Raw genomic sequence first — 57,671 nt, forward strand, 5'->3', positions numbered from 1 at the left:
AAGATGAAACCGATACTGTTAAGCAGCAGTTGCGCCGCCAGAATCGAGGTCATACCGCTCGGGTCATACACCGGTGCAACCTCGACCAGGTCCATGCCGACAATGTTGCCTTTGCTGCGCTTGGCCAGGGCCTGGATGATTTCCAGCACTTCGTAGTAGAGGAAACCGCCGTGGCTCGGGGTGCCGGTGCCGGGGGCGATGGACGGGTCGAAACCGTCGATGTCGATGGTGATGTAGTAGTTGATGTTCTGCGGGATCAGCGCCAGCACTCCTTCGACGCCGAGGCGGCGGACATCCCTCACCGAGAGGATTTTCGAACCGGCGGCGTGGGCCGCTTCGTAGTCATCGCGGTTGGACGACGAGACGTTGCGAATGCCCATCTGGGTCATGCCGACAATGTGGTTCATTTCCGAGGCGCGGCGCAGCGGGTTGCCGTGGCCGTAGCGCACACCGTGCCGTTCGTCGACGAAATCCAGGTGCGCATCGAAGTGGATGATGTGGATCGGGCCGCGGCCCTCGAAAGCCTTGATCACCGGCGCGTGCACCGAGTGGTCGCCGCCGAGCACCACCGGCATGACGCCGGCATCGAGGATCTTGCGCACAGCGTATTCGGTGTTTTCGTTACTGGTGACCATATCGGTGTGCACGATGTCGGCGTCACCGACGTCGACCATGCGCACGTCGGCGGCGGTCAGGTACATCACGTCGTCTTCGTGGTCGTAAGCGCCGGCGTGGCCGAAGGAAAACAGCGTCGATGCTTCGCGAATCCCGCGTGGTCCGAAGCGTGCGCCGGAGCGCCACTGGGTGCCCATGTCATTGGGCACGCCGAGCACCGCGACGTCGGCATCCAGCGCGTCCCAATCGGTGCACACCGGGGATTTGCCAAAGGTGCAATGACCTACGAATGGCAGGTTCAGGCGACCGGATTCATAACCGTTATTCGACATTTCAAGCCTCTCCACTTTTTGTTATCGGCTGGGCGGACTGCAAGGCGACCGCCGTTGGAATGACTATGGGCGCAGGTTTTCGTGGAAAAAATGCTAAACATCAGATACTCATATCGGCATTACCGATGCATCCACGTGCGGGAGGTCCAAGGTGATTCAGCTACACGATGTCGATCTGAAATTGCTCAGGGTGTTTGCCACGATTGTGCGGTGCGGGGGCTTTTCCGCCGCGCAGGCCGCGTTGAACGCCGGTCAGTCGACGATCAGCGAACAGATGACTCATCTGGAAACCCGGCTCGGGGTCAAACTCTGCCAACGCGGGCGCAGTGGGTTTCGCCTGACCGAGCAAGGCGTGGCGATACATGAAGCCACCCAACGCCTGCTGTCGGCGGTGGAAAATTTCTGCATGGACGCCGACGTGCTCAAGCAGCACATCAGCGGCAAACTCAACCTGGGAATTATCGACACCACCATCACCGACCCCGATTCGCCACTGCCACGCACCACTCAGCGCTTCGTGTCCCGGGGGCATGACGTGCACCTCAACGTCTACGTCGGCACCCCCGCCGAACTCGAAGAACGGGTGCTCGACGGCCGCCTGCACCTGGCCATCGGGCACTTCCCGATCCATGTACCGGGGTTGCTGCACACACCGCTGTATCAAGAGGCCTTGGGCTTGTATTGCGGGCGCAGGCATCCGCTGTATGGCAACAAGGCCGAAGGCGACGAACTGCTCGAAGAAATCGCCGCGAGCCGCATTGTCGTACGCGGCTACATGCAGCAATACGACCTCGAACATTTGGGTGTCAGCAAAGCCGCCGCGACCGTGGACAATATCGAGGCGCTGGCGATTTTGCTGATCTCCGGGGCCTACCTGGGCTTTCTGCCAGCGCATTTCGCCGCGCAGTGGATCAAGACCGGGGAGATGCACCAACTGGCGCCGAACAGCCTGCAACTGGTGTCGCCGTTTGACGTGATTACCCGACGCGGCACGGCCCCGCCACCGATCCTCCAGGCCTTCCTGGAGGACCTGGCGGCCAGCTCGCGTAAAACCGCCAATGGCTGATCTGCGCTCGCCACAGCCACGCAGTGCCCGGCATACTCATTGATGCAATCACCCCGCTCACCACCCTTGCAGGCCCGTTATGCGCATCCACGTCACCTTCATCGACCGCGTCGGCATCACCCAGGAAGTGCTGGCCCTGCTCGGTGGGCGCCGGTTCAATCTGGACGCCGTCGAGATGGTGCCGCCGAACGTTTACATCGATGCGCCGACCCTCGGTGCCGAGGTGCTGGAAGAGTTGCGCGAGGCCTTTCTCGGGGTGCAGGGCGTGCAAGCGGTGACGATGGTCGACATCCTTCCGGGGCAGCGCCGCAGCTTGCAACTCGATGCCTTGCTCGCGGCCAGCACTGACGCCGTTTTGGCCGTGGATGATCGCGGTGTCGTGCTGCTGGCCAACCCGGCGCTGATTGCATTGTGTGGGCGCGAACCGGCTGGTGAATCGCTGACGGCATTGTTTGATGATCCGTCCCTGCAACACACGTTGATCGAACACCACTTCCGCCTGCCCATGCACGAGGTCAGCCTGGGCGGCCAGACGTTACTGCTGGACGCCATGCCAATCACCGACGCCGGCGCCCTGCTGACCCTGTATCACCCGAGCCGCATCGGCGAACGCCTGTCGGCGCTGCACCATGACCATGCCGAAGGGTTTGATGCGCTGCTGGGCGAGTCCCCGGCGATCCGCACGCTCAAGGCCCGTGCCCAACGTGTGGCCACCCTCGATGCGCCGCTGTTGATCCAGGGGGAAACCGGCACCGGCAAAGAGCTGGTCGCACGGGCCTGCCACGCGCTCAGCACACGTCGGGAGGCGCCATTTCTCGCCCTGAACTGCGCGGCGCTTCCGGAGAGCCTCGCCGAAAGCGAACTGTTCGGCTACGCCGCCGGCGCGTTCACCGGCGCCCAGCGCGGCGGCAAACTCGGCCTGCTGGAACTGGCGGATCAGGGCACGGTGTTTCTTGATGAAGTCGGTGAGATGTCGCCCTACTTGCAAGCCAAGTTGCTGCGCTTTTTGAGCGACGGCTGCTTCCGCCGGGTGGGGGGGGATCGCGAGGTCAAGGTCAACGTTCGGGTGCTGAGTGCAACCCACCGGGATCTGGAAAAAATGGTCAGCGAAGGCCACTTTCGCGAAGACCTGTTCTACCGCCTCAACGTGCTCAACCTGCAAGTACCGCCGCTGCGCGAACGCGGCCACGACATCCTGCTGATGGCCAATCACTTCATGCAACAGGCCTGCGCGCAGATCCAGCGCCCGGTCTGCCGTCTGGCCCCGAGCACCTTTGCCGCCCTGCTCGGCAACCGCTGGCCGGGCAATGTGCGCCAGCTGCAAAACGTGATTTTCCGCGCGGCGGCCATTTGCGAAAACCCGCTGGTAGACATCGACGATCTGGACATCGCCAGGACGGCGGTGGAGCGCCAGAACGACGGTGAAGTTGGCAGCCTGGAAGAAGCTGTCGAAGGGTTTGAAAAGCACCTGCTGGAGCAGCTCTACCGCAGCTACCCGTCCAGCCGCCTGCTCGCCGCCCGCCTGCAAACCTCCCACAGCGCCATCGCCATTCGCCTGCGCAAATACGGCATTCCCGCCAAGCCCTGAAACCCTGCCCGCCTCCTACAGGGGGCTATGTGCTGTCGATGCGGACTGTTTGCAAATCGATACAGCGTATCGAATTCAAGACACAGCCCTTCCACCCCGTGTTTTCTTGCCCTGCTCGCTACACGCCTGTTGCCCGTATTGATTTCAATACAGGCAACACCCTTTGCCTCTCAACAAATAACTACAAGCCATTGATTTAATACAAATAACAAACATTGGCACCCCCCTTGCTATCACTCCCTGCAACCACGCTCGCTGCCCCGCACGAGCCTGTAAACGTCATCCGCCACCAGCAGCGGATGGGTCTGAACAATGAGGAGTGGGTATGAGCGAATTGCGTTTTACCGTCGATCACGAATGGCTGCGGCTTGAGCGTGATGGCCTGGTCACCGTTGGCATCACGCCGTACGCGCAGCAGGCTTTGGGCGATGTGGTGTTCGTGCAGGTGCCGGAACTGGGGACGTTCGGCGCCGGTGATGAAGTGGCGGTGCTGGAATCGGTGAAAGCGGCCAGCAACATCGGCATGCCGCTGGACGGCGAAGTGGTCGAAGTCAACGCGACGCTGGAATCCTCACCGGAACGGGTCAACGAAGACTCACTGGGCGAAGGCTGGTTCTTTCGTTTCAAACCGGCCGACGCTGCAGCCATTTACCAACTGCTGGATCAGGACGCCTACGCGCGCCTGACCCAGGAATCCGCCGAAGCCTGAACCCCTTCCCGCTTACCACACAGGACACCACCATGTTCAGCAAACACGATCAGATCAAAGGCTACGACGACGAACTGCTGGCAGCGATGAATGCCGAAGACGCACGGCAGGAACACCACATCGAGTTGATCGCCTCCGAGAACTACACCAGTCAACGGGTGATGGAAGCGCAAGGCAGCGGCCTGACCAACAAGTACGCCGAAGGCTATCCGGGCAAGCGTTATTACGGCGGCTGCGAACACGTTGATGTGGTCGAGCAACTGGCGATTGATCGCGCCAAACAATTGTTCGGTGCCGACTACGCCAACGTCCAGCCGCACTCCGGCTCTTCGGCCAACAGTGCTGTGTATCTGGCCCTGATCCAGCCTGGAGACACCATTCTCGGCATGAGCCTGGCCCACGGTGGCCACCTGACCCATGGCGCCAAAGTGTCTTCCTCGGGCAAGCTGTATAACGCCGTGCAGTACGGCATCGACACTAAAACCGGGCTGATCGATTACGACGAAGTCGAGCGCCTGGCCGTCGAGTGCAAGCCAAAGATGATCGTTGCCGGTTTCTCGGCTTACTCCAAGACCCTCGACTTCCCGCGTTTCCGCGAGATTGCCGACAAGGTCGGCGCATACCTGTTCGTCGACATGGCCCACGTCGCCGGGCTGGTGGCGACCGGTCTGTACCCTAACCCGCTCCCCTTCGCCGACGTCGTCACCACCACCACGCACAAAACCCTGCGCGGTCCGCGTGGCGGCCTGATCCTGGCCAAGGCCAATCCGGAACTGGAGAAAAAGCTCAACGCCGCGGTGTTCCCCGGCGGCCAGGGCGGCCCGCTGATGCACGTGATCGCAGCCAAAGCGGTGTGCTTCAAGGAAGCGCTGGAGCCCGGTTTCAAAACCTATCAGGCGCAGGTGATTCGCAATGCCCAGGCCATGGCCAAGGTGTTTATCGACCGTGGGTTTGACGTGGTGTCTGGCGGCACCGACAACCACCTGTTCCTGGTCAGCCTGATCCGTCAGGGCCTGACCGGCAAAGACGCCGACGCCGCCCTCGGTCGAGCCGGGATCACGGTGAACAAGAACGCCGTGCCCAATGACCCGCAGTCGCCATTCGTGACGTCGGGGTTGCGCATTGGCACGCCGGCGATCACCAGCCGTGGTTTCAAGGAAGCGCAAAGTATCGAGTTGGCGGGATGGATCTGTGACTTGCTTGATCACCTCGGTGATGCCGATGTCGAGGCGCAAGTCGCCAGCCAAGCCGCCGCCATGTGCAGCGACTTCCCGGTCTACCGCGACTGATCAGCCACCCCGTAATCCCTGTGGGAGCGAGCTTGCTCCCACATTGGACTGTGTGTGTGTGGGCTCGCCTCTGCCTTCCGAAGAAAGAAAATACTCATGAACCCCATTGTGGAATCAACCAACCCCGCCCCGGCCAAAATGCAAGTCGGCGTCAAACTGCGCGGTGCGCAAAAGGTCGCGCGGATCCCGGTCAAGATCATCCCGACCGATGAGTTCCCGCGCAAACCCGACTGGATCCGCGTGCGCATGCCGATCTCTCCCGAGGTCGACCGGATCAAACAATTGCTGCGCAAACACAAGCTTCACAGCGTCTGCGAAGAAGCTTCGTGCCCCAACCTCGGCGAATGTTTTTCCGGTGGCACCGCGACCTTCATGATCATGGGCGACATCTGCACCCGCCGTTGCCCGTTCTGCGATGTCGGCCACGGTCGGCCAAAACCGCTGGACGCCGATGAGCCGATGAACCTCGCCGTGGCCATCGCCGACCTGCGTCTGAAGTACGTGGTGATCACCTCCGTGGATCGCGACGACCTGCGCGACGGCGGCGCCCAGCACTTCGTCGACTGCCTGCGCGAGATCCGCAAGCTGTCGCCGGGCGTGCAACTGGAAACCCTGGTCCCGGATTACCGGGGGCGCATGGATGTTGCGCTGGCGATCACCGCGACGGAGCCGCCCGATGTGTTCAACCACAACCTGGAGACCGTGCCACGGCTGTACAAAGCCGCGCGGCCGGGTTCGGATTTCGAGTGGTCGCTGGACCTGTTGCAGACATTCAAGTTACTGGTCCCGTCCGTCCCGACCAAGTCCGGCCTGATGCTCGGCCTTGGTGAAACCGACGAGGAAGTGATCGAGGTCATGCAGCGAATGCGTGAGCACGACGTCGACATGCTCACGCTCGGCCAGTACCTGCAGCCGTCGCGCAGCCATTTGCCGGTCCAGCGTTTTGTGCACCCGGACGTGTTCGCCTGGTTCGCCGAGGAAGGCGCAAAAATGGGCTTCAAGAACATCGCCTCCGGCCCGCTGGTGCGCTCGTCTTACCATGCAGACCAACAAATGCAGGGTGCAAAGGCAGTCTGAGGTATGTCGCCTGGAAGAAAGTGACGGGCATAAAAAAACGCCAGACCCGATAGGATCTGGCGTTTCTTGAAGATGGCAGGGGCGGCTGGATTTGAACCAACGCATGGCAGGATCAAAACCTGCTGCCTTACCGCTTGGCGACGCCCCTGTAGCACTTGCTACGTGTGGACGGGAATTTAACAACTTTCGCGCCGTCCGGGAAGCCCCTGCTTAAAATATTTTTCTTCTAAAACAGCCACTTAACATTAATTGATTGCAGATACAACGGGCGCCGCAGCCGATTAAACCCCTGGCTGATGACTGGTCACACAGTGAATGCCGCCGCCACCGGCCGAGATGGCGTCGATATTGAGCTGCACCACCTCACGGTCTGGGTAGAGCTCTGACAGCAGGTCGAAGGCCTTGGTATCGGCAGCTTTGTCCCCGAACTCAGGCGCAATGACCGCCCCGTTGATCACGAAGTAGTTGATGTAGCCGGCGGCGAAGTCCGGGTTGTTCTTGTTGAACTTGCTCTTGCGCGGGTACAGCGGTGGCGACACGGTATGCACTTGGAGCTTGCGGCCATCGGCGTCCGTGGCGTTTTTCAGAATCTCCAGGTGCGCCAACGTGACGTTGCGGTCGTAGGACTCGGGGTCGTTGTCGAGGTTGGCGATCACGACGCCCGGCTTGACGAACCGTGCGTAGAAATCGACATGAGCGTCGGTGATGTCTTTGCCTTTGATCCCCGGCAGCCAGATGATTTTGCGCAAGCCGAGGCGCTCCTTCAGTTCTTGCTCGACCTCGGCCTTGCTCCAGTCCGGATTGCGATTGGCGTTGATCCAGCTGCTTTCGGTCATGATCCCGGTGCCGTGACCATCCACTTCGATACCGCCGCCCTCGCCCACCAGTTCGGTGCGCAGGTCACTGGCCTCTGCGTGTTCAGCGACCAGACCGGCCAGCTTCGCGTCCTTGGCGTGCTGCTGTTTGTTGCCCCAACCGTTGAAGTTGAAGTCCACAGCACCCAGTCCGCCGTCGCCGTCGATGACAAAGTTGGCGCCGATGTCGCGCATCCAGATGTCATCGAGCTGGGTGCTGATATAGGTGATGTTGGCCGTACCGCACAGCTCCTCGGCCAGACTTCGCTCGTTGCTGCGGCAGAACACCGTCACCGGCTCATAGCGGGCGATGGTGCGGGCGATCCGGCCAAGGGCTTCTTGCACATCGGCGGTGAAGTCCTCCCAGATCGCGTCCTGTGCGCCAAAAGCGATGAAGGCGCGTTGGTGTTTATCGCCTTCATCGGGCATGAACCATGGGCCCCGGGTGGCGGCGTTGACCCAGCCCATGGAGGCGGCGGCGCCGAGACCTGCGACCACGGAGACGTATTTGATGAACTCGCGACGCGTCGACATATGTAAATCCTTGAATAGCGGTTCGTAATTGCGCAAAAGGTGAAGGCCGGCACCGGGTGCCGGCCGGATGTCACTGCGCAGTGGCAGTCTTGAACTTGGTCCAGGTGCGCATCCGCGCGCGCATATCGGCTTGCGAAATGTCCTTGCCCGGGATCAGCCGTGCGTAGGTGGCGTCGTCGAGGTAGATGTCCGGGTTATTGCGCATGGCCGCATCGACACTCGGCCGCGCCTTGGCGCTGGAAGTCGGGTATCCGGTGAAATTGCTGATAGCCGCCATGTTCTGCGGGCGCATGACGAAATTGATGAACGCATAGGCGTACTCCGGATGTTTGGCATCGACCGGAATCGCCATGGTGTCCATCCACACCGTGGTGCCTTCACGGGGAACGCGGTACTGGAACGTGGTTTTCTTGCCGGCTGAGTCCGACGTCCGCTGCGCTTGGGTCATGTCGCCGCTGTAGCCGAGTGACAGGCACAGGTTGCCATTGACCAGATCGGTCACCGGCTGCGATTGGAACTTGCGAATGTACGGCCGCAATTTCATCAGCAGATCACTGGCGGCGGCGAGGTCGGCCGGTTTGGCGCTGCGTGGATCTTTGCCCAGATAGTTGAGCACCACGGCCAACACTTCGTCCGGCGAATCGATCATCGAGATCCCGCAATCGGCAAACCGCGCGGCCAGTTCCGGTTTGAACAGCATGTCCAGGCTGCTGACCGGCGCGTCCGGCATGCGCTGCTTGATCTGCTCGGCATTGTAGGTCAGGCCGATGGTGCCCCAAGTGTAGGGAACGGTGGCCTTGCTCGAATGCTCATAGTGCGAGCGCAGCTTCTGCAAACCGGGTTCGACGTCCCCCATCGCGGTGAGTTTCGACTGGTCCAGCGCTTGCAGGCTGCCGGCGCGCATCAAGCGTTCGGCCACGGTGTCACCGGGGAAGATCAAGTCATAACCGCTGCCCCCGGCAAGCATCTTGGCTTCCAGGGTTTCACTGCCGTCCATCACGTCGTAGATCACCTTGATTCCGGTTTCCGCGGTGAACTGGCTGAGCGTGTCCTCGGCAAAATAATCGGCCCAGTTGTACAGGCGCAGGGTTTTCTCTTCGGCGTGCAGCGACGGGATCGCGCAGCACAGGGTCAGGCCCAAGGCGCCGAGCAAGCGTTTGTTGGCAATGTGCATGTCAAACCCCTTGAGTGTTCCAGCGAGCATTGAGGTGACGGCCATCCTGGCTCAACAGCGCTCCGTACATGTCCGGACGGCGATCGCGATAGATGCCCCAGCTCAAACGCTCTTCGCGCATGGCAGCGAGGTCCAGGGTGTGGACCCGCACGCCCGTGCTGTCGCGGTCGGCTTCGGCGAGCAACTTGCCTTTGTGGTTACAGATGAAGGACGAACCGTAGAAACTCATTTGCAGTTCGGGATCGGTGGTCGCCACTTCGCGGCCGACGCGGTTGGCGGCCACCACCGGCAGGATGTTGGCCGCCGCATGGCCGCGCATGGTCATTTGCCAATGATCCCGAGAGTCCAGCGCTGCGCAGCCAGGTTCAGAGCCGATGGCCGTGGGAAACAGCAACACTTCGGCGCCCATCAACGCGAGGCAGCGAGCGGTTTCGGGGAACCACTGATCCCAGCAGATCCCTACGCCGAGGCGCCCGAACGCGGTGTCCCAGACCCGGAAGCCGGTGTCGCCAGGGCTGAAATATTCCTTCTCCTGATAGCCGATGGCGTTGGGAATGTGCGTCTTGCGATACACGCCCAGCAGGCGCCCGTCGGCATCGGCCACGCTCAAGGAATTGAAGTAGGCGTTGCCAGCCTTTTCGAACCAGCTCAGTGGCAACACCACACCCAATTCCCTGGCCAGCTCAGCGAAGCGCTTGAGCACTGAGCTGTCGCTGTATTCTTCAGCCAGCGCCAAGTGCTTGTGGTTTTGCTCGATGCAAAAATACGGCGTGGCAAACAGCTCCTGCAGCAGGATGACCTGCGCGCCCTTGGCCGCCGCATCGCGCACTAATTGCTCGGCCAGATCGAGGTTGTTTTTCAAGTCCCAGGTGCAGGGCATTTGCGTGGTGGCAATTGTCAAAAGTGTCATCAGATCAACCCTCCACCGGCCACGCCGGCTGTTGTTGGGTGATGCAATGCACCCCGCCGCCGCCATGGGCCAGATGATTGATCCGCACCGGCACCACTTCACGTCCGGGAAACGCCTGGCGCAGTACATCCGCCGCATCATCGTCGGCGTCGATGCCATAAGCCGGCATGATGATCGCGCCGTTGGCGATATAGAAATTGGTGTATGACGCGCAGAACACTTGCGCCTCGGTGTCGACGGCATCGGTGGCTTCGTACAACTCGATCATCTCGAACTTGCGCCCGTGGGCATCGCTGGCCAGTTCCAGGGCGCGACGGTTTTCGCGCACCACGTCGGCATACACCGAGCCTTGGTCGCGGGTGGCGTCGACCAACAACACACCCGGACGCGCAAACGCACACACGCCGTCGACGTGACCATCGGTCATGTCACCGGTCACGTAGTCCGGATCACCCGGCAGCCAGATGGTTTTCTTCACGCCCAGCAACCGCGTGAAAATCTCTTCCATCTCGGACTTGCTCATGCCCGGATTGCGATTGGGGTTGAGCAGTACCGATTCGGTGGTGATCAACGTGCCCTCGCCATCGACATGGATCGCGCCGCCTTCGTTGCTCAACGGTGTGCCAAAGCACGGTAAGCCCAGATGATTGAGCGCACGGCGCGCCAGGCTTTCGTCCAGCTCATGCGCCGACTTGCCGCCCCACGCGTTGAAGCGCCAGCTCACCCCGGCCATGCCGAGTTGCGGGTGGCAGACGAAGCTTGGGCCGGAATCGCGGCACCAACTGTCGTTCACCGCCAACGGGATCAGCTCGATGTTCGGCCCGCACAAGGCTTTGGCACTGGCGACAGCAGACGGGTCGACGACCATTTTTACCGGTTCGAAACGGGCAATGGCATTGGCCACACGGGCGAAATCCTCTTGCACCAGCGGCAGTGTGACGTGCCAACCCGACTCCCAGAGTGCCTGGTTGTGCGGCCACACCATCCAGGTCGCGGCATGGCGAACCCACTCCGCCGGCATCCACCAACCACTGTTTTGAATTTCCTGCTGCTGCTTGACCTGCTGCATGATAAAAAGCCCTTTTAGTTAAGCCATTGTGTTCAATGAAAACTGCCTTGGCGGTCTTGGCATGCATGCTACGGCTGGAAAAACGGGCGAACAAACGATGGATTTTGCGCAGAAGTGATTAGGAGAACTTATCAATGCTCAAGCACTGGCCACCCCTCAGCACCCTTCGCGGCTTTGAAGCTGCGGCCCGTTTGGGCAGTTTTCACAAGGCCGCCGACGAGCTGAACCTCACCCAGTCGGCCATCAGTCAGCAGATCCGCAGCCTGGAGGCGTACCTCGAACAACCGCTGTTCTTTCGCAGCGGCCGCAGCGTCGCCCTGACCGACGCCGGCCACGATTTGCTCAGCACCACCCAGGCGCTGCTGCAACAATTGGCGGTCGGCATTCGCCGTCTCGGGCAATACCAGAAGCCCAATCAACTGGTGCTCAACACCACGCCGGCGTTCGCCCGACATTGGCTGTTGCCGCGTTTGGGGGATTTCCGCGCTCAACATCCAGAGGTGGACCTGTGGATCTACAGCACCGATGAAGTGCCGGACATGGCCACCCAGACCATCGACATTGCAGTGCGCGACGACATCAGCTCCCAGGCTGAATGCAGCTTCAAAGTGCTGCACGCCGACCGACTGTTCCCGGCGTGTCACCCAAGCCAATTGGCACTGCCGAGCGAACAGCGCACCACCCTGCACGGCGAGCGGGAAATGGACTGGAGTCATTGGGCGGTGGAAGCCGGTATCGACGTGGGCCAGCAGGATCAGGGACTGAACTTCTCCGATCCCGGTTTGCTGCTGGACGCGGCGTGCGCGGGGCTGGGTATTGCGTTGGTGAGTCAGTTATTGAGTCAAAAGGCGTGCAGTGACGGGTTGTTGCAGCCGTTGGTGGAGCAAACCATTCGCGGGCCGAATTGGGCGGTGCTGACGCATCGCGACAGCGAGAGCAGTGCGAGGGGGTTTAGTGAGTGGTTGGTGAGACATCTGGAGGCGATCGGCTAATGACCTGACAAGGTGGGGCGAGGCATCGCGTATCGAGCGCATCACAGGATCTGAGTTAACATTCAAGTCTCGCGTCATTCAAGACCAGGCAAGCCGAGTAAAAAACATGAACCGCCGTAAAAAAATACAGCAGCTATTAAAGGCTCACGCCAAAAAGGCCAGCGCCAAACTGGCGCCGCAAAGCAAGGAAAAATACATCAGCAAGGCTGACCGGTTGAAACTGGAGGCCGAGGCCAGTTCAGACTCAGCCGCTACCGCTGAAAGTTGATCGATACGTCTTAAACGCCGACAACCAGTCTCACCCTGTGGCAGTCAGAAGGCTCAAGTTTTTGACCGTTTGATGAGCGAACCTCAAGCGGCATCAGCGGCTGGCCGAACTGGTTATCCAGCAGCACAGAACGCGTCTCTTGGGGCTGGAACAGAAAACGTTCGCCCCACTGCCTGATACTGACCACTACCGGAAAGATCTCCCGTCCTTTTTCCGTCAGCACGTACTCCTTGTACGCGCTGCCATCTGACGCCGGTCGAATGTCGAAGACCCCGACTTCAACCAACGTTTTCAGGCGCGACGCCAGAATGTTCTTGGCCACGCCGAGACTCTTTTGAAATTCGCTGAAGCGGCGAATGTCGTCAAATGCGTCACGAATGATCATCAGCGACCAGCGATCTCCGATGGCCTCCAGTGTTCTGGCGACCGGGCATTCGTTGCTTTGCGGTGAAGCGTCTTCGACCATTTTTTTGCCCTTCCCAAAGGTGGCTTTTTCAGGTTGCAATTTGAAACCAGATGCAGCAACAATCGCATCAGGTTTTTATTTGAAACCAGATTAACACCATGGAGGTGTGCATGACAGCCAAGGTCGACTTAACCACCCAACAACTGTCCACGCAGCCTGCGGGGCTTTCTCCGTCGCTCACGTTGTTGTTTTCTGTCACCTGCGCGCTGGCCGTCGCCAACGTTTATTTCGCGCAGCCTTTACTCGACTCAATGGCTCAGAGCCTGGGCGTGGAATCATCCATGATCGGGGTTGTGGTGACGGCCACTCAGGTCGGTTACGCGCTGGGGTTGCTGTTCATCGTCCCGCTGGGTGACTTGGTCAACCGCAAGCGGCTGATTCTTTCGCACGTGTTGCTCTCCGCCGTTGCGCTCGCAGCGGTCGGCGCAGCGCAGCAATGGCTGACCCTGTTGGGTGCGATGGTCGTGATGGGGTTGTTGGCCGTGGTCGTTCAGGTGCTGGTGGCTTATGCCGCCGTGCTGGCAACGCCCTCACAACGCGGGCATGCCGTGGGGACGGTCACCAGCGGCATTGTCCTGGGCATTCTTCTGGCGCGGTTTACTTCTGGCCTGATTGCGGACCTCGCGGGCTGGCGCGCCGTGTACTGTGTGTCCTCAGGATTGATGCTGACGCTCGCGGCGGTGCTCTGGCGAGCGGTGCCTGTCACGGCGTCGCCAAGGCATGAAGAGTCCTACCTGATGCTGATCAGTTCTCTGTTCAAACTGTTCATCACCGAACCCGCGTTGCGTGTCAGGGGCTTGCTGGCCCTGCTGATCTTCGCCGCTTTTTCCGTGCTGTGGACCGCCATGGTGCTGCCGTTGAGCGCCCCGCCGCTGTCGCTCTCACACACGGCCATCGGCCTGTTTGGCCTGGCCGGTGTCGCCGGTGCCCTGGCGGCCAGAAGAGCCGGTCGCTGGGCCGATCAAGGCCTGGGACAGCGGGTGACCGGGATTTCGCTGGCGCTCCTGACGTTGTCCTGGCTGCCCATCACGTTTGCCGAGACGTCCCTGATCGCGCTGGTCTGCGGCGTCGTCCTGCTCGACTTCGCGGTGCAGGCCGTACACGTCACCAACCAGAGCGTCATTTTCGCGGCGCGACCCGATGCCCAGAGTCGTATGGTCGGCGCCTACATGTGTTTCTACTCGGTCGGTAGCGCGCTGGGCGCCGCTGCCGCGACTCAGGTTTATGCGCTATGGGGATGGATGGCCGTCAGTTTGTTGGGGGCCTTGATCAGCGTGACTGCCTGGTTTGTGTGGTTTGTCACGTTGCAGCGGGTTTCGCAGCCGTGTCTGCCACTAGGACGCCGTCCATGATGGCGAGGACTGCGGTCGAGCGCGACCCCGGCTCGAACGCAGCCCCGCGGGCTCGGCAGCGGCTACAAGATGGTGGTGTTAGCCTCGTCTGTAGCAGCGGTTACCTGGGGGGTTCTATTTTATCCAGCACGCCGTTTGCCGTGATTTCGGCCACCATGATGCTGTTTGAAATGCCCAGCAGCGCGTAGCGGGCCTCCCCCTCCAGATGATCCACCAACTGATGGACCATCACGTCGATCGAGGCCAGTGTCTCGACCAAAAATACGCCCAGGGTTTCGGCGGTGGCTTTAGGGTCCACGGAAAACAGCGTGCTGCGGGTTCGCGGTTTGGCGTTGATGTCGGCGTTCGACGGGAAATGGAAATTGAGGGCGCGTTCGGCGGCTTCGTTGAGTTTTTTTGAATCGGGTTCGTACGGGGATGCCGGATCGGTGTCCGGTGGGTTGGGTGTTACTTTGAACATATGCTCGCTTCCATGATTGAGCGCCACCCTCCTGCGACTAAACGAGAGGGAGGCAGCTGTACGCAGGTTAGTCGACCGGGGAAGCTAGCAAAGCCGGCGCGCCCGAAGGCGCCCTGCGCACAACCACCATCAAGTGCAGGCATGGGAATGCCTGAATGACAGAGCTAATGCACCTTACTTTTAACCCCGGGCGACTAAACCCGACCACTGATGGGCAGTGGCAGGGAAACGATAGAGGCCAGGGACAAAGCAAACAAGCCGGCGGATTCTGTCTTACCCGTAGGCGATGGCGCAAGGCGTTGTAGCCTCAGAGTGGTAACCGAAGGCTTCATTTAAACGCGGGCGATTTTTCTTGTTTAAGCCAGCCTGTCGACTGAACACGCGGCTTACCTGAAACCGGAAACCCTCGCAGAAATAACACAAAATAATCCGCGCCAAGCGGCACCCCGGATAAGAGCTGCTACGCTTCAAGCATTAACTTTCGCGCTTTCCAACACGCTGGCGCACACACTCTCTGCAGGCTGATGGAACAGCCGAATGACCAGCTCCTGCGCCCAACCGAATCACACTTCGTTGAGCAAAGGAGTGAACATGCCGCCCCGTAAAAACAGGCCTACCGACAACACGTCTGGGCAATCGCGAGACAACGGGGAAGAACGGGTCTTTCACTCACGCAAGGAACGCCTGTACGCCGGTGAGCAATTACGCGTGAGTCTGCCGCATGCCCTTCACGCCGAATGGAAACCCGCGCGCAAACACCGCGACCCTATCGCACTCCTCGAAGAGTCCAATCGCTATCGACTGCCCAATCTGGTGCCCGTGCGCTACGGGCGCATGCTGGCCAGTCCTTTCACTTTTTTACGCGGCTCTTCGGGGTTGATGGCCCATGACCTGGCGACGACCCCGATCACCGGCTTTCAGGTGCAGGCGTGCGGGGATTGTCACCTGATGAATTTCGGATTGTTCGCGACACCTGAGCGCAATCTGATCTTCGACATCAACGACTTCGACGAAACCCTCCCCGCCCCCTGGGAATGGGATGTCAAACGCCTGGCGATCAGTTTTGCCGTGGCCGCCCGCGACAACCGCCTCAGCGATAAAGCGGCAAAGGCGAGCGCCGCCGAATGTGTGCGTGCCTACCGCGAGAATCTGCGCAAATTTTCCAAGATGAGCCCGGTGGAAGTCTGGTACGACTGCCTGGACGCCCAAGCGATCATCGACATGGCGCCCAATGCTGAAATCAAGAAAATCCGTGAGCAATTGGTCGCCAAGGCCAAGCTGCGTGTTGGCGATTACCTTTATCCCAAAATCAGCGGTGAAGTCGGAGGGCGACGGCGTCTGATCGATCAACCGCCGATTCTGTTTCATGTGTATGAAAAGGGCTTCGTGCGCAACGTCCATCTGGCGCTGCAAGATTATCGATTGTCGCTGCCCCATGAACGGCGCGTGCTGTTCGATCGCTACCGTCTCGAAGACATTGCCGTCAAAGCGGTGGGCATTGGCAGCGTCGGTACTTATTGTTTCGTCGGCCTGTTCTTTTCCGCAGAAAATCACCCGTTGCTCCTGCAATTCAAGGAAGCCTGTCCCTCGGTACTCGCGCCCTATGCCGGCAAGAGCGAATACGAGAATCAGGGACAACGTGTCGTCACGGGGCAGCGCCTGATGCAGTCGTCCAGCGACATCTTTCTGGGCTGGACCCGCGGTCAGAACGGCCGCTATTTCTTTGTGCGTCAGTTGCGCGACATGAAAATGTCAGCGCCCATCGAGGGCATTTCCGCCCCACGATTGAAGATGTACGCCGAGTGGTGCGGTCTGACCCTGGCCCGTTCCCACGCCAAATCCGGGGATGCTGCACTCATCAGTGGCTACCTGGGCAAGACCGACTCCTTCGACCAGGCCATCGGAACATTTGCCCTCACCTATGCCGATCAAAACGCAAAAGACCATGCCTCGCTGGTGGCCGCCGAGAAATCAGGTCGGATCATTGCATTGAGAGAAGAAGAGCTATGAGGCCGAGTTTGCCGGTGGGCGTGATTTTTCGCGTCTGTCACGAATAGCCAAGCGACTGTCGTCGAATGAAAAGCGCCCCCGATTCGGGGGCTTTTTAATGGGAGTCATAAAAAAGCATCTGGCGCTTGAGCCCGTCTGATCGCCCACAAGGCGAATGCGGTTGCTCCGCCTGAGCCACGAGTGGCCTGATGCACTCAGCAAGAGAATAACAATATGAAAATCGTGAAAAGTCTTCTGGCTGCCTCACTCCTGATGACGCTGGCCATTGAGGCCCAGGCCTCTGTATCGAGTCAGCAAGCTGCGGAACTTGGCACCAACCTGACGCTGGTCGGTGCTGAAAAAGCCGGTAATGCCGATGGCTCCATCCCGCCCTATAGCGGAGGCCTGACCACGGCCCCCGCCAGTTTCAAGATCGGCGACAGCATGCGCCCGGACCCTTATGCCGGTGAGAAACCGCTGCTGGTGATCAATGGCCGCAACGTTGATCAGTACAAAAACATGCTGACGGCCACCACCGTTGAGTTGGCCAAGCGCTACCCCGGCTACCGCATCGACGTGTACCCGACCCACCGCACCGCATCGTTGCCACAGACGGTGCTGGACAATAGCCGCAAGAATGCCACCACCGCCCGGTCCCTCAATGGCGGGATTGCCTTCGACAATGTATTGCCCGGTGTGCCGTTCCCGATCCCGCAATCGGGTGCCGAAGCGATGTGGAATTTCCTGCTGCGCTACCAGGGCGTCAACATCCATTCCAAGTACGACTCCTGGAACGTCGACTCGGCGGGCGTGGCAAGCCTAGCCGTCACCGGGGAGGCCTTCGTCTCCTTCCCGATCTACGAGAACCTGTCCAAGCCCATCAACAACTCCGACCTCTACTACCAGTTGAAACTGTCCTATACGGGACCTGCGCGGCGAGCCGGCGAGTCGATCATGCTCAAGAACGCCACCAACCCGCTGCAGCGTCCTGGCCGTGCCTGGCAGTACATGCCGGCCCAGCGCCGGGTCAAACAGATTTCAATCCTGGCCTACGACACGCCGAACCCCGGCACCGCCCGAGCCCTGGAACTGTATGACTGGACGCTGGTGGGCAAGCAAGAAATGATCGTGCCCTACAACACCTACAAACTGACCTACGCGCGGGAGGCCAAGTCGCTGACCACCCCCAATTACCTGTCCCCGGATTTCGTGCGCTGGGAGAAACATCGGGTCTACGTGGTGGAAGGCAACCTCAAGCCCGGCGCCAGTCACATCTACCAGAAGCGCCGCTTTTACCTGGATGAAGACACTTGGGCCGCTGTCGCCTCCGATCAGTACGACACGAGTGGCAAACTTTACCGGGGCTCCTTCGCGTTCCTCAGCCAGAGCTATGACGAGCAGGTCCCGGATGCCACGCCTTTCATGACGTACGACCTGTCGCGCGGCTCGTACAACATCAATGGCGTGGTCGGCCCGCATGGCGGGATTCGGTATATCGAGCCGCTGTCGACGGCGCAGTGGATACCGGAGTCGATGGCGGGTGCGGGTATTCGCTAGGTGCAGGGTGATGGCGAGGACTGCGTCCTCGAACGCAGCCTCGCGGGCTAGGCAGCGGCTACAAAAGGCAGCGCCAATTGTCCCTGTTATCGGTGCCTATTGAGCCGACTGCGCGAGGGTCCCTTGGGAGTCCTCGGGCCGTAGACAGCCTTTGGCCATCCACTGGCAGTCTCTGGCCCAGTGATAGCTGGTTTCCAGATCGCCTCGATCGTTGTAATACGCCAACCTCAATTGATCGGCGTTCAGGTCGAGTTTGGCAAACCCGGCCCGCGATGCGGTGAACGCGCTATCGGGCGTCGGCGTGTTCAGGGCATACAGCTTCTGCCCTCCCGCACCGGAGATGACCCACGCTGGTTCGCCGGCACGCAACAGCAATTGCTGATTGTGATCATGGCCTGACAACAGCAGATCAACGTTGTTGCGCTGCAGCGCCGGCAAAAGCCTGGCGACCAGATCCGACTCCTCTCCATGCTGGCCCTGATTGCGCACCGGGTGATGGGACGCTGCGATTCGCCACACCGGCGCCGGACCGGGTGCCTGGAACGCCTGATCAATAAAGTCGATTTGCTGCTGCAAACTTTCACGCGGCGCCGACGTGTCGAGGAACACCATTCGCACCAATGGGCGACCGTCGACTTCACCGAAATCCTTGGCGTAAAAATTCATCGGCATCTGCCAGCGGCCCGATCCCTTGTGCTGTTGTCCGTACTTGATCTCGTACTTTTGCGACACCGGGTAATCGTGATTGCCCAGTACCGCGTAGAACGGCACATGACTCAGCCAATGCCCCCAATAGACGCGCTCGAACCGGGTTTGCCAACTGGAGTCATGGGTACTGGCCAGCGACTTGCCGTAGAAGTTGTCGCCCAGGAACACCACCATGTTCAGGCTTCCCTCATTGGCGGCGACTCGCTCCATGGCCCGCCCCACCCGCCACTGCTGCAGGTTACCGCTGCCTTGATCGCCCACGGCGATCATCGACACCGACGCAGGGTCCGGGCTTCTTAGCGGAACGTAAGGCGCTGGTGGCGTGTATAACCAGTAGCCACCCGCCATGGACAGACAGATGAAGGCGACGCTTGAGCACAGCGCGAGCCGTCTGAGCAGCAAACGTTTTGCAATCTTCGAGGGGGGCTTTATGCGCTTCAAGGGTGACTCACTGGGTGTCAGCGTTCGGAGGAAGTTCTGGTGAACTTTTCTCTTAATTGATCACACCAGTTGTTCACGCTTTGTTAAAAAATCGTGCGGTATACATTTTCAAAATGATTATTTCGACGCGATGGCGAGGACTGCGGTCGAGCGCGACCCCGGCTCGAACGCAGCCTCGCGGGCTCGGCAGCTGCTACACAGTCGACAGGGTTTTAGTGAGTGATTGGCGAATTATCTGCAAGCACCCGGCTGGATGACCCCACCAGCGAACTCGCCAACAACGCCTCCAACCCCATCGGCTTGGCGAAGTAGTAACCCTGGGCCTGCCCCGCACCTATTTCGCGCAGCAGCTCCAGCGTCGCTTCATCCTCGACACCTTCGGCAACCACACTCAGGTCCAGCGATTCGGCCATCCGCACAATCGCCCGGACGATGGCGCGGCTGCGCGCACTGGTGGTCAGCTCGAGGATGAACGATTTGTCGATCTTCAAGCCGCTGAAACGGTATTGATGCACATAGCTCAGGGACGAAAACCCGGCACCGAAGTCATCGAGCACCACCGACATGCCATTGTCGGCGAGTTGCTGCATGGTCAGGCGGGCGATGGCCGGCTCAGCCACCAGCGCACCTTCGGTCAACTCCAGGCAAATCCGCGAGGGCGCAACTCCGTGCCGCGCCAACAGTGCAAGCACTTCACTGGCAAAGTCCGGACGGGTCATGCTGTAGCTGGAGCAATTGACGTGCACCGCAGGCCAATTGGCATGTTCAGGCTGGGCGAGGATCACCGCAACGCTGGTGAGCATGTACAGGTCCAGTCGACCGATCAGGCGCAAGCCCTCGACATCCGGCAAGAACTCGCCCGGCGCGATCACCCGGCCGCCCGGCTGATGCCAGCGCACCAGCGCTTCAAGGGCAATCAGCTCGCCGGTGTCAACACTGACAATCGGCTGGAAATACGGCAGCAGTTCGTCAGTGCGTTTGAGCGCGTTGCGCAAGGCCCCTTCCCGCTCGACCTGGTCCGAAACTTCCCGGCGCACTTCCTGGTTGAACACCGCGTAGCTGTCACGCCCGGCGCTCTTGACCCGGTACATCGCCGCGTCGGCATCGCGCAGCAAGTCGGCGGGCTCGTGATGGAACTGACTGTCGGCGCTGACGATGCCGATACTGCAGGACGAAAACACTTCATGGCCATTGATGAAAAACGGCAGGTCGAACGCCACCAGAATCCGCTCGGCGATTTCGATCACCACCTCCAGCGATGCCTCGGGCGCCAGCACCGAAAACTCATCGCCCCCCAGGCGCGCCAGCATGTCGGTTTCGCGCAGGCAACCGCGCAGACGCTGGGCGGCCTGCATTAACAGCAGGTCGCCAAAATGGTGACCGAGGCTGTCGTTGACCATCTTGAAACGGTCGAGGTCAATGAACATCACCGCCAGGTGCCCGCCGACGCTGCCGAACTCCAACCAGGCCTGGCTCAGGCGGTGTTGCAGGTAGGTACGATTCGGCAACCCGGTCAGCGCATCGTGGGAGTTTTCGTGTTGCAACTTGGCATTGGCGTGATCAAGCTCACGGGTGCGGTTCTGCACCCGGGCCTCCAGCTTGAGATTGGCGGCATGGATCGCTTCGGCGGCCGTGCGGCGTGACAACGCGGTGTCGATATGCCGGGACACGAACGTCAATAGTTCCTGATCACGCAGGGTATAGCGCACCTGCGAGGTATAACTTTGCACCGCCAGCACGCCGCGCACCACATCGCCATCGAACAACGGAATGCCCAGCCAGGAGTAAGACCGGACAGACTCATTGGCCAGTTCGATTTCACCCTGCGCCGCCAATCGTTCAGCCTCGCCGACGTCAATCAGGCACGGCCGGCGCTGCCGGATAACGTACTCGGTCAAGCCCCGGCAGCCACGCCGTGCCGGCGGACAGATCGTCTGCCGCTCATCGACGTAATACGGAAAGGTCACTTCACTGATCGAGTCGTCGAACAGCGCAATGTAGAAGTTCTGCGCGAACAGCAAATCACCGACGATGCCATGCAAGGTTTGAAACAGCTCAGCCATGTCGCCGGGCTGGCTCGACAGTTCGGCAATCTGGAACAGCGCGCTTTGCAGATGCTCGGCGCGCTGGCGGTCGGCCACTTCCTGCCTCAACGCATCGTTGACGGCCGACAGCTCCAGGGTGCGGCGCATCACCGTCTCTTCCAGGTCTTCGCGGTGCAGAATCCGGTCCAGCGCCATGGCCACGTGGCGGGCCACCACCAGAAACAATGCGCGGTCTTCAGCGCTGTAGGTCCGGGACACCTCGTAGACTTGCATGGCCAGCATGCCAAAGACGTCGTCCGAGGCATTTTTCAACGGCGCGCCCATCCAGAACTCCGGACGATCACCCACGCAGTAGAAACGGTCCTCCGCCTGCGCCGCGATGATGCCGGCGGCGTCGATCAGCAGCGGCTGGCCCGTGGTCAACACCTGGCCAGTCAACGACAGGTGCGAAGGGTCGAGGTATTCATAGTGCTGGGACTCCACGGCATCCACGTCGATGATGTCGACATAATACGGGTAGTCAATCTTGCCGGTGTGCGGGTCATACAGCGCGAGATAGAAGTTCTCGGCGTCAATCAGGCTGGCCAGTAACTGGTGAACCCCCACCAGAAACACCGAGCGGTCGCGGGTCGAACTGGCCAGGTAGGTGATTTCATACAGCACACGCTGAGTAATCTGCGCGCGGGCCAGCGTATTGGTCTGGACCTGAATGCCCAGGCGCTGGGCGAAATCGGCGAGCGCCGGGTCCGCCGCTTCGTTGAGGGGGGCAAGTAGCCAACCCAGCTCGCTTTCGCCTTTACCGGTCGGCCAGCGGTGCAAGCGCCGGGTCTGGCAAAAGGCGTCAAAGTCTTCATTCGCCACGCTTGCCGGCCACTGCACCTGCGGGTCGCCCTGCCCGACCAGATGCATTTGTTCACCGGCGCGGTAAACCGCCCACGCCGTGGAGTGCGCCCAGTGGCGCGCGGGGATGAGCAATTGCTCGAGGGTGTCCTTGTTGCCAGCGTAGGTCATGCCGACCGTATCCAGATGTCCATTCAGTTGAGATGCGACAACGTCGCAATCGTTCGATTGCCGCAGGGCGTCGGTCCATGGACGAACTCTCATCAACGCTCCCTGAGCCAAAAACTGGCAATACTCACTTACAGATTGCTGGCAATGTGCCGGTTAGCTTCCCGTTTAAAGCTAATGGGAGTTTTTTTCAATCGTTTTATTGGGTGGTCGCTCTAAATGGACGACCAACTCACACCAGCAGCTCAGTGATCCACCGAGCCTGCCGGGCGATGTCTTGCAGCTTCTCCTGCGGCACGGCCTGTCGCGCTCGGGCGAGCTGGCTCAGGGTCTTCTGCTTTTCGCGCAGCAGGCGCTGCCACTTGGCCAGGAACGCCGGACTGCGTGCCTGCATCTGCAGCGGGCCGAAGTATAGCTCCTCAGCGGTGTACATCACCGGGCCAGCGCGCTCGGCAACGATGATTTCGTAGTCGAAGCGATTTTCCCGCAGCAGTTCCTCGCAGAGGATGCGGTAGCCATTTTCCATCAACCATTGGCGCAGTGGCTGCTCGCCGCCGTTGGGCTGCAGGATCAAGCGCTCCTGCCCGCTCAGCCGCGCCTTGCCGTTGTCGAGGATGTCGCGAATCGTCTCGCCGCCCATGCCGCAGATGCTGATCGCGGTGATCCCGTCGCCCGGCTCGATGGCCGCCAGTCCATTGGCCAGGCGCACGGTGATCCGCACGTCCAGGTCGTTCTCGCGCACGGTGCGTTCAGCCGCGTGGAACGGCGTCAACGCCACCTCACCGGCGACGGCCGCCACGATGGCGCCACGGTGCATCAACGCCACGGGCAAGTAGCCGTGATCGGAGCCGATATCGGCCAGGCGCGCACCGACTGGCACATGCGCCGCCACGCGTTCCAGGCGCATGGACAATGTCTGTTCGTTCAACTGCAGTTCCCTTCACCACGAATGCCCGGCACCGTTGGCCGGATCGGGACGCGATTGTGTCGGGCAATGCTGCGCATTACAAATTCCTGCGACCGGGGCCCGGATCGGCCCCGTCCTGGCGCCTGCGTCAGGGTCATCGGACCAGCCGATACGTGGACTGCACCAAACCGGAAGGAAAGCAGCAACTGGAGACCAGTTTCAAGTCAACATCCTGCTGAAGACGCCCGAACAATGGCCTTCCCGACCCGATCAGCACGGGCACGGTGGTAATCACCATGTCAGCAACTAACCCATCGCGCAGGAATGACTGCACCAACTGCCCGCCATCGACATAAACCCGATGCACGCCCTGCCCGGCCAGTTCCTCCATCAAGGCCGCGGGGGTGAGACTGGAAAAACGCAGCTTGCCCTTCAACGCGTCGGGCACCGGTGAATGGGCCAACTGTTCAGACAGCACCACGACGGGCCGGTCATAGAACCATGATTCGAAGGTCAGCACCTTCTCGTAGCTTCCCCGCCCCATCACGATCACATCCTTGTCGGCGATGAAGGCTGAGTAGCCATGATCCTCGGCCGGATCATCACGCTGCAAAAGCCAGTCGATGTCCCCATCAGCGCGGGCGATGAAGCCATCCAGACTGGTGGCAATGAATACATGTGCGGTGGCCATCAGGTCCCCCTATTTATCCGTCGTAGGTCAAAGCATGATCATACGTGTGAATTTGAGGAAGACCTGGACAAGCAAGCATTTGGGCGCGACAGGAAGGATTTGACCCGCCTGCTATGCTGCATCCACCGTTCATTGACTCAGGTCTAAACGCTGAACGGTCGAATCCTGATAATGATTTTTCATATTTTTAGGCAGGCTCTGAATGACTCCACAGATCTTCCAGATTCACGGCCTCGTGAGTTTTACCCTCGCCATCCTCCTGCTTTTTCTCGGCAAATCCCTTGTTCAGCGCAATGCCTTGCTCCGTCAATACTGCATTCCCGAGTCGGTGGTTGGCGGCTTTGTCTGTGCGGCAGTGACGACCCTGTTTTATTTCGGCCTTAACATCGAGATCGAATTCGATCTCGATGTTCGCGACACCCTGCTGCTGTATTTCTTTGCCGGCATTGGCTTGAACTCGGACATGCGCCAGCTGCTCAAGGGCGGCGTCCCGCTGCTGATCCTGCTGGTGCTCGCGGGGGTGTTCATCGTCCTGCAAAACGCGCTGGGCATGGGCGTGGCCGAGGCATTTGGACTCGATCCCAAGGCCGGGTTGATGGTGGGCTCCATTTCCCTGACGGGTGGCGCGGGCACGACCCTGGCCTGGGCGCCGCTGTTCGTCGACAAGCTGGGCATCAATAACGCGCATGAACTGGGCATGGCCAGTAACACTGTCGGCCTGATTGCCGCGTGCGTGATCGGCGGCCCGATCGCCAACCGCCTGATACGTCGTCATCAACTGACACCTTCCGGGGACGGGAGCCTGGAAGTCGGCGTCCTTGAACAGCAACCCCACCAGTCAATGGACTACTACGATGTGCTCTGGGCGTGGATGTGGCTTAACCTGACCCTGATGCTCGGCTACGGACTCAACCTGCTGCTGGTCGATGCCGGTATCACCCTGCCCAAATTCGTCAGTTGCCTGTTCGCGGGTATCGTCATTCACCACATCGTTCTCGCGGTGATGAATGAACAACGGTTGAAATCCTGGGGCGGCGCCCGCCTGGGTCTGTCGCTGATCTCCGATATCTGCCTGGGCATGTTTCTGACCATGGCGCTGATGGGGCTTCAGTTATGGCAGCTCAGTGGCGCGTTGTTGTTCATTCTGTGCGCCCTGAGCCTGCAAATCCTGCTGACGGTGCTCTACACGTATTTCGTGGTGTTCCGCTGCATGGGCCGCAATTACGAAGCCAGCGTGATAGCGTCCGGCTTCGGCGGCATTGCCCTCGGGTCCACGGCAACGGCCATCGTCAACATGACGACCGTGACGCAAAAATACGGCGCGGCACATCAAGCCTTCCTGATCGTGCCGCTGGTGTGTGGCTTTTTCATTGACCTGGTCAATGCGGTGATCATTGGTATGTTCAGTGGTATCTAGCACCGCCCCGGTCCATGGCGATCGGCATCAGGTCATCAGTATTTGATGTCCCGGGCAGTGCGGCGCGTGTCCTGTTTGGTGCTGCGCTTGTCCTGGCGGCATTGCGCGTTGCTTTTCTCACTGGCCTGTCTGCAATCGACCTTGGTTTGCCGTGCATCCGAGCGCCCTGTCTGCCGTGTATCCCGCGCTTCACGCCGCTGTTCTCCCTGCTCGGTCGCGTAAGCCGTTATCGATACTGACTGCACACCCACGGCGACGACCAGTGTCGCCAGGGCCATCATGCTGTATTTGCGAATCATGATATTCCTCCCGTTAAAACGCTTGGCTGGCTCACTGCCAATCAGTTTAGTCGTCCACTCAGTTGGCGGGGTACATCGCGAGGTAGCTGTCGACGGCCGTGTCTACCGTTGGAAAAAACGCCGTTTCGCCAAACTGCGAGAACAGCCCGAACCGCTTCAGTTTGTCCTTGACCGGGTCTTTCATCTCGGCCAGACACAATTCGATGCCTGCTGCGCGCAAGGTTTCGTCCAGTTCGGCCAACATGTCGGCAGACGTCACGTCGACGCTGGTCATCGGTTCCGCCGCCACGACCACCCAACGCACGGGCGTAGGTGATGCCGCCACGGCGTCCAGTACCCGGTCGTTAAACAGTTCGGCATTCGCGAAAAACAACGGGGCGTCCCAGCGAAACAGGACCAGGCCGGGGATGAGCCGGGCATTGGGAAAACGCTTGAGGTCGTGGTAACCCTGGACCCCTTCGGCACGTCCCAATACGGCGGAGTACGGCCGCCAGCCATCCCAGAGGAATTCGATCACCGCCAGCAGGATGGCCAGGCCAATACCCTCGATGGCGCCGAACACCGCGACGCCGACGGTGCAGGCGATGGACAGCCAGAACTCCCAGCGCTGAATGCGATAGATACGCCGCAGATCAGTGATCTCAATCAAGCCGATGGCCGAAGCGATGACTACCGCCGCCAGCGCGCTGTTGGGCAGGTCCTGCAACAGGTTCGGCGCCACCATCAGCAGCAACGCCACCGCCAGCGCGCCGACGACACCGGACAATTGGGTTTTGGCGCCGGCGGCCTCGGCCACCGGAGTGCGTGACGAACTGCTGCTGATGGGAAAACCCTGGAAAAAACCGGCCGCCAGGTTGGCGACGCCGAGCCCGACCATCTCCTGGTTCGGATCGACGTAGGTGCGCGAACGCGCGGCATAGACACGCGAAAGAACACTGGTGTCCGCGAACGAAACCAGCGCGACGGCGCAACCACCGATCAGGACCGGAACCATATCGGCGGAAGTGATCCAGGGAATGGCGAACGCGGGCATGCCTTGTGGAAGTTCACCGAGCACCGATATGCCGTATTTCGTGGCAAGGTCCAGCACACCGACGGCGATGGTTGCCCCTGCCACGGCAATCAAAATACCCGGAATGCGTTTGTGCCCCTTGAGCAACAGGATTACCACCAGGGTGGCAGCGCCGACCGCGCAGGTGACCCAGTTGGTTTTTCCATGCAGCACGGCGGTGAAGATCGCCCATATGTTTCTCAGCGGTCCGTCGGACTCGATCTTGAAGCCGAAAAACTTGGGCAACTGGCTGATCAGTACGGTCAGCGCGATACCGTTCATGTACCCGTAGCGGATCGGTTTGGAGAGCAGTTCGGTGATGAAGCCCAGGCGCGCGATGCCGGCCAGGATGCAGACCACCCCTGACACGATTGCCATCATCCCCGCCAGGGCAACGGCGCGATACGGATCGCCACCGGACAGTGGCAGGATCACCGCCAGGATGACTGCCGCCAGGGAGGAATCCGGCCCCAGCACCAGAATCCGGCTGGGCCCGAATAACGCATAGGCGAGCAGCGGGATGATCGTCGCGTAGAGGCCATAGATGCCGGGCACACCTGAGGCCACCGCGTAGGCGATACCGACAGGCACCAGCATCGTGGTCAGGACGAGTCCGGCCACAATGTCATTTCGCAGCCACGCAATCTGATAGTGGCGCAGGGTGTTCAGCCCCGGCAGCCAGCGCACCAGCAAGCTCTGATCGGTGCCTGCAACGCGGCGGGCAATGCGCCCCGGCTCCGGGGCGGAAGGTGGAGAATCTGAATCGCTCATAGAACTGTAACCCCTTGGTGTACAGCGCATGTTGGCATGGGAGGCAGCGCCTATTGATGGCTTCCTCCTCTGTTTTCAACCACCGAGAGCGATGATCGCAACGATCAGCACAGCGCCAGTGAGCGCCATTGCCAGGCCGCCCTGCCACGGCTTTGCACCGGCGTATCGTGCCAGCATCCAACCGGCGATGAACAGCACGGCGAGGCCGACCAGGTTGGACAAGCGAACGGCGAGCGCCGTGTCTTCGAGTAACAGGAAAGGCACGACCAACGGAAAGGTCGAGGCCACCACCAACAGAAAAACGCCCAGCGCCCCCTTGAAGTCATCCAAGCCGAGGCCCGACCGGACCGACGTGGCCGGGTACTGGACCAGACGGCTGCGTAACAACTCCAGGGTCTCGGGCTTGGCCGCTGCCGCCAGGTGCGACGGCAATGCAGCCGCCACCAGCGTCTGGCCGGTGGCCGCGTCTGCCCCGCCGAGCTTTTCGTACAAGGTGCTTTTGCGCGTGCGGTCGATCAAGGCCCGCAACAGATACATCACCGCGTCCGCGAGTCCCCAGGCCAGGTTGCAACCGAGTGCGGCGAACATCATTGTCCGTTCCGCCTCCTGGCCCGACGTCGCCACGCTGATCGTTCCGGTGAACGTCATCGCCATGAGCAAGCCGAAAATCACTTCTGTAACACGATCAACGGGGTCGAGTATCCGTGCCCGCTTTTGTTCCCCTGTGTTCGGCATGCGTCCTACCTCGCTGAAAAGTCCTGTGCGGTGCAAGCTTTCAAAGGCCAGAGCACAGCGCTTTCAGGCGGCGCTCTTTTTCGATTTCACTTCATTGTAGTGACAAAAAAAATTGTCGCTGCCGGTGTGCGCGAGTCTCCAAAGCAACACGATTGCCTATGAGCGAAATCGCACTCTGTAGCAGCCGGACGCAGGCTTCGCCAGCATTCACCGACTATTCGTCAGCGCTGTACCGGCGTCCGGACTTTTATTACCACCGTCTGAAGCTGAGCATGCTCGACGCCGCCCGGTTTTTCCTCAACACCACCGACGCCCTGCTCGGCGGCACGCGGATTCCACCGAGCCCGGCCGAGATCCCGGCCCAGGCCTTCGCTGCCTGGATGCAGCCGGAACTGGACCGTTTCTTCGGCGAGGGGCGGATCACGGTCGTGCTCGATCCGACCCTGGCCGCCAAAGCCATCGCCGGGGCGAGCCGCATCCGCCTGCGTGCCAGCGCGCTGTTCTCGGAACTGGACAAGAACCAGTTGCTGCAGCACGAGGCGTTCGTGCATATCGCCACGGCGCAAAACGGCGCGCTCCAACCCAACCTCAAAAGCCTCGGCCTGGGCGCGCCACGCACAACCCAGACTCAGGAGGGTATTGCCACCCTGGCCGAGCTGTTTACCGGCAGCATGGACATCAACCGTTTGCGTCGCCTGGCCCTGCGCGTGCTCGCGGTCCAGCAAGCGCTGGATGGCGCCGACTTCATTCAGGTGTTCGAAGGTTTTCTGGCGGCAGGCCAGTCGCAAGAGGAGTCGTTTCGCTCGACCCAACGGGTATTCCGCGGCGCCGATCTGCGGGGCGGTTCGGCGTTCACCAAGGATGCCGCGTACCTGACCGGCTTGCTCGGCGTGCACACCCTGCTGCGCATCGCGATCCGCGACAACCGGCCGGAGCTGGTCGGCCATTTGTTTGCCGGGCGCCTCAGCCTGGGGGATACCGTACGCCTGGCGCCGCTGTTCGACTCCGGCTGGCTCACGGCGCCGGTCCATCTGCCAGCCTGGGCCAGCGATCTGCGCCTGCTCGCCGCCAACCTCGCCTTCTCGGCCTTTATCACTCGGATTCAGCTGGACGTGCTCGATCTAGAGGTGCTCATGGCGTTCGCAGACGAGCACGAAACCGATGCCAGTGGTGGCGCCAGGCCGGGTGAACGTAAATAAATGGCAGATATTTTTTGTTTGCTACGCTTAGTGAGCGGCGTCGAAGTCAGGACCTGAGGCTTGCACTGTCGGCTTCTACTTCCGGGGCATTGATTCACTTATTTCAAACCTGCCTGACTACAGGGAGTTGCAATGCGCATTCCAGTATTTTACGCGCTGTCGGCTGTCCTATTGTTGAGCGGGTCTAACTGCATTGCAGGTGCGACCGCACCTGCGCCGGCAAACGCTGCCGCTACGGCACCGGTCCCCGCTCCCGTCACGCCGCCTGCCAAAGACCCCGTGTTTACCCAGGAACAGCTGGATCAAATGCTGGCGCCCATTGCGCTGTATCCCGATCCACTGCTGGCCCAGGTACTGATGGCCTCCACGTATCCCGGAGAGGTCGCCGAAGCAGTCACCTGGTCCAAAGCCCATCCGGACGCCAAGGGCGACGATGCGGTCAAACAGGTGGCGAGCCAACCCTGGGACCCAAGTGTGCAGGCACTTGTCGCCTTCCCGCAGGTGTTGGCAACGCTGGGGCAGGATCCCGTCTGGGTGCAACGCCTGGGTGATGCCTTCCTCGCGCAGCCCGACGATGTCATGAACGGGGTGCAACGTTTGCGTCGTCAGGCCCAGGAAGCAGGCAACCTGCAGAGCAACCAGTATCAGAACGTGACCATTCAGAATAATCCTGCACCCGCACCCGCACCCGCAGCGCAATCCGCGCCCGCAGCTGCGCCCCCTGCCAGCAGCAGCTCCACCATCATTATTCAACCCGCCGATCCACAGGTGGTGTACGTCCCCACGTATAACCCGACAACTGCCTACGGCACTTGGCCGTATCCGGCCTCGCCGCCAGCGTACTACCCACCGCCGCCCGCCTATTACCCTGGCCAGGCCTTGATGGCCGGGCTGGCGTTTGGTACCGGTGTGGCCATCGTCGGTGCGTTGTGGGGTGAATGTGACTGGAACGACAACGACGTCGACATCGACGTTGAACGCTACAACAACATCAATGGCAACAACCGCATCAACGTGAATCAGAACAAGTGGGAGCACAACGCCGCGCACCGCAATGGCGTTCCCTATCGCGATAACCGAAGCCGCGAGCAATACGGCCGCCAACTGGACGGTGCCAGTCAGCGTCAGGCCTATCGAGGGGACAATGCCCAGCGCGCCCAGGCCCGCGAAAACGCCCGCACCTCAATGGACAGGGCCGGTATCGAACGCCCTCCTACCAGCAATCGCGAAGCCCGTGATCAAGCGCGTGATGCTTCCAGAGCTAACGCCAGCAATCGGATGCAAGCCGGTACGGACAGACCGAACACGGCCAATAGAGCGCAGACCTCCGACAGACAAAACACCGCGGATAGACAGAAGGCCGCTGACAGAGCCAAGGCTGCGGACAGAAGCCAAGGGACTGCCCGAAACAATCAGGCGAATCAGCAGCCGAGAAAACAGACCGCTCAGACAAATCAGCGACAGGGCAACGCGCAGGCGCGTCAATCGACGCAAAACCGGCCTTCCACGACAGCCGCCAGCAAGGGCAGTGCCCGCAACAATGCCTTCGCCGGCGCGCGCTCTCCGTCCCAGGTCAACGCACAAGCCAGTCGTGGCCGGGCCAGCCAGGCATCCGCCCAGCGCCCCAGTGCCTCGCGAGCCGCCGGCCATCAGGTCAGTCGGCCGTCCAATCCACCAGCGCGTCAAAGTCAAAGGGGTGGCCGTCGTTGAATAACTATCCTCAATTGAAGGCACGCCTGGGTGTGCTTCTTCAGGCCTTGGCGATAACCGCCGGTTTGGCGTGGTCGTGCATGGCGACAGCACAGCAGGAATTCCCAACCCCGGAAAAAGCCGCTCAAGCGTTCGTCGAAGCACTGGGTACGACACACGCCGATCACGAACGCCTGACCGAGTTGCTGGGTAAGGAATGGCGCAGTTTCATCCCTCGCGAAGGCGCAGAGCGTAAAGACGTGGAGGCGTTTCTAAAGCAGTACCACGAAGAAAACCACATCGAAAAAACCAACGACCGCACCGCGATTCTGTCGGTCGGCAGCAACCACTGGACACTGCCGATTCCCATCGTGAAAACCACCAACGGTTGGCGCTTCGACATCAAGGCCGGCAGTGCCGAGGTCCGGGCACGTCAAATTGGACGCAACGAACTGGCCGCGGTGCAAGCGGCGCTGGCCTATCACGACGCCCAGATGGACTACGCCTCAGTGGATCGTGACGGTGATGGCGCGCTGGAGTATGCGCAGAATATTTTCAGCACCCCCGGCACCCATGACGGACTCTATTGGGCGGACGACGACAGCGGCCAGATCAGCCCGCTAGGCCCTGAGTTCGGCAAAACCATTGCCGGCGAAGGCTGGCATGGCTACCACTTCCGCATTCTCAATGGCCAGGGTCCTTCAGCACCCGGTGGCGCCTACAGCTACCTTATCGGCGACAAGATGAGCCGAGGCTTTGCACTGATCGCCTGGCCAGAAAAATACAATGACACCGGCGTGATGAGCTTCATGATCAGTCATGAAGGACAGGTGTTCGAGAAAGACCTGGGGCCTGACAGTGAAAAAGTGGCGAAGGCAATGAAACGCTTTGATCCGGATGACAGCTGGAAGGAAGTGACTGCAGATTCGGAGTAGGCGGTGTCGTTTCAAAATCCGACTTAATCAGGGGACTTAAAGAATTGTTAAAAGGAGACGGATTTATTGTTCCGTCACCTTTTGAAAAATAAACCCGTCCCCTTTTTCTCTGCTTTTTCTCTGATCGAGATCGATCCATCCTGCTGGAGCCAGGTGGGCGTTTCCGTTCGTCTGTTGTTGCGGTGAACAGCGCATTGAGATGCGCATTCAAAGGGCGACCACCTATGCTTACCACACGCCACATCAGGCACCATCAGCCACGCCTGAAGCCCGCCCCCTTCAAGCTTTTACCTCAAGGCTGCGTGTTCTAACTGCCCACCCTGAACAGGCAGGTCATTGATGTATCAGAACTTAGCGCTACTGGCCGCCTTTCTCCTGACCTACAGCATATTTGCGGGGCGCTTCGAGTCACGTCTGCTCAATGGCCCGCTTATGTTCATGCTGGCCGGTCTAATTCTGGGCCCGGCATTTCTGGGCATTCTGCAACCCCGGATTGACAGGGATGGCCTCAAGTTCCTGGCCGAGCTGACGCTGGCGATTGTGCTGTTCAGCGATGCGGCCAACGCCGACCTGAAGGTCTTGCGGGCCAATGAAGGACTTCCGCTGCGCTTGCTGATGATCGGGCTGCCACTGACCATCGCGGGGGGTTGGCTGGTCGGCCTCTGGTTGTTCCCACAGGTCCCACCGTTGGAACTGGCAATACTGGCAACCCTTCTGGCTCCCACCGATGCTGCACTAGGCAAGGCTGTCGTGAGCAACCCCAAGGTTCCGGCACCCGTGCGTGAAGGCTTAAACGTCGAGAGCGGGTTGAATGATGGGATTTGCGTCCCCGTGTTGCTCATGTTTGTGGCATTGCTGGTCGAGCAATCGACACAGTCCCCTGTCTTACTGGCGTTGGAGTTAGTGATCGAGGAGCTGGGCATCGGCGCATTCAGCGGTATTGCTCTGACGCTCATTGCCTGGCAGTTGCAGCGCTACTCCGCAAAACATCACTGGCAAACGCCCATGTGGTCACAGCTGACTCTGCCCGGTCTCGCCATTCTGTGCTTTGCCACAGCACAAACACTCGGTGGTAGCGGGTTCATCGCCGCGTTCGTCGGAGGGTTGCTCGCAAGTTTTCTGTTTACCGAACAAAAGCACCAGATTCTCAAGGCCAGCGAAGAGTTTGCCAGCCTGTTATCGGTCATTACCTGGGTCGTGTTTGGCGCACTGGTGATTCCTTGGGCCTGGAGCAGTCTCACCCTGAACATCTGGATTTATTCGGTGCTCAGCCTGACTGTGATTCGCATCCTGCCTGTGCTGATCAGTCTGGTGGGAACCCGCTTCGATTTCGAAACCCGCCTCTTCATCGGCTGGTTCGGCCCGCGAGGTCTGGCCAGCATTGTCTTCGCCGTCATGATATTGGCCTCCCCCCTACAAGCCAGTCGTACGGTGGTGGCTACTGCTGTCTGTACCGTTTTACTCAGCGTGTTGTTACATGGTTTGAGTGCCAACCCATGGGTTGCACGGCTGGCCAATCGTGATCATTGATGCTGGTCAAAACCCGCAAAGCTTGGGCGGGTGGATGTGTTGGCGACCCGGCCGTGATTGCACCCGCTTGGGCTCAGGCAGGTGAGTAGTACGTCGGGGATCGAGCGTTATTACTCTGGGAAACCCCTATGACCACTTCGCAAGATAACGACGAGTCCGACGCAGATTTAGCTCAGCTGGTAATAGGGCAAGGGCCCTGCACTTATCTATTGCTGCTCTTATTAGGATTGATCCTGCTGTTTCCCTTTCTTGAGGAAGGGATATTTGCTCGCACGTTGCTCGGCATTGTGTTTTCCATCGTGCTGCTCGTGGGCGCTTTCGCCACCAGGCAGACTCGATGGGGGCTAATCCTCAAGCTGGGGCTGGCGTTTCTTGGGGTCAGCCTTCTATGGACGTCGTTGTGGGTCAAGAGCATCGCGATTTTTAACCTTGCCGGGATAGCGTATACGGCGTCTCTTGCCGTCTCGTTTAGCGCAGTGCTGCGCTATGTGCTCAAGCGCGGGCCAATTACAGCCGACAAGCTGCATGGCGCGCTGGCGGGTTACATCATGCTGGCCTTCGTGTGGTCCTTCGTCTTTGCCCTGGTGGAGATATCCAATACTGGCTCATTCGGCCCTGGCCACCTCGACTTCATGCAGCCCGGTACTTTTTTCAAACTGATCTATTTTAGCTTCACGACGCTCACGACCACCGGGTACGGTGACGTTATCCCATTGACCAACCACGCCCGTTCACTGGTGATGATCGAAGAATTTTCTGGCGTCTTTTACGTTGGCGTTGTGATCGCGCGGCTTGCCGGTCTTTACCCGTCGAATCAGAGGAATCAGGCGAAGTGATTCTCGTGGCTAAACGCCCCAACTCTGGGGCGCTCCATACGGGTCCGGGTTTGCCTGGATTAAGGTTCAGAAAGGGTGAACCAGAAGTCAAAGGTGTCGAAGTTGGTCAGCATTTCCTTAAATTTGGCTTTGTCGCCGTCGATAGTCACTTCGCCGCTTTCCGACAGATTGCCCAATTTCAGCTTGCCCAGGGCGATGTCATCGAGGGTGGTTCGGTTAAGAGTGACCGTGCCGTCGGCCTTATCCGATTGTGCACACTAGAAACTACGAGCGACTAAACCCGACCACTGATGGGCAGTGGCAGGGAAACAATAGAGGCCGAGGCCAGGGCACACAAGCCGGCCGATTCTGTCTTACCCGTAGGCGATGGCGCAAGGCGTTGTAGCCTCCGGGTAGTAACGGAAAGCGTCATTTAAACGCAGACGATTTTTCTTGTTTAAAACAACGGATCGCGAGGTTCGCCAAGGAATTTCGTATACCCTATCCCCATCTCACTGCAAACGACCTGCCGACGTGAACCTACCCAAACTCAACGCTCCCGACCTTGGCAATACGCCTTCGACCTCGGAAATCATCACCCGCCATCTGCGGGACGCGATTGTTGCCGGGCATTTTGCCGAGGATGAACCGATTCGCCAGGACGACATTGCCCGGCAGTTCAACGTCAGCAAAATCCCTGTGCGCGAGGCGCTCAAGCGGCTGGAGGCCGAAGGGCTGGTGATGTTCCAGCGCAATCGCGGGGCGATGGTCACGCGGATTTCCGATGCGGAACTGGCGCAGATGTTCGAAGTGCGCATGTTGCTGGAAGACAAGGTGTTGCGCCTGGCCATTCCCAACATGACCGAAGAGACCTTCGCCCGCGCCGAGCGTATCTGCCAGGAATTCATCGGCGAAGACGACGTCGGCCGCTGGGCCGAGCTCAACTGGGAGCTGCATTCCTGCCTTTACGAGCCGGCGCAGCGGCCGTTTCTGGTGAGTCTGATCCGTTCGGTCAACGATAAACTGGAGCGCTACCTGCGCATGCAGATGAGCCTGTCCGCCGGCAAGGAGCGCGCCGATCACGAACACCGCGAGATCCTCGCGGCCTGCCGTGCCGGGGATGTGGACCTGGCGGTGAAGCTGCTGGATGAGCACATTGCCGGGGTCTGCAAAACCCTGTTCGAGCACCTGCCCCACGCGCACTGATCGCTGCGGGCACTGTGCCGATTTCGTCATCGGCACAGTTTAAATCCATCAAGCCGCCACCCGACCGCACGGGCCACTCTAGCGTTCACTCAACCGAATGGACGTGGCCCTCCCATGAAACACATCTCCGTCATCGACTCCCACACCGGCGGCGAACCGACGCGTCTGGTGACCGCCGGTTTTCCTGATCTGGGCCGCGGCAGCATGGCTGAACGGCGCAAAATCCTCGCTGAACAGCATGACCCATGGCGTGCAGCGTGCGTGCTCGAACCGCGCGGCAGTGATGTGTTGGTGGGCGCCCTGCTCTGCGAACCGGTTGACCCGAGCGCCTGTGCCGGGGTGATTTTCTTCAACAACAGCGGTTACCTGGGCATGTGCGGCCACGGCACCATCGGCCTGGTGGCCTCGCTCGCGCACATGGGCAAGATCGGGCCTGGCGTGCACAGCATCGAAACGCCGGTGGGCACGGTCCAGGCCACCCTGCACGACGACCACACGGTCAGCGTGCGCAATGTCCCCGCTTATCGTTATCGCAAGGACCTGACATTGCAGGTACCGGGGATCGGTCAGGTGACCGGCGATGTCGCCTGGGGCGGCAACTGGTTTTTCCTGATCGCCGACCATGGCCTGCGGGTGGCCGGTGACAACCTTGAGACGCTGACCGCGTACACCTACGCCGTACAGCAAGCGCTGGAAACCCAGGGTATTCGCGGTGAAGACGGCGGCCTGATCGACCATGTCGAGCTGTTCGCCGATGACGATCACGCCGACAGCCGTAACTTCGTACTCTGCCCCGGCAAGGCCTACGACCGTTCCCCGTGCGGCACCGGCACCAGCGCCAAACTGGCGTGCATGGCGGCGGATGACAAATTGCAGCCAGGGCAGATCTGGCGACAGGCCAGTGTGATTGGCAGCGAGTTCGAAGGCTCTTTCGAATGGCAAGGTGAGCGCATTATCCCGACCATCCGTGGCCGCGCCTTCATCAGTGCCGAAGCGCGCCTGATCATTGAACAGGACGATCCATTCGCCTGGGGCATTCGCCCATGATTGAGGGGCGTGTGGCCGATGTGATCGTCATCGGCGCCGGCATCATCGGCGCGGCGTGCGCCCAGGCGCTGGCGCGGCGTGGCTTGCAGGTGCTGGTGCTCGATGCCGGCCTGCACAACGCGACGGCGGCGGGCATGGGGCACTTGCTGGTGCTCGACGACAACCCGGCCGAACTGGCCTTGAGTGATTACTCCCTGCAACGTTGGCGCGAGCTCGGGCCGGGCTTGCCCGACGGTTGCGCTTACCGCAACAACGGCACGCTCTGGCTGGCCGCCAACGCCGAGGAAATGGCGGTGGCCCAGAGCAAATACCTGAACCTGCAGGCTCAGGGAATCGCCTGTGAACTGATCGGTGCCAGTGCCTTGCGCCAGCGTGAGCCGGAGCTGGCCGAGGGACTTGAAGGCGGACTGCTGATCAAGGGTGACGGCATACTCTATGCGCCGGCCACAGCCAACTGGATGCTCGACACCACGAACATCCGCCAGCGCCGGGCATGCGTCGCGCAGGTCGATGGCCCTCGGGTACGCCTCGAGGACGGCCAGTGGTTGAGTGCCGACGCCGTGGTGCTGGCCAACGGTACGCAGGCCAATCAATTGTGCCCCGAGTTGCCCATCGAGCCGAAAAAAGGTCACTTGCTGATCACCGATCGCTACCCCGCTACCGTCACCCACACCCTGGTGGAACTGGGCTACGTCACCAGCGCTCACAATGCGAAAGGCCCGTCGGTGGCCTGCAATATTCAACCGCGTCCGACCGGGCAATTGTTCATTGGTGCCTCGCGGCAATTCGGCACGACTGACCCGCAAGTCGAAGGCTGGATGCTCGCGAAGATGCTCAAGCGTGCGGCCGGCTACATGCCGGGGCTGGCCCAACTGAATGGCATCCGCGCCTGGACCGGGTTTCGTGCCGCCAGCCCTGACGGTTTGCCGCTGGTGGGTCAGCACCCGCAACGTCAGGGCTTGTGGCTGGCGGTCGGGCATGAAGGACTGGGGGTGACCACCGCGCCCGGCACGGCGGATTTGCTGGTCGCGCAACTGTTCAACGAAACCCCGCCACTGGCCGCGCAACCTTATCTGCCGCAGCGATTCCTCGGAGAATCTGTGTATGCCTGAATTGATGCTCGACGGTCATGCCCTGACGGTCGCCGACGGTACCAGCGTCGCCGCAGCCCTGGCGCTAGGCGGCAATGGTTGCAGTCGCACCTCGGTCAGCGGACAACGCCGCGCACCGCTGTGCGGCATGGGCATTTGCCAGGAATGCCGGGTGACCATCGACGGTCGCCGCCGCCTCGCTTGCCAGACCCTTTGCCGTGACGGCATGCAGGTGGAGACACAGCCATGAACGAATACGCCGACCTGTTGATCATCGGTGCCGGCCCTGCCGGGATGGCCGCTGCATTGGCCGCGGCCCCCAGCGGCGCACGCATTGTCATGCTCGACGACAATCCGTTTGCAGGCGGGCAGATCTGGCGCGACGGCCCTCAAGCCAGCCTCCCCGCTCAGGCCCGTCAGTTGCGTGAGCGCTTGCAGTCCCACGGCAATATCCGCCATCACAGCGGCACGCGGGTGATTGCCAATCCCGGCCCGAAACAACTGCTGGTCGAAGACGACGAAAATGGCTGGCTGATCAGCTATGACAAATTGATCCTGTGTACCGGTGCCCGCGAGTTATTGCTGCCCTTCCCCGGCTGGACGTTGCCTGGGGTGACCGGGGCCGGAGGTTTGCAGGCACTGATCAAATCCGGACTGTCAGTGCGCGATGAACGCGTGGTGATCGCCGGGAGCGGGCCATTGTTATTGGCCAGTGCGGCGACTGCCACAAAACACGGAGCCTCGGTGCTGCGCATCGCCGAGCAGGCTTCATTAACGTCTGTCGTCGGTTTCGCTGCGCAGTTGCCACGCTGGCCAGCGAAATGGTTGCAATCGTTCAGCCTGTTCAACCGTCACTACCGTGCAGGCACTCATGTGCTGGCTGCGCTTGGCACCGACCGACTCGAAGGCGTGCGCCTGCAACAACAAGGCAAAGTCGTCGAGCTGGAATGTGATCGGCTGGCCTGTGGGTTCGGCCTGATCCCGAATATCCAGTTGGGTCAGGCATTGGGTTACGCCATCGAAGGACAGGCGTTGAAGGTGGATGCCTGGCAAGCCAGCACCCGGGCCGATCATTACGCGGCAGGCGAATGCACCGGGTTCGGCGGCAGTGAACTGGCCCTGGCCGAAGGTGCGATTGCCGGGCACAGCGCCGTGGGTGAGGTTGAACAGGCCCGCCAATGGTGGCCACGCCGGGCACGCTGGCAGGGTTTCGCCAAGGCATTGAATCAGGCCTTCGCCCTCGACCCGCAACTCAAGTCCCTGGCCCGTCCCGACACCCTGGTCTGTCGCTGCGAAGACGTGCCCTACGCCGCACTGACCGAACACAGTGACTGGCGCGCGGCCAAACTCGCCAGCCGCTGCGGCATGGGCGCCTGTCAGGGGCGAGTGTGCGGCGCAGCGGTCGAGCACCTGTTTGGCTGGCAACCTTCGGCGGCGCGTCCACCTTACAGCCCGGCGCGGATCGAGACGCTGATGTGCCTGGACGACACGCCGCCCGCGTGATGAGTGAGACTGGGGTTTCGGTCATGCGACCGAGCCTCTATGATCCGGAGGTCGCCCTCGGACCTCCCAGCGCTATGTACCCCTCACTCACCACGTTCAAACCCTGCGATCTGCCGACGCTGTTAAGCAACCTTCAGCCGATCGCGCCGCTGCTCGACACCCTGTCGGACGTGGTGTTTTTCATCAAGGATCTCGACGCCCGTTACGCCTTCGTCAACCAGACGTTGGCGCGGCGTTGCGGTTTTAAACACAGCGATCAATTGCTCGGGCTCACCGCCGACAAGGTGTTCCCGGAACACTTCGGGCCGCTGTACACCGAGCAGGATCGACGGGTGTTATCCAGCGGCCGGATGCTCGCCGACCAACTGGAACTGCACTTGTATTTCGGCAACCAGCCGATCTGGTGCCTGACCCACAAACTGGCCCTTCACGACGAACAGGGTCACATCGTCGGCCTCGCCGGCATCTCCCGGGATTTGCCAACGCCCCAGTCCACTCACCCGGCGTACGTGAAGCTCGCTGCCGTGGATGCGCATATCCGCAGCCACTTCGCGCGGCCCATCAGTCTCTCTGAATTGACGGCGATTGGCGGCTATTCCGTCGCGCAACTGGAGCGTCACTGCAAGCGGGTGTTCCAGCTCACACCGCGGCAGATGATTCACAAGGCGCGCCTGGAAGAAGGTTCTCGCCTGCTATTGAGCACCGACCTGCCCATCACCGAAATCGCCCTGCGCTGCGGTTACACCGACCACAGTGCGTTCAGTCGGCAGTTCCGCGCACTGACCAGTTTGTCGCCGAGCCAGTACCGCGATAATCAGCGTTAAGCCCGTCACCGGTGTTCCCTAAAGGGGCGAACGCACCACCATTGCTCCCATCTGTAACACCAGCACGCAGAACGCCGGCGCGGGGTTGTGCCACTGCAAACCTTCTACTTCAAGGGCTGACGCTAAATTCACGGTTCTGACTGGAAATCGGCACGTTGATTGCTATTGTTAATATCGTATACGAAATCCTCAATACGATTTTTCAACAGCACTTCACACGAACGAGGCCTCTATGAAAAACCCCGCATTTGCCGTAGCCCTCAGCGCTGTTCTCAGTACCTCCTTTGTCGCCAGCGCCCAGGCGGACAAGCTCGACGACATCATCGGTTCGGGCAAGCTGCGCTGCGCCGTGACCCTGGACTTCCCGCCGATGGGTTTCCGCGATGCCGGTAACAACCCGGCCGGTTTCGATGTGGACTATTGCCGCGACCTGGCGAAGATCCTTGGGGTCGAGGCGGAAGTGGTCGAGACGCCGTTCCCGGACCGCATTCCGGCGCTGGTCTCCGGGCGGGCCGACGTGATTGTCGCCTCCACCTCCGACACCCTCGAACGGGCCAAGACCGTCGGCCTCACCGTGCCTTACTTCGCGTTCCAGATGGTGGTGCTGACCCGCGACGACACCGGCATCAACGGCTTTGACGACCTCAAAGGCAAACCCGTCGGTAACACCAGCGGCACCTATGAAGCCATCGCCCTGGAGAAAGACGTGAAGAATTGGGGCACCGGCAGCTTCCGGGCCTACCAGTCGCAGAACGACACCCTGCTGGCCGTCGCCCAAGGCCACATCGACGCGACCGTGGTCACCAACACCGTCGCTGCCGCCACCCTCAAATCGGGGAAATACAAAAACCTGAAAGTCGCCGGTAACGCGCCGTACGTCATCGACTACGTGTCCCTCGGCGCCAAGCGCAACGAGTATGGCCTGCTCAACTACCTCAACCTGTTCGTCAACCAACAGGTGCGCACCGGGCGTTACAAAGAACTGTTCGTCAAATGGGTCGGCACCGATATCTCGCCAGCCAACCTGACCGTGCCACAGGTCTACTACTAAGGTGTCCGGCATGCCTAGGTCTGTTTCTCTGACCGGTCGCAGCCTGGTCGAGGGCGCCGCTCAAGGCGCCCTGTTGTTCGCCGATGTCGGGTTGAGTTTCTGGGGCGGCGTTGATTCCGCCAGTGGCGAGGTCATCGATCGCCACCACCCGCTCAGCGGTGAATTCCTGGCCGGGTGTGTGCTGGCGATTCCCAGCGGACGCGGCTCTTGCACCGGCAGCAGTGTGTTGATGGAACTGATCAGCAACGGCCATGCACCGGCGGCACTGGTGCTGGCCGAACCGGATGAGATCCTGACCCTGGGCGTGCTGGTCGCGCAGACCATTTTTGCCCGTTCCCTGCCGGTGCTGTGCATCGGCCGGGAGGCCTTCGCGACGTTGCGCGATCACCCTTTCGCCAGGGTGGATGGCGACACGCTGAACCTGTTCGAACACCTGCCCGGCGATGCCTGGCAGGCACTCGAAAAACCGTTGCCCACCGACAGCCGTGCTTCAATCGAACTCACCGGGTTTGATCAGGCATTGCTCGACGGCCAGCACGGTCAAGCCGCGCAAATGGCCATGCACATCGTGCTGCGCATGGCCGAGCTGCAAGGGGCGCGAAGCCTGGTGGATGTCACCCAGGCGCACATCGATGGCTGCATCTACACCGGACCTGCAAGCCTGCGCTTTGCCCAACAGTTGGTGGAATGGGGAGCCAAAGTGCGGGTGCCGACCACCCTCAATTCGATTTCCGTGGACCAGCGCCGCTGGCGTGAGTTGGGCATCGACCCGGCCCTCGGCGAGCCGGCCAGTGCCTTGGGCGATGCCTATATGGCAATGGGCGCACAACTGAGTTACACCTGCGCGCCCTACCTGCTCGACAGTGCGCCCAAGGCCGGCGAGCAGATTGTCTGGGCCGAATCGAATGCCGTGGTGTACGCCAACAGTGTGCTCGGTGCGCGCACCCTGAAGTACCCGGACTACCTCGACATTTGCATCGCCCTCACCGGCCGTGCCCCGCTGATCGGCTGCCACCTGGACGCGCAACGCAAGGCGCGGTTGCAGATCGAGTTGCCGGTACTCGGTGAGCTGGACGATGCGTTTTACCCGTTGCTCGGTTATCACATCGGTGCGCTGGCCGGCAGCCGCGTGCCGTTGGTGCTGGGTCTGGAAAATCGCCAGCCGAGCCTGGACGATCTCAAAGCCTTTGGTGCCGCATTTGCCACCACCTCGGCGGCGCCGCTGTTTCATATCGCCGGGGTTACACCGGAGGCGATTGACCCTTTACAGGTGCTGGAAGCAGATGCGTCGATCCCCGTGGAAAAAATCCGCCTGAAAGACCTGCTGGTGAGTTGGCGCGAGCTCAACAGTGCCCGCAATCACCACGTGGATGTGGTGTCGCTGGGCAACCCGCATTTTTCCCTCAGCGAGTTCGCGCATCTGGCGCGGCTGTGCCGAGGTCGGCACAAACACCCGGACGTCGTCCTCGCCATCACCTGCGGCCGAGCGGTGCTGGAGCAGGCCCGCGAGGCCGGGCATATCGCGGTGATCGAGGCCTTCGGTGCCACGCTGGTCACCGACACCTGCTGGTGCATGCTCGGCGAGCCGGTGATTCCACCCGCCGCCACCACGCTGATGACCAACTCGGGCAAGTACGCCCACTACGCACCCGGACTGGTGGGCCGCAAGGTGCATTTCGCCAGCCTTGCCGAGTGTGTCGATACCGCGTGCAACGCCATCGCCAGCGCACGCCTGCCGGCCTGGCTGCAACCCGCCGCCCAACTGGAGAGCCCTGCGCATGTTTGACTACACCTTTCAATGGCGCTCTGCCCTGCGCGCCTTGCCGGACATGCTCGCCGGTGCCGTGGTCACGTTTGAGACCGCGGCCCTGTCGATGATCTTCGGCGTGCTCATCGCCCTGGCCCTGACGGTCATGCGCGAAAGCAAACAGCCACTGCTGCGCGGCATCGGCAACGGCTGGGTATCGATTGCCCGCAACACGCCGTCGTTGTTCCAGATCTACATCCTGTATTTCGGCCTTGGCTCGCTGGGCATGCACGTCAGTTCATGGCTCGCGCTGCTGGCCGGGATCACGTTCAACAACGCCGGTTACCTCGCGGAAAACTTTCGCGGCGGGCTCAAGGCCGTGCCGCAAACCCAAGTGCGCGCGGCACGGTCACTGGGCATGAGCGCCTTTCAGACCTATCGCATGATCATCGTCCCGCAGCTGCTGCGCATCGTGTTCTACCCGCTGACCAACCAAATGGTCTGGGCGGTGCTGATGACGTCGCTGGGGGTGATCGTCGGGCTGAACAATGACCTGACCGGGGTGACCCAGGACTACAACGTCAAAACATTCCGCACCTTCGAATACTTCGCGATTGCGGCGGTGCTGTATTACGCGATTGCCAAGACGATCGTCGCGACGGCCCGGCTGATGGCCTGGCGGTTGTTCCGTTACTGAGGAGCTGTCCATGTTTGCCACCGGTTTTTCCTCGAATGACCTGATGTTCCTGCTCAATGGCGCCTGGGTCACGCTGCAATTGACGTTCTGGTCGATCATCCTCGGCTCCATCGCCGGGCTGTTATTCGGCTTGTTGCGGGCGTTGTTGCCACGGGCCAGTTTGCCGCTGGCCTGGGTGCTGGACGTGTTTCGCAGCGTGCCGTTGTTGATCCAGTTCGTGCTGTTCAACTCACTCAAAAGCATCGTCGGCCTGAACATCAGCGCCTTCAGCGTCGGCTGCATCGTGCTCGGCGTGTACACCGCCGCGTACTTCACCGAGATCGTGCGTGGCGGCGTGCTGGCGGTGCCCTTCACGGTACGCCGGGCCAGTCGCTCACTGGGCCTGAGTTTCTTGCAGGACCTGCGCTGGATCGTCCTGCCGATGGCCACGCGCGTCGCCTTCCCCGGCTGGCTGAACCTGGTGCTGGGGGTGATGAAAGACACCGCGCTGGTGATGTGGATCGGCATCGTCGAACTGCTGCGCGCCTCACAAACCATCGTCACCCGCATTCAGGAACCGTTGCTGGTGCTGTGCATCGCGGGCCTTATCTACTACGTCATGAGCCTGGTGGTTGCTCGCCTCGGCGCTCGTCTGGAAAGAAGGTGGCAGGAAAATGATTGAGATCGACAACGTACACAAATCGTTCGGCAACCTCGAAGTGGTCAAGGGCGTGAACCTGACCGTGAACAAGGGTGAGGTGGTGTCGATCATCGGCGGCTCCGGCTCCGGCAAATCCACGCTGCTGATGTGCATCAACGGCCTGGAGCCGATCCAGAAAGGCAACATCCGCGTGGACGGTGTCGAGGTTCATGACAGCGCCACCGACCTCAACCGTCTGCGGCAGAAGATCGGCATCGTGTTCCAGCAATGGAATGCCTTTCCGCACCTGACGGTGCTGGAAAACGTCATGTTGGCGCCGCGCAAAGTGCTGGGCAAAAGCAAGGCTGAAGCCGAGGAACTGGCGGTGCAACAACTGACCCATGTCGGCCTGGGCGACAAGCTCAAGACCTTCCCCGGCAAGCTCTCCGGCGGTCAACAGCAACGCATGGCCATCGCCCGCGCGCTGGCGATGTCGCCGGACTACATGCTGTTCGACGAAGCCACCTCCGCCCTCGACCCGCAACTGGTGGGCGAAGTGCTGGACACCATGCGCATGCTCGCCGAAGACGGCATGACCATGGTGCTGGTGACCCATGAGATTCGCTTTGCCCGCGATGTGTCCGACCGGGTGGCGTTCTTTCGCAATGGGCTGGTGCATGAGATTGGGTCGCCGGATCAGGTGATTGGCAATCCTGTGCATGCGGAAACGGCGGCGTTTCTTAAATCGGTGAAATAGCGGATGGCCCCATCGCTGGCAAGCCCGCTCGCACAGGGTTTGGTGGTGTCCGCAAAGTGGGTGACCAACACAGATACCTGTGGGAGCGGGCTTGCCCGCGATGGGGCCCGAACAGACAAAACAAGGAGCAGGCAATGCGCTCATCAAAAGTCATTCATGTAGTCAGCTGCCACGCCGAAGGCGAAGTCGGTGACGTGATCGTCGGCGGCGTCGCCCCACCCCCCGGTGCCACCGTGTGGGAACAGTCACGCTGGATCGCCAAGGACGAAACCCTGCGCAATTTCGTGCTCAACGAACCGCGCGGCGGCGTGTTTCGCCACGTCAACCTGCTGGTGCCGGCCAAGGACCCGCGGGCGCAGATGGCCTGGATCATCATGGAACCGGCGGACACGCCACCGATGTCCGGTTCCAACTCACTGTGCGTGGCCACGGTGTTGCTCGACAGCGGCATCCTGCCGATGACCGAGCCGCAAACCCGGCTGGTGCTGGAAGCCCCCGGTGGGCTGATCGAGGCCGTCGCCGATTGCCGTGACGGCAAGGTTGAACGGGTGGAAATCAAAAACGTACCTTCCTTCGCCGACCGCCTGGACGCCTGGATTGAAGTCGAGGGCATCGGTTCATTGAAGGTCGATACCGCCTACGGTGGCGACAGTTTCGTAATCGCCGATGCCAAGGGGTTGGGCTTTTCCATCCGACCCGACGAGGCCGCCGATCTGGTCGCGGTCGGGCTGAAAATCACCCGCGCCGCCAACGAACAATTGGGCTTCGTGCATCCGCTGAATCCGGAGTGGTCGCATATTTCCTTCTGCCAGATTGCGGCGCCCATCGTCCATGAGAACGGCATTGCCACCGGCGCCAACGCGGTGGTGATTCAACCCGGCAAAATCGACCGTTCCCCTACCGGCACTGGCTGTTCGGCGCGCATGGCCGTGATGCACGCGAAGGGCTTGATGCAGGTGGGCGAACGGTTTATCGGTCGTTCGATCATCGGTTCCGAGTTCCACTGCCGCATTGATTCGCTGACCGAAGTGGCCGGCCGCGCGGCCATCTACCCATGCATTTCCGGGCGGGCCTGGATCACCGGTACTCACCAATTGCTGCTCGATCCGAGCGATCCATGGCCACAGGGCTATCGCCTGTCTGATACCTGGCCGGGGGCTTAATCCCGAACACCCGGACCAACGGCTACAAAATCCCCTGAAAAAACCGAAATAGCACTGGCCGAATCTTTTCATTTTAAATATCGTATACGAAATACAATTAACGACCCGGAGGCAACAAATGAGCAAGCGTATTAACTGGAGTGGCGTCTTCCCCGCGGTGACCACTCAATTCAACGATGACTTCACCATCAACCTGGACAAGACCCATCAGGTGATTTCCAACGTGATCCGCGATGGCGTGTCGGGCCTGGTGGTGTGTGGTTCGGTGGGTGAAAACACCTCGTTGACCGCCGAAGAAAAAATCGCCGTCACCGAAGTCGCGGTCGATGCCTCTCGCGGCCGGGTGCCGGTGATTTGTGGCGTGGCCGAATTCACCAGCGTGCAAGCGGCCAAAGTGGCCAACGCCGTGCGCAAGGTGGGCGTCGATGGCGTGATGCTGATGCCGGCGCTGGTCTACAGCTCCAAGCCGTTTGAAACCGCCGAGCACTACCGCTACGTGGCCAAGCATGCCGACGTACCGTTGATGGTCTACAACAACCCGCCGATCTACAAAAACGACGTCACCCCGGACATCCTGATTTCCCTGGCCGACTGCGACAACGTGGTGTGCTTCAAGGATTCCTCCGGCGACACCCGCCGTTTTATCGACGTGCGCAATGAAGTCGGCGACCGCTTCGTGTTGTTCGCGGGGCTCGACGACGTGGTGCTGGAAAGCATCGCCGTGGGCGCCGAAGGCTGGGTCTCGGGCATGTCCAACGTGTTCCCGAAAGAAGGTGAAACTATTTTCCGTCTGGCCAAGGCCGGGCGTTTTGCCGAAGCCATGCCGATCTACGAATGGCTGATGCCGATCCTGCACCTGGATGCCCGTGCCGACCTGGTGCAGTGCATCAAACTGTGTGAAGCCATTGCCGGTCGCGGCAGCGCGCTGACCCGTCCGCCACGCCTGGCCTTGCCGGACGAAGATCGCCTGTTCGTCGAACAGATCATGGCCAAAGCCCTGGCGAACCGTCCGCAGCTGCCGGACGTCGGTCTCTGAGTGAGTGCCGGGCGGGCCTTGGAGGCCCGGCCCGGCTGCCTGTTTTTGCGCCTCTACAGGAAACGTCAGCATGCCCAATCATCAAGACACTCAACGCGCAACCTCGCCCTCCGGACTCAAGCGCGTCGTGGCCGCCGCCATGGCCGGCACGGTCGCCGAGTGGTATGAATTCTTTCTCTACGGTACGGCCTCGGCCCTGGTCTTCGGCCAACTGTTCTTCCGCCAGACCGACAGCCCCGTCGACGGCATCATCGCCGCGTTCGCGCTGTACGCCGTGGGCTTTCTCGCCCGCCCGCTGGGGGGGCTGGTGTTCGGTCACTACGGTGACAAATTCGGCCGCAAGCGCCTGCTGCAACTGAGCCTGGTGGTGGTCGGCATCACCACGTTCCTGATGGGTTGCCTGCCCGGCTTCGATCAGATCGGGTACGCGGCACCGGTGTTGCTGGTGCTGTTGCGGCTGATTCAGGGTTTCGCCTTTGGTGGTGAGTGGGGCGGCGCGATTCTGTTGGTGTCCGAACACTGCCCGGACAATCGCCGGGGCTTCTGGGCCAGTTGGCCGCAAGCCGGTGTGCCAGCCGGGAATCTGGTCGCGACCGTCGCCCTGCTGCTGTTGTCGTCGAACCTGTCGGAGCAACAATTTCTCGCCTGGGGCTGGCGCGTGGCGTTCTGGTTCTCGGCGGTCGTGGTGTTGATCGGCTACTGGATTCGCACCAGCGTCGATGACGCACCGATCTTCAAGGAAGCCCAGGCGCGTCAGGCTCACACCAAGCAACAACAATTGGGCGTGGTGGAGGTGCTGCGTCACCACTGGCGTTCGGTGCTGGTGGGTATCGGCGCGCGCTTTGCCGAAAACATCCTCTACTACACCGTGGTGACGTTCTCGATCACCTACCTCAAGCTGGTGGTGCACAAGGACACTTCAGAGATTCTGTTTCTGATGTTCGGGGCTCACTTGCTGCACTTCTTCATGATCCCGTTGATGGGGTATCTGTCGGACATCGTCGGGCGCAAACCGGTGTATCTGGTCGGCGCGGTGCTTACGGCATTTTGGGGGTTCGTCGGCTTCCCGATGATGGACACCGGCAACAACTGGCTGATCATGGCGGCCATTACCCTGGGCCTGGCCATCGAGTCGATGACCTATGCCCCGTATTCGGCGCTGATGGCCGAGATGTTCCCGACGCACGTGCGCTACACCGCCCTTTCGCTGTGCTACCAGGTGGCGCCGATTTTCGCCGGTTCCCTCGCTCCGCTGATCGCGATCACGCTGCTCAACAAGTACCACAGCTCGACGCCCATCGCCTGGTACCTGGTCGGTGCCTCGCTGATCTCTGTCATTGCCGTGGGGCTGACCCGGGAAACCCGCGGCAAGTCGCTGCACGCGGTGGATGCCGAGTCCGCGGCGCGCATGGCTGCACTGGATAACGCCGCCCCCGCGACCCCGCGTCGAGGCGATTCGCTGGCGTGAATCCAAAACCTGTAGGCGCGTGGCTTGCCCGCGCCCACAGGGGATGTATTACCTTTTGCCTGACAGGAGTTTTCATGCCCCAGATCCTCGGCCACAACTACATTGGCGGCACACGCAGTGCTGCCGGCAGCCTCACGTTACACAGCCATGACGCCAGCACCGGCGAGGCGCTGCCCTACGCTTTCGTGCAAGCCACCGAAGGCGAAGTGCACGCCGCCGCTGAGGCCGCTGCCGCTGCATTCCCGGTCTTTCGCACGATGCCAGCGGCACGCCGTGCGGATTTTCTCGAAGCCATCGCCGCACAACTGGATGCGCTGGATGATGAATTCGTCGCCCTGGTCACCCACGAAACCGCACTGCCTGGCGCACGGATACAGGGGGAACGCGCGCGCACCAGCGGCCAGATGCGCCTGTTCGCCCAAGTCCTGCGACGCGGTGATTTTTACGGCGCACGCATCGACCGCGCCTTGCCCGACCGTCAACCGCTTCCCCGTAGCGACCTGCGTCAGTACAAGATTGGCGTCGGCCCCGTGGCAGTGTTTGGTGCGAGCAACTTTCCGTTGGCGTTCTCCACCGCTGGCGGCGATACCGCAGCGGCCCTGGCCGCCGGTTGCCCGGTGGTGTTCAAGGCCCACAGCGGACACATGGCTACGGCCGAACAAGTGGCCGATGCAATCATCCGCGCCGCCGAACAGACCGGCATGCCCCAGGGTGTGTTCAATATGATCTACGGCGCGGGCGTGGGTGAAGCGCTGGTCAAGCATCCGGCGATCCAGGCCGTCGGGTTCACCGGTTCGCTCAACGGTGGCCGGGCGTTGTGTGACATGGCCGCCGCACGTCCACAGCCTATTCCGGTGTTTGCGGAAATGAGCAGCATCAATCCGGTCGTGGTGTTGCCCGAAGCCCTTGATGTTCGCGGCGAGAACATCGCCAATGAACTGGCCGCCTCTGTGGTGCTCGGCTGCGGCCAGTTCTGTACCAATCCGGGATTGGTCATCGGTATGCGCTCCGTGCAATTCAGCGCCTTCACTGAGACCCTGACTGCGCGGCTGGCTGAACAACCGGCGCAAACCATGCTCAACGCCGGCACCCTGCGCAGCTACGAAAAAGGTGTGCAGGCCTTGATTAATCACCCAGGCGTGACCCACCTGACCGACCATGAACAACACGGCAATCAGGCGCGCACGCATCTGTTCAAGGCCGACGTGAGTCTGTTGCTTGAAGGTGATCCGTTGCTACAGGAAGAAGTGTTCGGCCCGACCACCCTCCTCGTCGAAGTGGCCGACAAGGCCGAACTGCGCCAAGCGCTGAACAGCTTGCACGGTCAACTCACCGCCACCCTGATTGGCGAACCCCAGGACTTGCATGAACATGCAGAGTTGCTGGCGCTGCTGGAACAAAAGGTCGGCCGGGTGCTGTTCAATGGCTACCCCACCGGCGTCGAAGTGTGTGATGCGATGGTGCATGGCGGCCCCTACCCGGCCACCTCGGATGCCCGTGGCACCTCGGTCGGCAGCCTGGCCATCGAACGTTTCCTGCGCCCGGTGTGCTACCAGAACTGCCCGGACGCGCTGCTGCCCGCCCCACTGAAAAACGCCAACCCACTGGGCATCGCGCGGCTAATCGACGGCAACACCCACCGAAACCCGATCTGAAAACACCCAAAACCTTGTAGGAGTGAGCCTGCTCGCGATAGCGCAGTGTCAGTCATCAGAGATGTTGACTGTGCCGCCGCCATCGCGAGCAAGCTCGCTCCCACAGTTTTTGAATCAAGCCAGCAATGCCATGAGGTCGTTATACAACGCCTCGGGAATCTGCACGCCCTCCACCAGGCTACGCGCCCGCGCTTCGTATCGGCGTTGAGATGGCAAACGTGCGCCCTGCCCTTCGATACCCTGGAACAACGCTTCAGCCCTGGCCAGATGCACCTCTGTCGAATCCCCCAAAAAGCGTCGTGGGTCCAGGGCAATGATCAGTTCCCCATGGTACGGCGACGATTTGCTGCCCGCATCGTAGGCCAGGGATTCGGCACTGGTCAGGTCGCCGATCAACGGCCCGGCAATCAGCTCCACCATGGCCGCCAGCGCCGAGCCCTTGTGCCCGCCGAATGTCAGCATCGCGCCGCTGTCGAGGACGACGTTGGCATCGGTGCTCGGTTGCCCCTGCGCGTCCACGCCCCAGCCCTCGGGAATCGCTTTGCCGGCACGACGATGCAGTTCAATGTCGCCACGGGCGATGGCGCTGGTGGCGAAGTCGAACACGAACGGATCCTGTCCCTGACGGGGCCAGCCGAAGGCAATGGGGTTGGTGCCGAACACCGGCAAGCGCCCACCGGCCGGTGCCACCCAGGCATGACTTGGATTACACGCCAGCGCCACCAGTCCGGCAGCAGTCAATTGCTCGATCTCCACCCACAGCGCCGAGAAATGCACACAGTGATTGATCGCCAACGCCGCAATCCCGTTGGCTCGGGTTTTCTCCGTCAGCAACGGCAAACCTGCCTGAAACGCCAACTGCGAAAAACCGCCACCGGCATCCACCCGCACAATCGAGGGCGCCTGGTTGATCACTTCGGGTTCAGCCGTGGCCGAGACTTTGCCGGCGCGCAGGGAGTTGACGCACCCCAGAACCCGGTACAAACCGTGGGAGGCACAGCCATCGCGCTCGCCGGCCGTCACCGTCGTCGCCACCGCACGCGCATGGGCCAGGTTAAAACCGTTGTGCAACAGGATCGATTCGGCCAACGCGTGGGCTTCGATCAGGGTCAGTCGGATCATGGTCATCTCCTTGAACAGACCGGTCAGGGTGGTCTATTCGAGGCGACAGGGCTTGATGGGTTTGCACGGAGGGAGTGACGAAATCAGCACAGGTGCTTCACCAAGTGCCCGCGACAGTGCAATGACGATCCCTGCACTGTCGCCCCTGTCGGTCAGGCCTTCGTGCTTCGTACCGCTGGCACAACCACCGCCGATTTCCTGGCCAGCAGGTAGTAAAGAACACCCGGCACCACCAGCCCGACGATCCAGGAAATATCCACGCCGCCCAGTTGCGAAACCATCGGCCCGGAGTAGAAATGCGTGTCGACAAACGGCAGCTGGATCAACACGCCGCTGACATACACGCTGATCCCCAACACGTTCCAGCGACCGTAACGCCCGGCCGGGTCGGACAAGGCCGGGATGTCATAGCGCTCCTTGTTGATGAAGTAGTAGTCCACCAGATTGATCGCGCTCCACGGGGTGAAGAACGTCAGCAAAAACAGGATGAAGTACTTGAAGGAGTTGAGGAACGAGTACTGGCCGACCAACGCGAGCGTGGTCGATGCCGCGACGATCAGCAGCACAAACAGCATGCGCTGGCGGCCGGTGATTTCCAGGCGACTGCGGAAACCGCTGATGATGGTGGCCACGCACATGAAGCTGCCATAGGCGTTAAGAGTGGACACGGTGACTTTGCCGAACACCACGCTCAGGTACAGCAGCGACGCCATCACCCCGGTACTGCCCAGGCCGACGATGGTCGCCACTTCGTGACCGCGAAAGTTGGCACCGGCCAGTGCGGCGGCAAACACCCCCAGCACCATGGATGCCTGGGCGCCGAGCACGGTCCCGAGGCCAACGGCGGTGAACGTTTTCCAGGACGACGTTTTGCTCGGCAGGTAACGCGAGTAGTCGGCCACGTACGGGCCAAACGCAATCTGCCAGGACGCCGACAGCGACACTGCCAACAGGAAAGTGCTCCAGCCAAAGTGGCGGTTTTCCAGGAGCAGGCCGATGTCGTTGAGGGTCATCAAGCGGGTAAACAGGTACGCGAAGGCGATGATGCCGAGCACGCTGGCCACACGCCCCACCAAGTGAATCACCCGATAGCCGAAGATCGTCAGGAACGTGATGCACGCGGCGAAAATCAGGATGCCGGTGCTGTCGCTGACGCTGATCAACTGGGCAATCGCCTGCCCCGACAACACCGCGCCGGTGGCGCTGAAACCGAGGTACATCAGGCACACCAGCACAATCGGGATCGCCGCGCCGTAGACCCCGAACTGCACACGGCTGGAGATCATCTGCGGCAGACCCAGTTTCGGGCCCTGGGCCGCGTGCAAGGCAACGACCGCACCGCCGAGCAACTGGCCGATCAGCAAGCCGATCAATGACCAGAACACATCCCCGCCCAACACCACGGCCAGCGCCCCGGTGACGATTGCGGTGATTTGCAGGTTGGCGCCGAGCCACAGGGTGAACTGGCTGTAGAGGCTGCCATGACGCTCGGCCTCGGGGATGAAATCGATCGAGCGGGTCTCAATCAGGGGACTTCGTTGCTGATTATCGTGGAGCTGAGTCATTATTTTTATTCTCTTCAAAGGTAGAAACCATGCCGAACAGTTCAGCCAGCTGCTACAGAATTGTGTTGAAGCTGAAATTGTTTAGCTGATCGGCATTAGTAGGCGTGGGTTATTTTTGTTGTTCGGTCATGGCCACTTGGCCTACGAACGGCGCCTTGGCCCACACGATCTTGCCCCCCACCACGGTCATCAACACGCTGTTGCGGGCCAACTCATCCTCGGGCACCTGCATGAAGTTTTTATCCAGCACGATCAGGTCCGCAAACTTGCCCACCTCGACCGAACCGACGACGTTCTCCAGCTTCAGTTGCTCGGCGGCGTTGACGGTGATGGTGCGCAGCACTTCGGCACGGGACAACGCAGGGTCGGCATTCAGGCGACCCGCGTATTGGGGGCCATAGCTGTGCGGATTGGTCGGATCACCGGAACGGGTGACACCGACTTTCAGTGCCAGGAACTCATCGAGCGGATCAACCGGCCAGTCGCTGCCATAGGCCACGCGACCACCCGCACGGGCGATGCTGCCCGAAGGCTCCATACGCGAAAATCGAGTAGGCCCGAGGTGATCGCTGGTGCCGTCAACGGTGGACGGTGCCTGCTGCGCCCACTGGAAGGACATGTTGGCGGTCACGTCGAGGGCCTTGAAGCGCCCATAGTCGGCGGGGTCCACGGACTCGTTGTGGGTGACGGTCGGGCGAAAGCCATTGCCGGGCAATTGTTGGCGCACGTATTCGATGCCGTCGAGTGAGTCACGCACGGCGCGGTCGCCGGTGGCGTGCAGGTGCGGATCGAGGCCGGCCTGCACCGCTTGCAACAGCAGCGGCTTGAGCACTTGCGGCGGGAAATACAGCTCACCGACGTTTTTACCCGGCGCCCATTTTGGTGCCTTCTCGGTGCCGGCGTTGCGCAGGTACGGCGTCAACATCGCACCGGTGTCCGCCGGGGCATTGATGATGCCATCCATGAACAATTTGACGTGACGCATGCTCACGCCGGGCGCGACTTTGGCTTCGCCCTGATCGTAGGTCGCGGCCATTGCCTTGGCCTCGGCGATGGTTTTCGCCGGGTCGGCTGCAGCGGCGGCCGGGTCCAGTTTGATCGCCAGCAAGGCCCGGGCGGTCAGTTCACCCGACTGCTGCAAGGTGGTGAAGGCTTTGCCGTTCTCCGGCCCCGACAAGGCATCGAAGAAACTGGTGATGCCTTGCTGGCGCATGGCGTCGAGCGCCGCGCGGGTCTGGTTGAGTTTTTCCGCGTCGGTGGCCGGCGGCACCACGGCGGCCATCGCGTCGGCCGCGCCGTCTTCGCAGATGCCGGTGAGGTTGCCGGCACTGTCGCGCACGTACTTGCCATCCCCGGGGTTGGCGGTGTTTTTGCTGATGCCGGCGACGGCCAGGCCGCGCGAGTTGGTCAGCACGGTGTGGAAATCGGTGGAGCGCACCTGAATCGGCCGGTCGGTCTTGAGGGCGTCCAGCGTCGATTTGTCCGGGTCGCCGTCGAGGCCGTCCATGCCCATCCGGTCCCAGCTGCCGACTTCGAGCCAGACATCAGGCCCCTTGCCCTTGTCGGCATCCAGGCACGCCTGAATGGTGGTCTGGAATTCCTTGCGGGTCATGGTCTGGTATTTCAGGTCGCATAACGTCATGGCGCGGCCGCCGTCACCGGGGTGCATGTGCGCATCGATGAAGCCCGGCATCAGCATGCGCCCCGCCAGATCGATCAATTGCGTTTGTTTGCCGATGTACGACGCCGCCCCTTCATCGTTGCCGACGTAGACGATCTTCCCGCCCGTGACGGCAATTGCCTGCTGCACCGAGTTCTGGCCATCGACGGTGTAGACATAGCCGTTGCGCATGACCATGTCTGCCGGGGTCGAACCCTGGGTCTGGCACCCCACCAGCGCCAGACCGGAAAATGCCGTGGTTGCCGCAATGGCGACAAAAAGCCTGGAGAATTTCAACTGCCTCACCTCTGTTTTTATAGTTTTGGAAGAGGCCCGAACAGCCTGCGCGCAAGCCCCTGATATGCAAGGCATACCCTAGCGTGCGCGGGCGTTGGATGGACCTCCACAAATGAGGAGGGGGCGGTGATTCAGAGGGCTTCGCGGCGGGTTGCCTGTGCAGACAAGACAGCGCCCAGCTCGACTTTGCTTTTCACGCCGAGCTGCAAATAGCAGTTGCGCAGATAAGTGCGCACCGTCGCAGGGCTCAAGCCCAGGATCTTGGCGATCTCTTTATACGAGTGACCGGCCGCGAACAGCATCGCCGCCGTCCGCTCCCGTGGCGCCAGCACCACGCCGCGTGACTGCGTTTCGAGGGACAGAATGACGTGCTTGCCATTCGGGCTGAGGGTCAGCGCACAACGGCCCAGACGCATGACGCTCGGCGCTTTTGGCAGTTGCGCGATCACTTGCGCCGGCAGCATCGAACCGCTCCACCCCGGCACCTCGCGCTGGATCGCCGCACACAGGCTGGCGCCGACGTACAGCAGCGTGCCGTCCATGCGCGCTACGCCAAAGTCGCTGGCACCGTTACCGGTGTCGATGCGGATCATGTCCTGCACCTGGAAGCGCCACAGCTGCAACAGGTGATCGCAGAAGGCCGAAAACAATGCGGCCTCGCTGTCGTTGAACCCCGGCGCGTGTTCGCCGCGATACAGGCAGACAAAAAACATCAAACCGCTTTCGGGCAACTCGAAGGTGATGCAGATCACATGGTAGAGGTCATGACGGCGAGCGAACGCGTCGACCTCTACATGGGGATCGGTGTAGCCACTGTCACGCACCACTGCGCCGGGTTGACTCAAGGTGTCATGGGAGAACCGGTCGCTGCCTGCGCTCTTGTGCCATTCGGCGGCAAACGACTCGGGCAGGTCGATGCGCCCGTGCATCCAGCTTTTCGGCGCCACATGGGCATCCGACGTGGACATCTCGCCCCACCACGCCGACGCGAACGGCACCAATGAGCGAAAGGCTTGCAGCCCGTCTTCGATGAATTGCGAGGCGCCGCGCTCCCGAGCCAGTCGCCCGAGGTGCAACACGCACTGATTGAATGCCTTCAGCGTCGCCATCGACGGTGTGCCGCCGACCTCACTCCCCTCCTCCATCATCTTGATCCTGTTGGCTGCCTGGCATTTTTTTCGACCATGCCACAAGGCCAGCGATGGCGTCCACAAGCCCTGCATTCATGCGCAAAACGGCAACAGTGTTTGTCCTTCCGACCGCTGTTTGAGGCCGGGGCAAACCCCTAGCATCGTTCCTGCCCGGTGAGCATTTACCAACCGCTCACAAGGTAGAAAACCAACCCTCCTCAAACGATACGGTGAACGCCATGAAACTTTCGAAATTCGCGCTTCTGCTGACACTGGCCAGTCTCGGCGCCCCCGCCTTCGCTGACGATAGTTCTGCAAAGACCGCAACGGCCAACAGCCCGGTTGAAACTTACACCTACGACACCCACCTCGACATCAAACGCGTCATCAGCGTGTCAGACGTCGGCGATGAGTGTGGCCCGGTACCGGCGCAAATGACCTACGAAGACTCCCGCGGTCAACAGCACGTCCTGCAATACCAAGTCATGGGCACTGGCTGTTCCAACGGTTGAATACCGTGCAGACGATGGAGGGTCGACACTCCATACCGGCGGCACCGGCGTTTACCTGTTTTTGCTTGAACCGACGATTTTCTCATCGGAGGCCAACAGGACCGGAATGTAATCCTTGAGAAAATCCACCCAGGTCTTGATTTTCGCATCGACGAATTTGCGTGACGGATAGATGGCGAACACATTCAGTTCTTCGAAACGATACTCAGGCAACACCCGCACCAAGGTCCCCGCTTTCAAACCTTCCACGGCAGACGCAATCGGTTGAATGCCGATGCCCATTCCGTTGCTGATCGCCACTGTCATCGCGTCGGCGGTGTTGACGTGAAACGGCGACATCGGTGTGCTCACCGTCTCCACGCCTTCGGGCCCTTCGAATACCCAGTTCTCCGCCGGCATCACAGTATTCACAATCCGCAGGCAATCATGTGCGCCCAGTGCAACCGGTGCGTGGGGAATTCCGCGTTTCTTCAAGTACGCGGGCGAAGCGCAAAGAATGCTGTAGGTAATGCCCAGCCGCTGCGCGACAAAGCCTGAATCGGGTAAGTCCCGCGCCAACACAATCGACATGTCATAGCCTTCTTCCAGCAAGTCCGGCAGCCGATTGGTCAGGGTCAAATCAAACATCACCGAAGGGTGCGTCTCTCTGTAGCGAGCGATGGCGTTGATCACGTAGTGATTGCCCACGGCGGACATCGCATGAATTTTCAGCCGACCCACGGGCCTGGTTTGCGCCGTCCCCGCTTCTTCATCGGCTTCGCGCATCTCCTCGATAATCTTCTCGCAGCGTTGCAAATAGCGCAGGCCCGCCTCGGTCAGGGCCAGACGCCGGGTCGTGCGATTGATCAGGCGTGTTTGCAGCCGCGCCTCCAGGCTGGAAACCGCTTTGGACACGTTAGTGGTCGAGGTGTCCAGCATCGCCGCTGCGGCCGTGAAGCTGCCGCTCTGGGCCACGGCGATGAAACAACGCATGGTTTGG

General features: G+C 60.9%; 50 protein-coding genes, 1 tRNA gene and 2 pseudogenes (2 of these 53 only partly in view). 32 read left to right on the forward strand and 21 right to left on the reverse strand.

Annotation, left to right across the window (positions count from 1 at the left end; all coding sequences use genetic code 11):
* A protein-coding gene (gene speB / locus D882_RS0119340) for an agmatinase (protein ID WP_027924755.1) crosses the window boundary here: on the reverse strand, positions 1-947 show its 5' portion. Its footprint begins 58 nt before the window's first position; only the first 947 of its 1,005 coding nucleotides appear in the window; the start codon lies at positions 945-947; its stop codon lies beyond the left edge, outside the window.
* A 151-nt stretch (positions 948-1,098) separates the two neighbouring features.
* On the opposite strand from speB, the gene D882_RS0119345 reads away from it, so the two are divergent.
* The 5 genes from D882_RS0119345 to lipA all read left to right on the forward strand — a co-directional run bounded on the left by D882_RS0119345 (position 1,099) and on the right by lipA (position 6,676).
* Positions 1,099-2,013 (forward strand): LysR family transcriptional regulator, encoded by a 915-nt coding sequence (locus tag D882_RS0119345; RefSeq protein WP_027924756.1) that lies wholly within the window; start codon positions 1,099-1,101, stop codon positions 2,011-2,013.
* A gap of 79 nt (positions 2,014-2,092) precedes the next feature.
* Positions 2,093-3,601 (forward strand): sigma-54-dependent transcriptional regulator, encoded by a 1,509-nt coding sequence (locus D882_RS0119350; protein WP_027924757.1) that lies wholly within the window; start codon positions 2,093-2,095, stop codon positions 3,599-3,601.
* A gap of 325 nt (positions 3,602-3,926) precedes the next feature.
* The gene (gene gcvH, locus D882_RS0119355; protein WP_027924758.1) at positions 3,927-4,310 is read left to right on the forward strand and encodes a glycine cleavage system protein GcvH; all 384 of its coding nucleotides are present in this window, start codon (positions 3,927-3,929) and stop codon (positions 4,308-4,310) included.
* Between the two features lie 32 nt (positions 4,311-4,342).
* Entirely contained in the window at positions 4,343-5,599 is a 1,257-nt protein-coding gene (gene glyA, locus D882_RS0119360) for a serine hydroxymethyltransferase (RefSeq protein ID WP_027924759.1), read from the forward strand.
* Between the two features lie 96 nt (positions 5,600-5,695).
* Entirely contained in the window at positions 5,696-6,676 is a 981-nt protein-coding gene (gene lipA, locus D882_RS0119365) for a lipoyl synthase (protein WP_027924760.1), read from the forward strand.
* 73 nt (positions 6,677-6,749) lie between these two features.
* Here the strand turns inward: lipA and D882_RS0119370 are convergent.
* The 5 genes from D882_RS0119370 to D882_RS0119390 form a co-directional block, all read right to left on the reverse strand.
* A tRNA-Gln gene (locus D882_RS0119370) sits at positions 6,750-6,824 on the reverse strand.
* Between the two features lie 133 nt (positions 6,825-6,957).
* On the reverse strand, positions 6,958-8,064 hold the full coding sequence (locus D882_RS0119375; protein WP_027924761.1) for an agmatine/peptidylarginine deiminase: 1,107 nt from the start codon (positions 8,062-8,064) through the stop codon (positions 6,958-6,960).
* Between the two features lie 70 nt (positions 8,065-8,134).
* Positions 8,135-9,238, reverse strand: a complete 1,104-nt coding sequence (locus D882_RS0119380; protein WP_027924762.1) for an extracellular solute-binding protein — start codon at positions 9,236-9,238, stop codon at positions 8,135-8,137.
* Position 9,239: 1 nt separating this feature from the next.
* Positions 9,240-10,148, reverse strand: a complete 909-nt coding sequence (gene aguB / locus D882_RS0119385) for an N-carbamoylputrescine amidase (RefSeq protein ID WP_027924763.1) — start codon at positions 10,146-10,148, stop codon at positions 9,240-9,242.
* A 4-nt stretch (positions 10,149-10,152) separates the two neighbouring features.
* The gene (locus D882_RS0119390) at positions 10,153-11,217 is read right to left on the reverse strand and encodes an agmatine/peptidylarginine deiminase (protein WP_027924764.1); all 1,065 of its coding nucleotides are present in this window, start codon (positions 11,215-11,217) and stop codon (positions 10,153-10,155) included.
* 134 nt (positions 11,218-11,351) lie between these two features.
* Here D882_RS0119390 and D882_RS0119395 point away from each other — a divergent pair, with 134 nt between their 5' ends.
* Complete coding sequence (locus tag D882_RS0119395) at positions 11,352-12,209, forward strand: LysR family transcriptional regulator (protein ID WP_027924765.1); 858 nt, start codon at positions 11,352-11,354, stop codon at positions 12,207-12,209.
* 106 nt (positions 12,210-12,315) lie between these two features.
* A complete protein-coding gene (locus tag D882_RS1000000132155; protein ID WP_081743980.1) occupies positions 12,316-12,477 on the forward strand; it encodes a DUF2986 domain-containing protein in 162 nt (53 codons plus the stop codon).
* A 10-nt stretch (positions 12,478-12,487) separates the two neighbouring features.
* Here the strand turns inward: D882_RS1000000132155 and D882_RS0119405 are convergent, their stop codons facing one another.
* The gene (locus tag D882_RS0119405; RefSeq protein WP_027924766.1) at positions 12,488-12,943 is read right to left on the reverse strand and encodes a helix-turn-helix domain-containing protein; all 456 of its coding nucleotides are present in this window, start codon (positions 12,941-12,943) and stop codon (positions 12,488-12,490) included.
* A gap of 110 nt (positions 12,944-13,053) precedes the next feature.
* Between D882_RS0119405 and D882_RS01000000131255 the strand changes: the two genes are divergently transcribed.
* Positions 13,054-14,295, forward strand: a complete 1,242-nt coding sequence (locus tag D882_RS01000000131255) for an MFS transporter (protein ID WP_050590214.1) — start codon at positions 13,054-13,056, stop codon at positions 14,293-14,295.
* 100 nt (positions 14,296-14,395) lie between these two features.
* On the opposite strand, the gene D882_RS0119415 is transcribed toward D882_RS01000000131255, so the two are convergent.
* The gene (locus D882_RS0119415; protein ID WP_027924767.1) at positions 14,396-14,755 is read right to left on the reverse strand and encodes a DUF6124 family protein; all 360 of its coding nucleotides are present in this window, start codon (positions 14,753-14,755) and stop codon (positions 14,396-14,398) included.
* Positions 14,756-15,346: 591 nt separating this feature from the next.
* Between D882_RS0119415 and D882_RS0119420 the strand changes: the two genes are divergently transcribed.
* Positions 15,347-16,765, forward strand: a complete 1,419-nt coding sequence (locus D882_RS0119420) for a DUF2252 domain-containing protein (RefSeq protein WP_050590218.1) — start codon at positions 15,347-15,349, stop codon at positions 16,763-16,765.
* Positions 16,766-16,978: 213 nt separating this feature from the next.
* On the forward strand, positions 16,979-18,301 hold the full coding sequence (locus D882_RS0119425) for a DUF1329 domain-containing protein (protein WP_027924769.1): 1,323 nt from the start codon (positions 16,979-16,981) through the stop codon (positions 18,299-18,301).
* 96 nt (positions 18,302-18,397) lie between these two features.
* Here D882_RS0119425 and D882_RS0119430 read toward each other — a convergent pair whose 3' ends face one another.
* The 4 genes from D882_RS0119430 to D882_RS0119445 all read right to left on the reverse strand — a co-directional run bounded on the left by D882_RS0119430 (position 18,398) and on the right by D882_RS0119445 (position 24,101).
* Positions 18,398-19,279 carry a metallophosphoesterase gene (locus D882_RS0119430; protein ID WP_050590215.1) on the reverse strand — a complete coding sequence of 294 codons (882 nt, stop codon included), beginning with the start codon at positions 19,277-19,279 and terminating at the stop codon, positions 18,398-18,400.
* Positions 19,280-19,662: 383 nt separating this feature from the next.
* Positions 19,663-22,599 carry an EAL domain-containing protein gene (locus D882_RS01000000131260; protein WP_050590216.1) on the reverse strand — a complete coding sequence of 979 codons (2,937 nt, stop codon included), beginning with the start codon at positions 22,597-22,599 and terminating at the stop codon, positions 19,663-19,665.
* A gap of 136 nt (positions 22,600-22,735) precedes the next feature.
* Positions 22,736-23,431, reverse strand: a complete 696-nt coding sequence (locus D882_RS0119440; RefSeq protein ID WP_027924771.1) for a tRNA (adenine(22)-N(1))-methyltransferase TrmK — start codon at positions 23,429-23,431, stop codon at positions 22,736-22,738.
* 133 nt (positions 23,432-23,564) lie between these two features.
* Entirely contained in the window at positions 23,565-24,101 is a 537-nt protein-coding gene (locus D882_RS0119445) for a dihydrofolate reductase family protein (protein ID WP_027924772.1), read from the reverse strand.
* A 202-nt stretch (positions 24,102-24,303) separates the two neighbouring features.
* Between D882_RS0119445 and gltS the strand changes: the two genes are divergently transcribed.
* Positions 24,304-25,518 (forward strand): sodium/glutamate symporter, encoded by a 1,215-nt coding sequence (gene gltS, locus D882_RS0119450; protein ID WP_027924773.1) that lies wholly within the window; start codon positions 24,304-24,306, stop codon positions 25,516-25,518.
* Positions 25,519-25,553: 35 nt separating this feature from the next.
* Here the strand turns inward: gltS and D882_RS0119455 are convergent, their stop codons facing one another.
* From D882_RS0119455 to D882_RS0119465, 3 genes are all read right to left on the reverse strand, one after another.
* A complete protein-coding gene (locus D882_RS0119455; protein WP_027924774.1) occupies positions 25,554-25,817 on the reverse strand; it encodes a hypothetical protein in 264 nt (87 codons plus the stop codon).
* Between the two features lie 58 nt (positions 25,818-25,875).
* On the reverse strand, positions 25,876-27,639 hold the full coding sequence (locus tag D882_RS0119460; RefSeq protein ID WP_027924775.1) for a SulP family inorganic anion transporter: 1,764 nt from the start codon (positions 27,637-27,639) through the stop codon (positions 25,876-25,878).
* Between the two features lie 75 nt (positions 27,640-27,714).
* Entirely contained in the window at positions 27,715-28,374 is a 660-nt protein-coding gene (locus D882_RS0119465) for a membrane protein (RefSeq protein WP_027924776.1), read from the reverse strand.
* A gap of 197 nt (positions 28,375-28,571) precedes the next feature.
* On the opposite strand from D882_RS0119465, the pseudogene D882_RS01000000131265 reads away from it, so the two are divergent.
* The 5 genes and pseudogenes from D882_RS01000000131265 to D882_RS0119490 all read left to right on the forward strand — a co-directional run.
* Positions 28,572-29,573, forward strand: a pseudogene (locus D882_RS01000000131265) (tyrosine/phenylalanine carboxypeptidase domain-containing protein); the annotation flags it as partial.
* A gap of 132 nt (positions 29,574-29,705) precedes the next feature.
* A complete protein-coding gene (locus tag D882_RS0119475; RefSeq protein WP_027924777.1) occupies positions 29,706-31,283 on the forward strand; it encodes a DUF3300 domain-containing protein in 1,578 nt (525 codons plus the stop codon).
* A gap of 80 nt (positions 31,284-31,363) precedes the next feature.
* Positions 31,364-32,197 carry a DUF2950 domain-containing protein gene (locus D882_RS0119480; RefSeq protein ID WP_371258954.1) on the forward strand — a complete coding sequence of 278 codons (834 nt, stop codon included), beginning with the start codon at positions 31,364-31,366 and terminating at the stop codon, positions 32,195-32,197.
* A gap of 339 nt (positions 32,198-32,536) precedes the next feature.
* On the forward strand, positions 32,537-33,727 hold the full coding sequence (locus D882_RS0119485; RefSeq protein WP_027924779.1) for a sodium:proton antiporter: 1,191 nt from the start codon (positions 32,537-32,539) through the stop codon (positions 33,725-33,727).
* A 128-nt stretch (positions 33,728-33,855) separates the two neighbouring features.
* Positions 33,856-34,563 carry a potassium channel family protein gene (locus D882_RS0119490; protein ID WP_027924780.1) on the forward strand — a complete coding sequence of 236 codons (708 nt, stop codon included), beginning with the start codon at positions 33,856-33,858 and terminating at the stop codon, positions 34,561-34,563.
* A gap of 59 nt (positions 34,564-34,622) precedes the next feature.
* Here the strand turns inward: D882_RS0119490 and D882_RS1000000132160 are convergent.
* A pseudogene (locus D882_RS1000000132160) lies at positions 34,623-34,802 on the reverse strand (alkyl sulfatase C-terminal domain-containing protein); the annotation flags it as partial.
* A gap of 274 nt (positions 34,803-35,076) precedes the next feature.
* On the opposite strand from D882_RS1000000132160, the gene D882_RS0119500 reads away from it, so the two are divergent.
* The 15 genes from D882_RS0119500 (at position 35,077) to D882_RS0119570 (ending at position 50,406) form a co-directional block, all read left to right on the forward strand.
* Entirely contained in the window at positions 35,077-35,748 is a 672-nt protein-coding gene (locus D882_RS0119500; RefSeq protein ID WP_027924781.1) for a GntR family transcriptional regulator, read from the forward strand.
* Positions 35,749-35,862: 114 nt separating this feature from the next.
* Positions 35,863-36,795 (forward strand): 4-hydroxyproline epimerase, encoded by a 933-nt coding sequence (locus D882_RS0119505; protein WP_027924782.1) that lies wholly within the window; start codon positions 35,863-35,865, stop codon positions 36,793-36,795.
* Complete coding sequence (locus tag D882_RS0119510) at positions 36,792-37,907, forward strand: FAD-binding oxidoreductase (RefSeq protein WP_027924783.1); 1,116 nt, start codon at positions 36,792-36,794, stop codon at positions 37,905-37,907. Before D882_RS0119505 ends, D882_RS0119510 begins: the two co-directional genes overlap by 4 nt.
* The gene (locus D882_RS0119515) at positions 37,900-38,136 is read left to right on the forward strand and encodes a (2Fe-2S)-binding protein (RefSeq protein ID WP_027924784.1); all 237 of its coding nucleotides are present in this window, start codon (positions 37,900-37,902) and stop codon (positions 38,134-38,136) included. The genes D882_RS0119510 and D882_RS0119515 overlap by 8 nt, the downstream gene beginning before the upstream one ends.
* Entirely contained in the window at positions 38,133-39,389 is a 1,257-nt protein-coding gene (locus D882_RS0119520) for an FAD/NAD(P)-binding oxidoreductase (protein WP_027924785.1), read from the forward strand. The genes D882_RS0119515 and D882_RS0119520 overlap by 4 nt, the downstream gene beginning before the upstream one ends.
* Before the next feature lie 74 nt (positions 39,390-39,463).
* Positions 39,464-40,213, forward strand: coding sequence for an AraC family transcriptional regulator (locus D882_RS0119525; protein WP_027924786.1), 750 nt, complete (start codon positions 39,464-39,466; stop codon positions 40,211-40,213).
* Positions 40,214-40,445: 232 nt separating this feature from the next.
* Positions 40,446-41,264, forward strand: coding sequence for a transporter substrate-binding domain-containing protein (locus D882_RS0119530; RefSeq protein WP_027924787.1), 819 nt, complete (start codon positions 40,446-40,448; stop codon positions 41,262-41,264).
* A gap of 10 nt (positions 41,265-41,274) precedes the next feature.
* Positions 41,275-43,050, forward strand: coding sequence for an aconitase X (locus D882_RS0119535; protein WP_027924788.1), 1,776 nt, complete (start codon positions 41,275-41,277; stop codon positions 43,048-43,050).
* Complete coding sequence (locus tag D882_RS0119540) at positions 43,043-43,708, forward strand: amino acid ABC transporter permease (protein WP_027924789.1); 666 nt, start codon at positions 43,043-43,045, stop codon at positions 43,706-43,708. The genes D882_RS0119535 and D882_RS0119540 overlap by 8 nt, the downstream gene beginning before the upstream one ends.
* Positions 43,709-43,718: 10 nt before the next feature.
* Positions 43,719-44,369 carry an amino acid ABC transporter permease gene (locus tag D882_RS0119545; protein ID WP_027924790.1) on the forward strand — a complete coding sequence of 217 codons (651 nt, stop codon included), beginning with the start codon at positions 43,719-43,721 and terminating at the stop codon, positions 44,367-44,369.
* Positions 44,362-45,084 (forward strand): amino acid ABC transporter ATP-binding protein, encoded by a 723-nt coding sequence (locus D882_RS0119550; protein WP_027924791.1) that lies wholly within the window; start codon positions 44,362-44,364, stop codon positions 45,082-45,084. Before D882_RS0119545 ends, D882_RS0119550 begins: the two co-directional genes overlap by 8 nt.
* A 134-nt stretch (positions 45,085-45,218) precedes the next feature.
* Positions 45,219-46,247, forward strand: a complete 1,029-nt coding sequence (locus D882_RS0119555; protein WP_027924792.1) for a proline racemase family protein — start codon at positions 45,219-45,221, stop codon at positions 46,245-46,247.
* Between the two features lie 118 nt (positions 46,248-46,365).
* On the forward strand, positions 46,366-47,283 hold the full coding sequence (locus D882_RS0119560; RefSeq protein WP_027924793.1) for a dihydrodipicolinate synthase family protein: 918 nt from the start codon (positions 46,366-46,368) through the stop codon (positions 47,281-47,283).
* Between the two features lie 70 nt (positions 47,284-47,353).
* Entirely contained in the window at positions 47,354-48,751 is a 1,398-nt protein-coding gene (gene abaF, locus D882_RS0119565) for a fosfomycin efflux MFS transporter AbaF (RefSeq protein WP_027924794.1), read from the forward strand.
* A gap of 74 nt (positions 48,752-48,825) precedes the next feature.
* Entirely contained in the window at positions 48,826-50,406 is a 1,581-nt protein-coding gene (locus D882_RS0119570) for an aldehyde dehydrogenase (NADP(+)) (protein ID WP_027924795.1), read from the forward strand.
* 114 nt (positions 50,407-50,520) lie between these two features.
* On the opposite strand, the gene D882_RS0119575 is transcribed toward D882_RS0119570, so the two are convergent.
* The 4 genes from D882_RS0119575 to D882_RS0119590 form a co-directional block, all read right to left on the reverse strand.
* The gene (locus D882_RS0119575) at positions 50,521-51,528 is read right to left on the reverse strand and encodes an Ldh family oxidoreductase (RefSeq protein WP_027924796.1); all 1,008 of its coding nucleotides are present in this window, start codon (positions 51,526-51,528) and stop codon (positions 50,521-50,523) included.
* 152 nt (positions 51,529-51,680) lie between these two features.
* Positions 51,681-53,093: a cytosine permease gene (locus D882_RS0119580; RefSeq protein ID WP_027924797.1), complete on the reverse strand. Its 1,413-nt coding sequence runs from the start codon at positions 53,091-53,093 to the stop codon at positions 51,681-51,683.
* A 109-nt stretch (positions 53,094-53,202) separates the two neighbouring features.
* Positions 53,203-55,050: an amidohydrolase gene (locus tag D882_RS0119585; RefSeq protein ID WP_027924798.1), complete on the reverse strand. Its 1,848-nt coding sequence runs from the start codon at positions 55,048-55,050 to the stop codon at positions 53,203-53,205.
* 131 nt (positions 55,051-55,181) lie between these two features.
* Positions 55,182-56,195: a helix-turn-helix transcriptional regulator gene (locus D882_RS0119590; RefSeq protein ID WP_027924799.1), complete on the reverse strand. Its 1,014-nt coding sequence runs from the start codon at positions 56,193-56,195 to the stop codon at positions 55,182-55,184.
* Between the two features lie 224 nt (positions 56,196-56,419).
* Here D882_RS0119590 and D882_RS0119595 point away from each other — a divergent pair, with 224 nt between their 5' ends.
* Positions 56,420-56,692 carry a DUF2790 domain-containing protein gene (locus tag D882_RS0119595; protein ID WP_027924800.1) on the forward strand — a complete coding sequence of 91 codons (273 nt, stop codon included), beginning with the start codon at positions 56,420-56,422 and terminating at the stop codon, positions 56,690-56,692.
* Positions 56,693-56,743: 51 nt separating this feature from the next.
* Here the strand turns inward: D882_RS0119595 and D882_RS0119600 are convergent, their stop codons facing one another.
* A protein-coding gene (locus tag D882_RS0119600) for a LysR family transcriptional regulator (protein ID WP_027924801.1) crosses the window boundary here: on the reverse strand, positions 56,744-57,671 show its 3' portion. The gene runs 11 nt beyond the window's last position; the window shows 928 of its 939 coding nt (coding positions 12-939); its start codon lies off the right edge, out of view — the gene reads right to left on this strand; the stop codon is at positions 56,744-56,746.

Source organism: Pseudomonas sp. URMO17WK12:I12, assembly GCF_000514395.1.
GTDB classification, from domain to species: Bacteria; Pseudomonadota; Gammaproteobacteria; order Pseudomonadales; family Pseudomonadaceae; genus Aquipseudomonas; species Aquipseudomonas mucoides.

What these genes read in the sequence shown, in the direction of transcription:
- glyA (WP_027924759.1), top strand. Translation starts at nt 4,343, where the DNA reads ATGTTCAGCAAACACGATCAGATCAAAGGCTACGACGACGAACTGCTG.
- D882_RS1000000132155 (WP_081743980.1), top strand. Translation starts at nt 12,316, where the DNA reads ATGAACCGCCGTAAAAAAATACAGCAGCTATTAAAGGCTCACGCCAAA.
- D882_RS0119575 (WP_027924796.1), bottom strand. Translation starts at nt 51,528, where the DNA reads ATGATCCGACTGACCCTGATCGAAGCCCACGCGTTGGCCGAATCGATC.
- D882_RS0119460 (WP_027924775.1), bottom strand. Translation starts at nt 27,639, where the DNA reads ATGAGCGATTCAGATTCTCCACCTTCCGCCCCGGAGCCGGGGCGCATT.
- D882_RS0119430 (WP_050590215.1), bottom strand. Translation starts at nt 19,279, where the DNA reads ATGATCGCCGTGGGCGATCAAGGCAGCGGTAACCTGCAGCAGTGGCGG.
- D882_RS0119560 (WP_027924793.1), top strand. Translation starts at nt 46,366, where the DNA reads ATGAGCAAGCGTATTAACTGGAGTGGCGTCTTCCCCGCGGTGACCACT.
- D882_RS0119445 (WP_027924772.1), bottom strand. Translation starts at nt 24,101, where the DNA reads ATGGCCACCGCACATGTATTCATTGCCACCAGTCTGGATGGCTTCATC.
- D882_RS0119555 (WP_027924792.1), top strand. Translation starts at nt 45,219, where the DNA reads ATGCGCTCATCAAAAGTCATTCATGTAGTCAGCTGCCACGCCGAAGGC.
- gltS (WP_027924773.1), top strand. Translation starts at nt 24,304, where the DNA reads ATGACTCCACAGATCTTCCAGATTCACGGCCTCGTGAGTTTTACCCTC.
- D882_RS0119515 (WP_027924784.1), top strand. Translation starts at nt 37,900, where the DNA reads ATGCCTGAATTGATGCTCGACGGTCATGCCCTGACGGTCGCCGACGGT.
- D882_RS0119475 (WP_027924777.1), top strand. Translation starts at nt 29,706, where the DNA reads ATGCGCATTCCAGTATTTTACGCGCTGTCGGCTGTCCTATTGTTGAGC.
- D882_RS0119540 (WP_027924789.1), top strand. Translation starts at nt 43,043, where the DNA reads ATGTTTGACTACACCTTTCAATGGCGCTCTGCCCTGCGCGCCTTGCCG.
- D882_RS0119455 (WP_027924774.1), bottom strand. Translation starts at nt 25,817, where the DNA reads ATGATTCGCAAATACAGCATGATGGCCCTGGCGACACTGGTCGTCGCC.
- D882_RS0119525 (WP_027924786.1), top strand. Translation starts at nt 39,464, where the DNA reads ATGTACCCCTCACTCACCACGTTCAAACCCTGCGATCTGCCGACGCTG.
- D882_RS01000000131255 (WP_050590214.1), top strand. Translation starts at nt 13,054, where the DNA reads ATGACAGCCAAGGTCGACTTAACCACCCAACAACTGTCCACGCAGCCT.
- gcvH (WP_027924758.1), top strand. Translation starts at nt 3,927, where the DNA reads ATGAGCGAATTGCGTTTTACCGTCGATCACGAATGGCTGCGGCTTGAG.
- D882_RS0119570 (WP_027924795.1), top strand. Translation starts at nt 48,826, where the DNA reads ATGCCCCAGATCCTCGGCCACAACTACATTGGCGGCACACGCAGTGCT.
- D882_RS0119550 (WP_027924791.1), top strand. Translation starts at nt 44,362, where the DNA reads ATGATTGAGATCGACAACGTACACAAATCGTTCGGCAACCTCGAAGTG.
- D882_RS0119510 (WP_027924783.1), top strand. Translation starts at nt 36,792, where the DNA reads ATGATTGAGGGGCGTGTGGCCGATGTGATCGTCATCGGCGCCGGCATC.
- D882_RS0119480 (WP_371258954.1), top strand. Translation starts at nt 31,364, where the DNA reads ATGGCGACAGCACAGCAGGAATTCCCAACCCCGGAAAAAGCCGCTCAA.
- D882_RS0119350 (WP_027924757.1), top strand. Translation starts at nt 2,093, where the DNA reads ATGCGCATCCACGTCACCTTCATCGACCGCGTCGGCATCACCCAGGAA.
- abaF (WP_027924794.1), top strand. Translation starts at nt 47,354, where the DNA reads ATGCCCAATCATCAAGACACTCAACGCGCAACCTCGCCCTCCGGACTC.
- D882_RS0119390 (WP_027924764.1), bottom strand. Translation starts at nt 11,217, where the DNA reads ATGCAGCAGGTCAAGCAGCAGCAGGAAATTCAAAACAGTGGTTGGTGG.
- D882_RS0119465 (WP_027924776.1), bottom strand. Translation starts at nt 28,374, where the DNA reads ATGCCGAACACAGGGGAACAAAAGCGGGCACGGATACTCGACCCCGTT.
- aguB (WP_027924763.1), bottom strand. Translation starts at nt 10,148, where the DNA reads ATGACACTTTTGACAATTGCCACCACGCAAATGCCCTGCACCTGGGAC.
- D882_RS0119415 (WP_027924767.1), bottom strand. Translation starts at nt 14,755, where the DNA reads ATGTTCAAAGTAACACCCAACCCACCGGACACCGATCCGGCATCCCCG.
- D882_RS0119505 (WP_027924782.1), top strand. Translation starts at nt 35,863, where the DNA reads ATGAAACACATCTCCGTCATCGACTCCCACACCGGCGGCGAACCGACG.
- D882_RS0119535 (WP_027924788.1), top strand. Translation starts at nt 41,275, where the DNA reads ATGCCTAGGTCTGTTTCTCTGACCGGTCGCAGCCTGGTCGAGGGCGCC.
- D882_RS0119595 (WP_027924800.1), top strand. Translation starts at nt 56,420, where the DNA reads ATGAAACTTTCGAAATTCGCGCTTCTGCTGACACTGGCCAGTCTCGGC.
- D882_RS0119380 (WP_027924762.1), bottom strand. Translation starts at nt 9,238, where the DNA reads ATGCACATTGCCAACAAACGCTTGCTCGGCGCCTTGGGCCTGACCCTG.
- D882_RS0119530 (WP_027924787.1), top strand. Translation starts at nt 40,446, where the DNA reads ATGAAAAACCCCGCATTTGCCGTAGCCCTCAGCGCTGTTCTCAGTACC.
- D882_RS0119590 (WP_027924799.1), bottom strand. Translation starts at nt 56,195, where the DNA reads ATGGAGGAGGGGAGTGAGGTCGGCGGCACACCGTCGATGGCGACGCTG.
- D882_RS0119420 (WP_050590218.1), top strand. Translation starts at nt 15,347, where the DNA reads ATGCCGCCCCGTAAAAACAGGCCTACCGACAACACGTCTGGGCAATCG.
- D882_RS0119395 (WP_027924765.1), top strand. Translation starts at nt 11,352, where the DNA reads ATGCTCAAGCACTGGCCACCCCTCAGCACCCTTCGCGGCTTTGAAGCT.
- D882_RS0119405 (WP_027924766.1), bottom strand. Translation starts at nt 12,943, where the DNA reads ATGGTCGAAGACGCTTCACCGCAAAGCAACGAATGCCCGGTCGCCAGA.
- D882_RS0119375 (WP_027924761.1), bottom strand. Translation starts at nt 8,064, where the DNA reads ATGTCGACGCGTCGCGAGTTCATCAAATACGTCTCCGTGGTCGCAGGT.
- lipA (WP_027924760.1), top strand. Translation starts at nt 5,696, where the DNA reads ATGAACCCCATTGTGGAATCAACCAACCCCGCCCCGGCCAAAATGCAA.
- D882_RS0119490 (WP_027924780.1), top strand. Translation starts at nt 33,856, where the DNA reads ATGACCACTTCGCAAGATAACGACGAGTCCGACGCAGATTTAGCTCAG.
- D882_RS0119485 (WP_027924779.1), top strand. Translation starts at nt 32,537, where the DNA reads ATGTATCAGAACTTAGCGCTACTGGCCGCCTTTCTCCTGACCTACAGC.
- D882_RS01000000131260 (WP_050590216.1), bottom strand. Translation starts at nt 22,599, where the DNA reads ATGAGAGTTCGTCCATGGACCGACGCCCTGCGGCAATCGAACGATTGC.
- D882_RS0119425 (WP_027924769.1), top strand. Translation starts at nt 16,979, where the DNA reads ATGAAAATCGTGAAAAGTCTTCTGGCTGCCTCACTCCTGATGACGCTG.
- D882_RS0119520 (WP_027924785.1), top strand. Translation starts at nt 38,133, where the DNA reads ATGAACGAATACGCCGACCTGTTGATCATCGGTGCCGGCCCTGCCGGG.
- D882_RS0119580 (WP_027924797.1), bottom strand. Translation starts at nt 53,093, where the DNA reads ATGACTCAGCTCCACGATAATCAGCAACGAAGTCCCCTGATTGAGACC.
- D882_RS0119545 (WP_027924790.1), top strand. Translation starts at nt 43,719, where the DNA reads ATGTTTGCCACCGGTTTTTCCTCGAATGACCTGATGTTCCTGCTCAAT.